Origin of the sequence: Pseudomonas retamae, from assembly GCF_043496865.1 — a bacterium.
Classification (GTDB): Bacteria; Pseudomonadota; Gammaproteobacteria; order Pseudomonadales; family Pseudomonadaceae; genus Aquipseudomonas; species Aquipseudomonas retamae.
In genome coordinates this window covers 171329-227665 of sequence record NZ_JBIEIL010000008.1, presented here as the reverse complement: position 1 = coordinate 227665, position 56337 = coordinate 171329, and the positions used below count along the sequence as shown (strand labels likewise).

The 56337-nt window shown below is 52.6% G+C and carries 53 protein-coding genes and 1 pseudogene (2 of these 54 only partly in view); 25 read left to right on the top strand and 29 right to left on the bottom strand.

Annotated elements, in window-relative coordinates:
- A protein-coding gene (locus ACGSLL_RS17575) for a methyl-accepting chemotaxis protein (RefSeq protein WP_394507314.1) crosses the window boundary here: on the bottom strand, positions 1-1057 show its 5' portion. Its footprint begins 425 nt before the window's first position; 1057 of the gene's 1482 nt are visible here — the first part of the coding sequence; its start codon is at positions 1055-1057; the stop codon falls past the left edge of the window.
- 209 nt (positions 1058-1266) lie between these two features.
- A complete protein-coding gene (locus tag ACGSLL_RS17570; protein ID WP_394507313.1) occupies positions 1267-2073 on the bottom strand; it encodes a TatD family hydrolase in 807 nt (268 codons plus the stop codon).
- 224 nt (positions 2074-2297) lie between these two features.
- Here ACGSLL_RS17570 and ACGSLL_RS17565 point away from each other — a divergent pair, with 224 nt between their 5' ends.
- The 3 genes from ACGSLL_RS17565 (at position 2298) to ACGSLL_RS17555 (ending at position 4824) form a co-directional block, all read left to right on the top strand.
- The gene (locus ACGSLL_RS17565; protein WP_394507312.1) at positions 2298-3719 is read left to right on the top strand and encodes an MltF family protein; all 1422 of its coding nucleotides are present in this window, start codon (positions 2298-2300) and stop codon (positions 3717-3719) included.
- Positions 3720-3831: 112 nt separating this feature from the next.
- On the top strand, positions 3832-4266 hold the full coding sequence (locus ACGSLL_RS17560; RefSeq protein ID WP_093099599.1) for a DoxX family protein: 435 nt from the start codon (positions 3832-3834) through the stop codon (positions 4264-4266).
- 249 nt (positions 4267-4515) lie between these two features.
- Positions 4516-4824 (top strand): hypothetical protein, encoded by a 309-nt coding sequence (locus tag ACGSLL_RS17555; protein ID WP_093099601.1) that lies wholly within the window; start codon positions 4516-4518, stop codon positions 4822-4824.
- 6 nt (positions 4825-4830) lie between these two features.
- On the opposite strand, the pseudogene ACGSLL_RS17550 reads toward ACGSLL_RS17555, so the two are convergent.
- A pseudogene (locus ACGSLL_RS17550) lies at positions 4831-5160 on the bottom strand (GreA/GreB family elongation factor); the annotation flags it as partial.
- 128 nt (positions 5161-5288) lie between these two features.
- Here ACGSLL_RS17550 and gmtY point away from each other — a divergent pair.
- From gmtY to gmtX, 3 genes are read left to right on the top strand one after another with little or no spacing between them, the layout of a single operon-like run.
- On the top strand, positions 5289-6644 hold the full coding sequence (gene gmtY, locus ACGSLL_RS17545) for a gamma-mobile-trio recombinase GmtY (RefSeq protein WP_394507311.1): 1356 nt from the start codon (positions 5289-5291) through the stop codon (positions 6642-6644).
- Positions 6634-11976 carry a gamma-mobile-trio integrase GmtZ gene (gene gmtZ, locus ACGSLL_RS17540; protein WP_394507310.1) on the top strand — a complete coding sequence of 1781 codons (5343 nt, stop codon included), beginning with the start codon at positions 6634-6636 and terminating at the stop codon, positions 11974-11976. Before gmtY ends, gmtZ begins: the two co-directional genes overlap by 11 nt.
- Complete coding sequence (gene gmtX / locus ACGSLL_RS17535; RefSeq protein ID WP_394507309.1) at positions 11976-12575, top strand: gamma-mobile-trio protein GmtX; 600 nt, start codon at positions 11976-11978, stop codon at positions 12573-12575. Before gmtZ ends, gmtX begins: the two co-directional genes overlap by 1 nt.
- Positions 12576-13236: 661 nt before the next feature.
- Here the strand turns inward: gmtX and ACGSLL_RS17530 are convergent.
- The gene (locus tag ACGSLL_RS17530) at positions 13237-13713 is read right to left on the bottom strand and encodes a helix-turn-helix domain-containing protein (RefSeq protein ID WP_394507308.1); all 477 of its coding nucleotides are present in this window, start codon (positions 13711-13713) and stop codon (positions 13237-13239) included.
- 248 nt (positions 13714-13961) lie between these two features.
- On the opposite strand from ACGSLL_RS17530, the gene ACGSLL_RS17525 reads away from it, so the two are divergent.
- From ACGSLL_RS17525 to ACGSLL_RS17515, 3 genes are read left to right on the top strand one after another with little or no spacing between them, the layout of a single operon-like run.
- Positions 13962-14366, top strand: a complete 405-nt coding sequence (locus tag ACGSLL_RS17525; protein ID WP_394507307.1) for a DUF6957 family protein — start codon at positions 13962-13964, stop codon at positions 14364-14366.
- 39 nt (positions 14367-14405) lie between these two features.
- Entirely contained in the window at positions 14406-14852 is a 447-nt protein-coding gene (locus ACGSLL_RS17520) for a hypothetical protein (RefSeq protein WP_394507306.1), read from the top strand.
- A 29-nt stretch (positions 14853-14881) separates the two neighbouring features.
- Positions 14882-15259 (top strand): hypothetical protein, encoded by a 378-nt coding sequence (locus ACGSLL_RS17515; protein ID WP_394507305.1) that lies wholly within the window; start codon positions 14882-14884, stop codon positions 15257-15259.
- A gap of 374 nt (positions 15260-15633) precedes the next feature.
- Here the strand turns inward: ACGSLL_RS17515 and ACGSLL_RS17510 are convergent, their stop codons facing one another.
- Positions 15634-15891, bottom strand: a complete 258-nt coding sequence (locus ACGSLL_RS17510; protein ID WP_394507304.1) for a hypothetical protein — start codon at positions 15889-15891, stop codon at positions 15634-15636.
- A gap of 229 nt (positions 15892-16120) precedes the next feature.
- On the opposite strand from ACGSLL_RS17510, the gene ACGSLL_RS17505 reads away from it, so the two are divergent.
- Complete coding sequence (locus ACGSLL_RS17505) at positions 16121-16774, top strand: hypothetical protein (RefSeq protein ID WP_394507303.1); 654 nt, start codon at positions 16121-16123, stop codon at positions 16772-16774.
- 242 nt (positions 16775-17016) lie between these two features.
- Here the strand turns inward: ACGSLL_RS17505 and ACGSLL_RS17500 are convergent, their stop codons facing one another.
- Positions 17017-17178, bottom strand: a complete 162-nt coding sequence (locus tag ACGSLL_RS17500) for a type II toxin-antitoxin system CcdA family antitoxin (RefSeq protein ID WP_394507302.1) — start codon at positions 17176-17178, stop codon at positions 17017-17019.
- Between the two features lie 312 nt (positions 17179-17490).
- A complete protein-coding gene (locus tag ACGSLL_RS17495; protein WP_394507301.1) occupies positions 17491-18210 on the bottom strand; it encodes a hypothetical protein in 720 nt (239 codons plus the stop codon).
- 163 nt (positions 18211-18373) lie between these two features.
- On the opposite strand from ACGSLL_RS17495, the gene ACGSLL_RS17490 reads away from it, so the two are divergent.
- On the top strand, positions 18374-18739 hold the full coding sequence (locus tag ACGSLL_RS17490; protein ID WP_394507300.1) for a histone-like nucleoid-structuring protein, MvaT/MvaU family: 366 nt from the start codon (positions 18374-18376) through the stop codon (positions 18737-18739).
- Between the two features lie 167 nt (positions 18740-18906).
- Here the strand turns inward: ACGSLL_RS17490 and ACGSLL_RS17485 are convergent, their stop codons facing one another.
- The 4 genes from ACGSLL_RS17485 to ACGSLL_RS17470 are packed head-to-tail and all read right to left on the bottom strand — an operon-like array spanning position 18907 to position 22048.
- Positions 18907-19236, bottom strand: coding sequence for a carboxymuconolactone decarboxylase family protein (locus ACGSLL_RS17485; RefSeq protein WP_394507299.1), 330 nt, complete (start codon positions 19234-19236; stop codon positions 18907-18909).
- A gap of 21 nt (positions 19237-19257) precedes the next feature.
- A complete protein-coding gene (locus ACGSLL_RS17480; RefSeq protein ID WP_394507298.1) occupies positions 19258-20964 on the bottom strand; it encodes an FUSC family protein in 1707 nt (568 codons plus the stop codon).
- Complete coding sequence (locus ACGSLL_RS17475; protein ID WP_459349943.1) at positions 20961-21929, bottom strand: efflux RND transporter periplasmic adaptor subunit; 969 nt, start codon at positions 21927-21929, stop codon at positions 20961-20963. The genes ACGSLL_RS17480 and ACGSLL_RS17475 overlap by 4 nt, the downstream gene beginning before the upstream one ends.
- Positions 21839-22048: a DUF1656 domain-containing protein gene (locus tag ACGSLL_RS17470; RefSeq protein WP_373877936.1), complete on the bottom strand. Its 210-nt coding sequence runs from the start codon at positions 22046-22048 to the stop codon at positions 21839-21841. The genes ACGSLL_RS17475 and ACGSLL_RS17470 overlap by 91 nt, the downstream gene beginning before the upstream one ends.
- Between ACGSLL_RS17470 and ACGSLL_RS17465 the strand changes: the two genes are divergently transcribed.
- A complete protein-coding gene (locus tag ACGSLL_RS17465; protein WP_394507295.1) occupies positions 21963-22922 on the top strand; it encodes an IclR family transcriptional regulator in 960 nt (319 codons plus the stop codon). The genes ACGSLL_RS17470 and ACGSLL_RS17465 overlap by 86 nt on opposite strands.
- A 3-nt stretch (positions 22923-22925) precedes the next feature.
- Here the strand turns inward: ACGSLL_RS17465 and ACGSLL_RS17460 are convergent, their stop codons facing one another.
- The 3 genes from ACGSLL_RS17460 to ACGSLL_RS17450 form a co-directional block, all read right to left on the bottom strand.
- The gene (locus ACGSLL_RS17460; protein WP_394507294.1) at positions 22926-23618 is read right to left on the bottom strand and encodes a DUF421 domain-containing protein; all 693 of its coding nucleotides are present in this window, start codon (positions 23616-23618) and stop codon (positions 22926-22928) included.
- A 151-nt stretch (positions 23619-23769) separates the two neighbouring features.
- Positions 23770-23997, bottom strand: a complete 228-nt coding sequence (locus ACGSLL_RS17455) for a DUF6555 family protein (protein WP_394507293.1) — start codon at positions 23995-23997, stop codon at positions 23770-23772.
- 163 nt (positions 23998-24160) lie between these two features.
- A complete protein-coding gene (locus tag ACGSLL_RS17450; protein WP_394507292.1) occupies positions 24161-24571 on the bottom strand; it encodes a response regulator in 411 nt (136 codons plus the stop codon).
- A gap of 412 nt (positions 24572-24983) precedes the next feature.
- Here ACGSLL_RS17450 and ACGSLL_RS17445 point away from each other — a divergent pair, with 412 nt between their 5' ends.
- On the top strand, positions 24984-25994 hold the full coding sequence (locus ACGSLL_RS17445) for a chemotaxis protein CheB (protein ID WP_394507291.1): 1011 nt from the start codon (positions 24984-24986) through the stop codon (positions 25992-25994).
- Positions 25995-26107: 113 nt separating this feature from the next.
- Here ACGSLL_RS17445 and ACGSLL_RS17440 read toward each other — a convergent pair whose 3' ends face one another.
- The gene (locus tag ACGSLL_RS17440; protein WP_394507290.1) at positions 26108-26680 is read right to left on the bottom strand and encodes a DUF7673 family protein; all 573 of its coding nucleotides are present in this window, start codon (positions 26678-26680) and stop codon (positions 26108-26110) included.
- 187 nt (positions 26681-26867) lie between these two features.
- Between ACGSLL_RS17440 and ACGSLL_RS17435 the strand changes: the two genes are divergently transcribed.
- Positions 26868-27113, top strand: coding sequence for a hypothetical protein (locus ACGSLL_RS17435; protein ID WP_394507289.1), 246 nt, complete (start codon positions 26868-26870; stop codon positions 27111-27113).
- A gap of 11 nt (positions 27114-27124) precedes the next feature.
- Here the strand turns inward: ACGSLL_RS17435 and ACGSLL_RS17430 are convergent, their stop codons facing one another.
- Positions 27125-27325 (bottom strand): hypothetical protein, encoded by a 201-nt coding sequence (locus ACGSLL_RS17430; RefSeq protein WP_371915164.1) that lies wholly within the window; start codon positions 27323-27325, stop codon positions 27125-27127.
- A gap of 493 nt (positions 27326-27818) precedes the next feature.
- Between ACGSLL_RS17430 and ACGSLL_RS17425 the strand changes: the two genes are divergently transcribed.
- From ACGSLL_RS17425 to ACGSLL_RS17415, 3 genes are all read left to right on the top strand, one after another.
- Complete coding sequence (locus ACGSLL_RS17425) at positions 27819-28658, top strand: alpha/beta fold hydrolase (RefSeq protein WP_394507288.1); 840 nt, start codon at positions 27819-27821, stop codon at positions 28656-28658.
- A 188-nt stretch (positions 28659-28846) separates the two neighbouring features.
- Positions 28847-29071, top strand: coding sequence for a DUF2188 domain-containing protein (locus ACGSLL_RS17420; RefSeq protein ID WP_041478933.1), 225 nt, complete (start codon positions 28847-28849; stop codon positions 29069-29071).
- Positions 29072-29495: 424 nt separating this feature from the next.
- Positions 29496-31007, top strand: a complete 1512-nt coding sequence (locus ACGSLL_RS17415) for a sensor domain-containing diguanylate cyclase (protein WP_394507287.1) — start codon at positions 29496-29498, stop codon at positions 31005-31007.
- A gap of 589 nt (positions 31008-31596) precedes the next feature.
- Here the strand turns inward: ACGSLL_RS17415 and ACGSLL_RS17410 are convergent.
- From ACGSLL_RS17410 to ACGSLL_RS17375, 8 genes are all read right to left on the bottom strand, one after another.
- Entirely contained in the window at positions 31597-32928 is a 1332-nt protein-coding gene (locus ACGSLL_RS17410) for a carbohydrate porin (protein WP_394507286.1), read from the bottom strand.
- A 140-nt stretch (positions 32929-33068) separates the two neighbouring features.
- On the bottom strand, positions 33069-34505 hold the full coding sequence (gene aldA, locus ACGSLL_RS17405) for an aldehyde dehydrogenase (protein ID WP_394507285.1): 1437 nt from the start codon (positions 34503-34505) through the stop codon (positions 33069-33071).
- A 22-nt stretch (positions 34506-34527) separates the two neighbouring features.
- The gene (locus tag ACGSLL_RS17400; RefSeq protein WP_394507284.1) at positions 34528-35328 is read right to left on the bottom strand and encodes an aldolase/citrate lyase family protein; all 801 of its coding nucleotides are present in this window, start codon (positions 35326-35328) and stop codon (positions 34528-34530) included.
- A 15-nt stretch (positions 35329-35343) separates the two neighbouring features.
- Positions 35344-36114: an SDR family NAD(P)-dependent oxidoreductase gene (locus ACGSLL_RS17395; protein WP_394507283.1), complete on the bottom strand. Its 771-nt coding sequence runs from the start codon at positions 36112-36114 to the stop codon at positions 35344-35346.
- A gap of 28 nt (positions 36115-36142) precedes the next feature.
- A complete protein-coding gene (gene rhaT, locus ACGSLL_RS17390) occupies positions 36143-37201 on the bottom strand; it encodes an L-rhamnose/proton symporter RhaT (protein ID WP_394507282.1) in 1059 nt (352 codons plus the stop codon).
- A gap of 57 nt (positions 37202-37258) precedes the next feature.
- The gene (rhaM, locus tag ACGSLL_RS17385) at positions 37259-37579 is read right to left on the bottom strand and encodes an L-rhamnose mutarotase (protein ID WP_394507281.1); all 321 of its coding nucleotides are present in this window, start codon (positions 37577-37579) and stop codon (positions 37259-37261) included.
- Positions 37580-37593: 14 nt separating this feature from the next.
- The gene (rhmD, locus tag ACGSLL_RS17380; protein ID WP_394507280.1) at positions 37594-38778 is read right to left on the bottom strand and encodes an L-rhamnonate dehydratase; all 1185 of its coding nucleotides are present in this window, start codon (positions 38776-38778) and stop codon (positions 37594-37596) included.
- A gap of 324 nt (positions 38779-39102) precedes the next feature.
- Positions 39103-40098, bottom strand: a complete 996-nt coding sequence (locus tag ACGSLL_RS17375; RefSeq protein ID WP_394507279.1) for an amidohydrolase family protein — start codon at positions 40096-40098, stop codon at positions 39103-39105.
- Here ACGSLL_RS17375 and ACGSLL_RS17370 point away from each other — a divergent pair.
- The gene (locus ACGSLL_RS17370; protein ID WP_394507278.1) at positions 40097-41032 is read left to right on the top strand and encodes a LysR family transcriptional regulator; all 936 of its coding nucleotides are present in this window, start codon (positions 40097-40099) and stop codon (positions 41030-41032) included. The two genes, ACGSLL_RS17375 and ACGSLL_RS17370, sit on opposite strands and share 2 nt — an antisense overlap.
- An 8-nt stretch (positions 41033-41040) precedes the next feature.
- On the opposite strand, the gene ACGSLL_RS17365 is transcribed toward ACGSLL_RS17370, so the two are convergent.
- Genes ACGSLL_RS17365 through glcD form a run of 5 tightly spaced genes read right to left on the bottom strand, consistent with a single transcriptional unit; the run spans position 41041 to position 47472 of the window.
- A complete protein-coding gene (locus ACGSLL_RS17365; protein ID WP_394507384.1) occupies positions 41041-43230 on the bottom strand; it encodes a malate synthase G in 2190 nt (729 codons plus the stop codon).
- 40 nt (positions 43231-43270) lie between these two features.
- Positions 43271-43672, bottom strand: coding sequence for a heme-binding protein (locus ACGSLL_RS17360; protein ID WP_394507277.1), 402 nt, complete (start codon positions 43670-43672; stop codon positions 43271-43273).
- Positions 43673-43687: 15 nt separating this feature from the next.
- Entirely contained in the window at positions 43688-44905 is a 1218-nt protein-coding gene (gene glcF, locus ACGSLL_RS17355; protein WP_394507276.1) for a glycolate oxidase subunit GlcF, read from the bottom strand.
- Between the two features lie 3 nt (positions 44906-44908).
- A complete protein-coding gene (gene glcE / locus ACGSLL_RS17350; protein WP_394507275.1) occupies positions 44909-45973 on the bottom strand; it encodes a glycolate oxidase subunit GlcE in 1065 nt (354 codons plus the stop codon).
- Positions 45973-47472: a glycolate oxidase subunit GlcD gene (gene glcD, locus ACGSLL_RS17345; RefSeq protein ID WP_394507274.1), complete on the bottom strand. Its 1500-nt coding sequence runs from the start codon at positions 47470-47472 to the stop codon at positions 45973-45975. Before glcD ends, glcE begins: the two co-directional genes overlap by 1 nt.
- 234 nt (positions 47473-47706) lie before the next feature.
- Between glcD and glcC the strand changes: the two genes are divergently transcribed.
- The 7 genes from glcC to ACGSLL_RS17310 all read left to right on the top strand — a co-directional run.
- Positions 47707-48474 (top strand): transcriptional regulator GlcC, encoded by a 768-nt coding sequence (glcC, locus tag ACGSLL_RS17340; protein ID WP_394507273.1) that lies wholly within the window; start codon positions 47707-47709, stop codon positions 48472-48474.
- A gap of 645 nt (positions 48475-49119) precedes the next feature.
- Complete coding sequence (locus ACGSLL_RS17335; protein WP_394507272.1) at positions 49120-50271, top strand: MFS transporter; 1152 nt, start codon at positions 49120-49122, stop codon at positions 50269-50271.
- Between the two features lie 141 nt (positions 50272-50412).
- Positions 50413-50955 carry a cupin domain-containing protein gene (locus tag ACGSLL_RS17330; protein WP_394507271.1) on the top strand — a complete coding sequence of 181 codons (543 nt, stop codon included), beginning with the start codon at positions 50413-50415 and terminating at the stop codon, positions 50953-50955.
- A 957-nt stretch (positions 50956-51912) separates the two neighbouring features.
- A complete protein-coding gene (locus ACGSLL_RS17325; protein WP_394507270.1) occupies positions 51913-52269 on the top strand; it encodes a hypothetical protein in 357 nt (118 codons plus the stop codon).
- 507 nt (positions 52270-52776) lie between these two features.
- Positions 52777-54150: a purine-cytosine permease family protein gene (locus ACGSLL_RS17320; RefSeq protein WP_394507269.1), complete on the top strand. Its 1374-nt coding sequence runs from the start codon at positions 52777-52779 to the stop codon at positions 54148-54150.
- Between the two features lie 218 nt (positions 54151-54368).
- Positions 54369-55121 carry an SDR family oxidoreductase gene (locus tag ACGSLL_RS17315; protein WP_394507268.1) on the top strand — a complete coding sequence of 251 codons (753 nt, stop codon included), beginning with the start codon at positions 54369-54371 and terminating at the stop codon, positions 55119-55121.
- 405 nt (positions 55122-55526) lie between these two features.
- Positions 55527-56337, top strand: partial view of an MFS transporter gene (locus ACGSLL_RS17310; RefSeq protein ID WP_394507267.1) — the 5' portion only. It continues 386 nt past the right edge of the window; 811 of the gene's 1197 nt are visible here — the first part of the coding sequence; it begins with the start codon at positions 55527-55529; its stop codon lies beyond the right edge, outside the window.

Genomic DNA, 56337 nt, shown 5'->3' with positions numbered 1-56337 from the left:
CACCGGCCCGCGCGGCTTCGATGGCCGCGTTGAGGGCGAGCAGGTTGGTCTGTTCGGCGATGCTGTGAATCACGCTGACCACGCCGTTGATCTTCTGACTGTCTTCGGCCAGGCGTTGGATCATTTCTGCGGTCTGCTGCACGCCGCTGGATAATCCGGCAATCGAATGCTGCACCCGGGCAACCACTTGCTGGCCGCTGCCAGCCAGGCCATCGGCGGTCTGCGACAGGTCGCGGGTGGCGCCGGCGTGCTGGGCGATGTGGTGAACCGTGGCGGTCATTTCGTTGATCGCGGTGGCCGCCTGATCGGTCTCGCTCTGTTGGCCGAGCATGCCGTGGCGCACCTCGTTCATGCTCGACGCCAGTCGCGCGGCGCCGACATCCAGCTGCCGCGCCGTATTGGCGACGGTGCTGACCACGCGCTGATAGCCGGCCTGCATGGCGTTGAACGCATTGGCCATTTGCCCGACTTCATCGTTGCCGGCCAGCGGTACCCGCGCGCTGAGATCGCCACTTTTCTCGACATGCAGCATGACGTCTTTCAACGTGTTGAGCTGGCTGAGCAAAAAGCGAATGAGCAATTGCGAGGCGCCGAGCATCGCCAACATCAGGATGAACACCGCTACCGCGTAATGGGTAAAACGCTCGCTGAACACCTGGCTCAGGCTCGGCCCATGGGCGATCACCGCAACCTCTTCGCCATCAGCGCGGCTGAACACCTCGGCGCCCAGCAACGGGTTCTCGCCGAACAAAGGCAGGGCATCGATTGCATTCCAGCCGTTGCTGCCGGCGATCTCCAGCAGCGGCTGACCGTTGAGCCGCGGTGCTTCGCCGCGTTTGAAGGTCAGCACCTGCTCGACTTTGGGCAGCGGCTGGCCCGGCGGCCAGGCCTTGAGTAACTGCGCTTGCGCCTGCGCGGACGCTTGAGCTGCGTGGCTGCGGGCTTGTTGTTCGAGCTGCACGGCATACAGCACCAGCAGCAGGGTGGTGACAAAGGCGACCGCATTGACCGCCCAGAATTTGTACTTCAGCGAGATATTGCTAAGCCAGGCACCCATGGAGGTCTTCTCTGATAGCGGAAACAGTTTTGGCAAGGTGCCATTATTGTGCCGCTATGCAGATCTGCGGATCTTGATACATATCAAAAGAATGCATCGTCCCCCTGTGGGAGCTAGCCTGCTAGCGATAGCGATCTGTCCGCAACGCTTGTAGTGACTGGCACTCAGCAATCGCTAGCAGGCTAGCTCCCACAGGGAATAGCGGTGTGTCAGGTGAGCGTGGGAAGGTTGAAAAACGCGCGGGCACAGGCGGTGGTATGCGCCGCCAGATCCTCTTCGGTTTCACCACGATGCAACGCCACTTCGCGCAGTACTTCAGTCAGATACGCCGGTTCATTGCGGCCGTTTTTCGGCTTCGGTCGCAACGTGCGTGGCAGCAGATAGGGCGCATCACTTTCCAGCATCAGGCGTCCGCGTTTGATCTCTTTCACCAGCGGATGCAAGTGCGTGCCGCGACGCTCATCGCAGATCCAGCCGGTGATGCCTATGTGCAGATCAAGGTCGAGGTAACTGAACAACGCCTTGCGCTCGCCAGTGAAGCAATGCACCACGGCGGCGGGCAATTGATCGCGAAAATCCTTGAGGATCTCCAGCAGGCGCTGGCTGGCATCGCGCTCATGCAGGAACACCGGCAATTGCAGTTCGACGGCGAGAGCCAAGTGCTCTTCGAGGACTTTTTCCTGCTGCGGGCGTGGCGAGAAATCGCGGTTGAAGTCCAGCCCGCATTCACCCACCGCGACCATATTGGTTTCGTTGAGCAGACTGCGCAGACGTCGCGCGCTGTCGGCATTCCAGTCGCTGGCCGAATGCGGGTGAATGCCGGCGGTGGAGAACAGCCGCTGACCACCGTCATCCAGTTGCCGGCACAGCTCCAGCGCCTGCTCGCTGCCTTCGACGCTGGTGCCGGTCAGCACCAGTTGGCAGACGCCGGCTGCATAGGCGCGCTCGAGCACCGCCGCGTGTTTGTCGGCGAAACTGGGGTTGGTCAGGTTGACGCCGATATCGATGAGTTGCATGGTGCTACCTCGGGCCGAAGGCCGAAAAGCATACCAGAGCTGTAGATTCATAAGAAAAGCCAAGAACTACAACGACTTATGGCTGTCTGTTGAGGCCGCGAGAGTCTCGGGGTGGCGGCGATGCCATCACTGTGCCAGTCTTTCGCACTTTACCAGCGCTCCAGGCGCTCTGTTTTCGTCGGTGATTTCGCTTGAAATTGCCCCGTATTCTTTTCGGAGAGTGGATGCATCGTCCCTCGGTTTTGCTGCTGTTGTGCGCCTCGCTGCTGCTGCCGCTGACGGCGCTTGCGCGCCTGCCCGGACCACTGCAAGCCGTGCCGGCGGCCAAGGTCCGTGACCTGTCCGAGATCCGCAGCAGCCGTGTCCTGCGAGTGCTGGTCAATCAGAGCCGCAACAGTTCCGGTGAGGTTCAAGGCCAGACCATCGGCGTCGAATACCATCGCCTGCGCGCCTTCGAGCAATACCTCAACGGCCACGCCCGCGACGGCCAGGAAGTTACCCTCAAGATCATCCCCAAAGCCAAGGACCAGTTGCTCGGCGCGTTGCAGCGTGGCGAAGGCGACATGGTCGCGCCCGGTGAATTGATGGACTTGCCGGGCGGCTACGCGGTCTCCAGCAGCGAGCCGATCGCCCGCGACGTGCCGTTGGTACTGGTCGGCATCAAGGGCCAGCGGCGCTACACCAAGGTCGAACAACTGTCCGGAAAGACTTTGGCGTTGCCCACCGGCAGTGCGGCGGGGGAGGCGGTCAGTCAGCTCAATCAGAAACTGGCGCTGCACAAACTGGCGCCAATCAACGTCGAATGGGTCGATCCGACGCTGGCCGTGGAAGACGTGCTGGAAATGGTTCAGGGCGGAATCTTTCACCTGACCATCGTCGAGCAACCGATTGCCGAGCGCTGGGGCAAGATCCTGCCCAAGCTGCGTCTGGATCGGCAGCTGGTCATCAGCGAGCCGGGCGAGGAACACTGGTTTGTACGCCGCGATGCCTCGATGTTGCGCGCCAGCATTGATCGCTTTCTGAGCGGCTACAAAAAACCATCGAATGAAGACGCCGCGTTTCTGCGCATCTATCGACGCCTGTACCAGGTCCACTATCCGTTGGCCAAGGCCGACCGTCAGCGTCTGGAAAAGCTGCGCCCGACCCTGCAGAAACACGCCCAGGCGCAGAACATGGACTGGCTCAATCTGGCGGCGCTGGCCTTCAAGGAGTCGCGTCTGCAGCCCAATGCCCGCAGCGGCAGCGGTCCGACCGGGTTGATGCAGATCACGCCGTCGGCCGCCCAGCGTGTCGGCGTGAGCAATATCCAGAATCTCGATGCCAATGTTCAGGCCGGGGCCAAGTACCTGGCGATGATCCGCCGTAAGTTCTTCAACAGCCCCAAGCTCAACGAGCGTGAGCGCATGGCCTTCACCCTCGCGGCATACAACATCGGCCCCGAGCGCGTACAGGGCATGCGCGCCGAAGCGCGGCGCCGCGGGCTCAACCCCAATCAATGGTTTTTTCAGGTCGAGCGCATTGCCATGGAGCAAGTGGGGATGGGCGCCGTCAGCTATGTTAATAGCGTGAACAAGTACTACTTGGCGTACGACCGGGAACGGGAGTCGTTGGAGCCCGGGGCGCAAAAAGTCGTCACACGTAAATGATCTAATAAATTGATTGTTATGGCGGATTTTTTGCGCTTTTAACATGAAATTTATTGATTAATATAGCGGCCAACCAACACATACAACCTCTCGCAACAACAAGGAACGCCCCATGAGCTCTCTGATCAACAAAGTACTGTTCACCCGCGCTGGCTACGGCCTGACTGTTCTGCGCATCGTTGTCGGCGTGATCTTCGCCGCCCACGGCTCGCAGAAACTGTTCGGCCTGTTCGGTGGCTACGGTCTGGCGGGCACCGCCCAATGGATGGAAAGCATCGGCCTGACTCCAGGCTACCTGATGGCGACACTGGCCGGCGGTACCGAGTTCTTCGCCGGTCTGGCGCTGATCATCGGCCTGCTGACGCGTCCAGCGGCACTGGGTCTGGCGTTCCTTTCGCTGGTGGCGATCTTCTCGGTACACATCGGCAACGGTCTGTTCATGGCCAACAACGGTTACGAGTTTGCCCTGGCCTTGCTGGCCGGCAGCATCGCGGTGCTGATCGAAGGCGCCGGCAAACTCTCGGCGGATCGCGCCATCGCCGGTTGAGCGCTCTAACTCAAGGCAAAGGCCCGCATTGTGCGGGCCTTTTTTTGTTGCGGGCGATTCTTGACACTGGTCGGTCACGTTATCTAGGATGTTGCTCATGCGCCGATTTAAACAGCTACTTGCGGGGCGCCAGGTGACTCAGACAGTTGCCGTCAGAAGCCGGAACAGGGCTTCGAAATACCGCTAAAGCGCTGGTTCGGTGTTGCCTCTCACCTGCCATGCAGACTTTTGAGGCAGAGACACGACACGATGAATGCACTACGCCCTCCAGCACGTCCCGCACCGATCACGGCGCACATCACCCAGCGCAATCCAAAAATCCTGCTTGGCGGCAAACACCAGCCGACGCTGTTGCGTTATCTGGATGGCTGGCCGCGTCGCAGCGGCGGTCCTGCCGCGTTCCTGATCCAGTTTGTCGACGACGGCGAGTCGCTGGCGCGGTTTGCCAGTGACAGTTTCGATCTGGCGGTAATTCAGGCGCCGAGCGCGGAAGAAGCGCCGGAAATGATCAAACAACTGACCCGCGTAGCGCGGCAGGGCCTGATCACTCGGCGCTGAAGCGTTTTACGGATATTCGATCGCCACGATGTAAACCAACTGCTCGCCCGTCGGCGTCTGTACCCGGACTTCTGCGTCCAGCGCCTTGCCGATCAAGGCGCGGGCCAGCGGCGAGTCGATGCTGATCAGGCCGAGTTTCAGATCCAGTTCATCCGGGCCGACGATGCGGTAGCGCGACTGCTTGCCGTCTTCGTCCTCGATGGTCACCCAGGCGCCAAAATAGACCTTGTTCGGATCGCTGGGTTTTTCGCTGACGACTTTCAGCGCTTCCAGCCGTTTGGTGAGAAAGCGCACGCGACTGTCGATCTCGCGGAGCATTTTCTTGCCGTAGGTGTATTAGAACCCCACCTTCAATTGTACTATTTGTCCGTTTTCATGCTTGAATACTGCCAAAAAAAGGCTAACGTTCAGGTGCGGTTTCCAGAGTAGTACCCCAAACTACATAATAATTAGTATGGTGGAAAATGGCTTACGCGCTAAGGGTGAAGGCTAGATATCGCAACGATAAAACCGGTCGAGAGCTGCGCCTGCCCGCGATTATCACCGAAGGAGGTTTGCTGATTTCGCACCTCCGGTTTCTCGCCAGCAAGACGAGCAACGGGCAATCCTGGCGTGACAGGTCGACCTTTGCGGTCATGCTCCTCATCAAGTACATCAACGCCAACGAAGGTTCGTTTGAGCAAACCACAGAACTGCTCCGTTCCTTTCGAGACGCCCTCGACCTAGGCACGATCAACTCTTCAGATCTGAGTGACCCATCTGGGCTGTATTGGAGCCCTAGATCGCCAGATGACGTTAACTCGATCATTCAGTACATCACTACCTATACAGACTGGCTTGCCAAACAATCTGATTACGAAACCAAGCGTGCGAACCCGTTTCGCTTAGCTACCTCCGTTGAGCAGCGCCTAAACTGGTGTGCGTACTATCATCGGCAGGACAACGTTTTTCTTAATCACTTGGAGTCAACCGAAGACGGCAAAGAGAAAAACAGATACGTCCGAGAGATTGCTCGTAGAGGCAGTTCGCGTATTTACGATGAAGAGGTGAAAAAATTTCCCTCTGACAAGATCATCCCGTTATTAGAGTCAGGGTTCGTTAGGGCAACTCAAGCAAACGACGCCAATCCTGATAACACCATAGACTGGAAGGGGCGAGCGATAACGCTTCTACTTCATTATGGTGGCCTGAGAAAAAGTGAGGCATTGCATCTCTACTTAAATGACATAAAGCCTGATAAGAAACGCCACGAAGCGGTTGTGCGTGTTTATCATCCGTCAACAGGCGCCTCGCCCGACAAAAACTACAGATCTCGCAGGGAGTACCTCGCTAAGCGCTACTTGTTGATACCAAGAACGGATTACTTGAAGAGTGAGCGTCTGCACCTCGGTTGGAAGGCTCCAGCATTGACCTCGACCGAAGGTTATTTCACAGTGCAGTTCTACCCCCCGAACAAGGCAACCGAGTTTCTCCATGCGTACCAAAATTATTTGAAGTACCAGCGCGTCGAGCCGAGTATTCAAGATCACCCTTATGCTTTCACCAATACAATAGGCCAGCCAGAAACGTTGAAGAACTTTCAGCGCTTGCATAAAGCTGCTGTAAATCGCATCGGGTTAGAACATCTGAAATATCTCGGCACGACTGAGCATGGTCACCGCCATGCCTATGGCTATCGCTTGGCAGAAATGGGGTTTTCACAACTAGATATCCAAAAAGCAATGCATCACATGTCGCCGGATTCTTGTTTGGTTTATTTGCAGTCAACCAACAAAGAACTACGAGAAAAGATGGAGCGAGTGAACAAATATGGCGCCTAAGAAGAATCTCTACAAAACAATAAACGAAGCTTCTGAGGCTGCTAAAGCGTTAGGAATTGGCTCTGTACAAGAGTATCTCAATCGCTACAAAGAGGATGCGAGGCTCCCGCAAAATCCAGCGGATAAATATCCAACGGATTGGAAAGGATTTCCAAATTTCCTTGGTGTCGATAATCGCAGAGTTCGCTACGCAACTTATGAAGAGGCTAGGCAAGCTGCGGCTCTTATCGGCGCATATACGGGGGAGCAATATAAGCAGTTTCGTCGCAAGGATCCGTTATTGCCTGCTGACCCATATGGCACTTATCGAGATGAGTGGACAGGGTGGGGGAGTTTTCTCCCATCCAACCCTGAGGTGCTTTATTACAAAACTTTGGGTGAGGCCGCAATCGCTTCTAGTAAACTGGGTATCACTTCCAGTGCAGAATACAAAAATCTCTACAGCAACGATCCAATGCTTCATTCAAACCCTAACCAATACTACCTAGACTGGAACGGCTTTCCAGATTTCTTTGATGGGTCGTTTGTTAGGTATCCGACTTACGCCGAAGCAAAAGAAGCCGCAAAGTCTTTAGGTGCCACGAATGCAGAAGAATACAAACAGCTTTGTAGCGTAGACCCTAAATTGCCAGTTTGTCCCGAAGCTTTATACCCAGATTGGCAGACTTGGCGTGATTACCTACCAAATAGCGTTGGTTCGAAATTCTACCAGACGCTGAGCGAAGCAATCGACGCTGTAAAGCGGCTGGGTATCAACACTCAGTCGGAATACAAAGTTCGTTATAGAGAGGATGAAAGGCTTCCCTCTAATCCCAACGCTGTCTACAAAGGTGAGTGGGTAGGGTTTCCGTTTTTCTTTGGAAGGTCGAACGAACGCTATCCGTCTTATGCTGAGGCTAAGGAAGCTACGTCACTAATTGGCGCCTACACCGCGCGGGAATACCGAGCAAAGTGTAGCGTCGATCCTAAGCTGCCGGCATGGCCCGATGAGTATTATGAAGACTGGGCGGGCTGGCATGACTATCTCCCCAAAAACCCAGTTTCTAAATTCTATCCAACGCTGGCGGAAGCTTCGGAAGCGGCAAAAAAACTAGGTATTACTACGGCGGAGAGTTATCGGAAGCTTTTTCATCAAGATAGCAAGCTGCCTTCCAATATCTGGGATTATTACAAAGATTGGCAAGGTTATTCCCATTTTTTTGGTATGCAGGTAGAACGATACACATCATATTCTAAGGCGAAAGAGGCTGCAAAAGCTCTTGGCGCGTATACAAGCACAGAGTATCTGGCCTGCTACAAAAATGATCCTTTGCTCCCAGCTCGACCTGAAATTTATTATCCGGACGAGTGGACTGAATGGAATGCATTTCTGCCTCCGAACCCTAGGAGGCGTCAAGGGAAATATGAAACGCTGGCGGAGGCTGCGCGCGCAGTGCGAGTGCTCGGCTTCAAGACGATGCGAGATTACCAGGCCGGATATAAAGCTGACCCTAAACTTCCTGCTCAGCCTAATCACTTCTACTCGGCGGAGTGGAGCGGCTGGGGTGAATTTATCGGGGTTGGCGATGATTCCAAAGACGCCGCATACTACGAAACATACACTTTGGCTGAGGAGGCTGCCAAGAAACTGAATGCAACAAGCCGAAAGGATTATTGGGAAAAGGCAAAACAGGACGAAAAACTGCCACCTTATCCAGAAAAAGTTTACAAGATCGGTTGGGCAGGATGGAAGCCTTACTTGGGTAATGAAAATATTTCAACAAAGTATGAAACATACGAAGAAGCGCGAAACGCAGCCAGGGCGCTGAATTTTTGCTCGAACAACGATTACATGCTCAATTATAAAGAACGCGATCCAAGGCTGCCTGGTTCGCCAGCCGGCTATTTTAAGGACAAATGGGAAGGTTGGAGTGATTACCTAGGCACAAGCAGAGGGAAGGATTTTTATAGTTTTGACGACGCAAAGCGCAGAATAACGGAGCTAAATATAAGGTCTTGGAAACAGTACCAACGTGACTACCGATTAGACCCGATGCTGCCGTCAAATCCGAATGTAGTCTACGAAGATACGTGGATGGGCAATCAGAATTTTTTCGATCAATCTGATGTAGCAGCCTATCCTAGTTTACAATTGGCGAAAGCAGCAGTTAGAGCGCTCGGAATCAATTCTGTTAAAGAGTACAAAAGTCGTTACGGCGAAGACCCATCTCTGCCTTCTAATCCAAATATTAAGTACGCCGATGAGTGGCTTGGGTTTCCTGATTTTTTTGACCACCGCGAACCGCTCTATGAGACCATTACTGAGGCTAGCGAAGCTGCGCAGCGCCTGGGGTTTAGATCCAAAAAAGACTACTTGGCTGGGTACAAAGCAGATCCTCGTTTACCGTACTCGCCTCACGAAAAGTATGTAGGGAAATGGAAGCTATGGGGCTGGGATGCCTATTTAGGTGTCGACAAGTACAAGGACTGGCGTGAGGCAGGTAGGGCCGCTGCAGCGATTGGGATTACGTGTGCGTCAGACTATCTCAAGCTCAGTTTCAACGATCCCCGTCTACCTGCAGATGCACAGTCCTATTACGGCGACGAGTGGCGGGGGTGGATTCCTTTTCTAATACCCGAGAAATGCCAGTCTTTGGCTGATGTAAAGTTTGTCATCAAGCTTGTCAGAATCAAAGACAGCCAAGAATATCGCGATCAGCAAAAACTTTACCCTTGCTTGCCTGCCCATCCGGATAGAATGTTTAGTGCTGAATGGATTGACTGGTTTGACGCGTGCGCCATTCCTCGTCCTTATAGCTACGAAGAGGCTCGGGAAATCGCGTCTGCTCAAAATTTAGCAAGTCAACAGGAATACAGGTCGTTTGTAGCGAAATCCAATGACCCTCGACTCCCACGTTATCCAGATGCCATTTATAAGGATGAATGGGTTAATTGGTATGTTTATTTGGGCAATCCTGAGCCTTTCAAAACTAAAAATATCTACGACCCTTATATTCCTTGGAAAGAATCGATTGAAAGATTTATGGAAGTCGCGCGAGGAGGGGATGCCAAAGAGACTCATTTGTGTCGATTCGTGCGTAACTATATCCAGAGGTATCAGCTAGGGCTTTCTCCAGCGATTTTCCTTACCTCTCCTCGGGTTGATCTTAATCTATTTGAAGAGTTTTTAGAGGATGAGAACTCCGAAAATAGTAAACGTTATATTATCTCCGCAGCTAAGGAGTTTTGTGATCACTATATCAGGACAAAGCTAACGCTCGAAGATGAAGAGAGTGGCGAACTTGTCGTGACTCCCAACGCTCGTAATCCTTTCGCATCATATGCGTATGAGGGCGATGGTGAAAATATCCGTTTAGGAGAAAGTGATAAGCCTGCGCTAGCTTTTCAGTATGTCCATGCAATGTGTGAGTGGATTGCTCCACCGGAATCTAACTGTTTTAAAGACCTTGAACATCTTCATGTTTTTGACGCGGATTGGGTTGATATTGATTCAGCGCTGATCGATGTAAACGACCCAGATTGTGTTTACAAGCAAGAGTATGGGCGCACTAAAATATGGTGCCCAGTTTACTGGATGCATGCTTATGCTTTGGCTTCGGTACCCGCTCGTGGTCGCCAGCTGGCGTACAATGATTCGGGTGAAGGTGATGTTGAAATTCCCGAAATCGTAGACGGAAAAATTGTGTTCCAACGAAACCAATCCAATTTAGCGGGAACAACCGAACAGCAAAGTTTTGTAAGGAAATACCCGGAGGGTGCCTTTGGCATGCATTTCACCTCCAACAAAACGTCAGTGAGAGGCGCGGCGTATAACGTTGCATGGATGCCCGAAGCACTTGCACTTTGGATGGTGAGACTGCGCCGTTGGCAGACTAAATATAATCCAATAACCCGGTCAATGCCTTGGATTGAGTGCACCCGTACTGACTTAAATCCGAAACAACGTCTAGCAAAAAAATCGAATTGTTTTTTGTTTCGAGATTTCGGTGATGAGGAATGCGGCCATTTTTCTGGTCGTTTGAGAGACCGGCTGGCAGCAGCGCTTTTTTATAGCCAACCATCGGGTTTAGTGCTTTCAAAACAAAATGGTAAGGCATCCGCTCTCTCCGCCTACAAGTCCGATTACACACCTCACAGCATGAGAGTTAGTCTGATTACAGCTTATGTAATGGAGTTTGGGCTTCCGCTTGAAATTATTATGAAAATTGCGGGACATAGCGCGATGGTCATGACCATTTATTATGTCAAGTTGAACGAGGAGGGGTTGAGACAAAAGTTTGCGGCGGGAGAGAAACGGGCGCTCTCCAATCAGGCCTATGCAGCAATGCAAATGATTGAGCAGAATCGAATCGATGAAATTAGAGATACTTTCTTCAACAATAACGAGGGGGTTATTCTGCCCTATGTGGGTAGCAGTCCACCTGGTAGTTTCTTGTTTCGCGATTATGGTTTTTGTCCCTTCGCGGGTGCGCGTTGTGGAGATGGCGGGCCACTAATCGGGAGCACTCAGGTTCGACAGCCTGTCGCTGCCGGATACTTGGGCTTTCAAAATTGTCCACATTGCCGGCATTTTGTGACCGGCCCAGTGTTCATCGGTGGTTTGCTGTCATTAGCCAACGAAATATCTTTGCAAGCAAATTACCAGTTTGAACAAATCTCAAGTCTTGAGTGCAAGATCGAGTACCTTAAACAGTGTATCGAAGAGCAAGAAGACGCTCAGTATGAAACAGAGCAGGCCGGTGAAAAATTTGATCCAGGAGAGCGTAACTCTCTTGAGCTGAAGATTCGGAAGCTTAACTCGGAAATGGAAAGCGCCGCGAAAAAGGCGGATATGTTTTTGTGTGACATCCAAGCTATTTCCAGGCTTATCAATCAAAGTCAGGCGATGATCAATGAGCGGGTTGCGGCAGGGGGGCAGTCCAACCTTACTCAGCTCATTGTCCAATCGGGGAACGAGCTTCACGTCGCGATCGCGATGGAGGAGACTTCAAAATTCCATCAACTGAACGAGGTTTGCGAAAATGCTGAGATCTATGAGTCTGCCTCGGCAGACTTGGCAATTGCGCCCCGGTCGCAAATGATTGACAAAATGATTGCATTTAATAACTTGAAGCCCAAGATGTACACGCTGAATAAGGAGCAACAGCTTGTCATCGGAAATCAGCTGACAACTTTTATTCTTTCTCGAGTGGAATCATGGACAAAAATGGACGCGTTGATCGAGGGTAGAATGCGGCTGGAAGATCTAGGTTCGGATGAGCAAATTGCGCTCACCGACATTCAGTCTATTTTGGATGGCGGACAAGCTGTGATTGCACCGGAGGTGCGGTGATGGAGCCTAAAACCGTATTGGCACATCTTAACACCGTGGTGACAGACCGAACCTACAGGACGTTAGAGGCTATCTACGAGGTCTGCCAGGAGCAGCTTGAGCAGGGCAAATCGGATTTTAGTTACACGACCGTCGCACGGCTTGGCGAAAAACGGGGAGTGCCAAAGGCTCAGAGTATTCGTAATGCATCGGGGGTTCATTACAGAGCCCTTATTGAGTCATTCTCTGCCGCAGCGCCAGCTAAAAAACCGAAATATACTAATGCTGATTCGGATGCATGGATAGATGAACTGCCGACCGCTCGTCACCGACTTCTCGTACAGATTCTGAAGTCAGAGTTGGCTGAGTCGCGGAGGTTAATCAAAGAGGTTGTGCCGCCATCTCTCGAAATCTATGTCGACGATCGCACAAGCTCGAAAGCGAAATTTAAATTAGACGAGGGCGAAAGAAGGGCGTTGGAACACCTCTTGTCCGAGGACTTTCTGAAAGCATGGAAGCTAGTTCGCGGGGAGAAGGGTGACGTGAGGAATGAAAACGGAGAGCGTGTTTTTAAACCAGGCACCTTTGATGCGCTTGAGAAGGCGCTGCGCTATCTGTAGCCGTTAAAAGGAGCTGTCTGATGATCAGACAGTTCACCCCCTCCAGACCATCTATGAGTGGAACCTCTATTCACTTTGCCTTTGGCTAATGCTGTTCGCCTGGCTCGTGATTCCAAAGGCGCCACACTGTAGCCTTGTGTGAACGGAGTTTTTAGGACGATGTCACTCTCCTGCGGTCATGGTTATAGTATTCCGCGACTGCTAGGACTTCCAATACCTATGCAACGTCAACTTCGCCAGCCCTAGCTTCTCCACTACCCGCGCCTGATTCCATCCTGCAGCCTGCAACCCTTGACGACCACGGGATTCTCCCCTTCCAGGGTTTGCCACGAGAACGCAGGAGCAATTCTTTGCCAACAAGTGGATTACGTAAAAGCTCCAATCCTCCTACAAATTTACATGCGTCCTGCTGATGCCGCGCGCTCTGAGCGTGAGTGGATGCAGAGGCGTTCCCGACATTTAAATTACAAATTCTGTAAACACACACTGTTCCCTGCCGACCACTTCGCGTCGCATATCCGAGACAGAGTCGTATACGGTAGTTCCGAGAGTAGGTTTTTTGCCGAAGGAGGCGAGAGACTACAGCTGCTTCTACCGCATCCAGTTATCGCTTCCAGTTGATAGACATGAGCGCGCGGATCAATATTTTCTATTATCAACCTTATGGGGATGGTGGGGTTTTGAGGTATCTGCGAACAGTAGTTTCCGAAAGCCCCAATGCTCTTCCGATCTCGATAACGGGCACTCCAGCATTCTTCATGCGATTGGCCTCTGCAGCTTTCTGCGCTGCTCCTGATCCTGCCGGCCTACCAGGGCGCAGCTTTCCGGCACTGGAGAGCGCCTCTATCTCCAGATCGATCCCGTCTTTTTTGATCCTGTTCAGTTGCTTTGTAAGACGTTTTAAAGCGTCCGTGAATGGCTCTTGAGACTGAAGCGAAGTCGCCATGAGAATCAACACCGCGGCATCCAGCTCCAGGATTGATGCCAGGCGAACAAGGATATCAACCGTTATGTTCACCTCTCCGCGCTCTATCCGGCCGAGATACGAAAGATCAATAGTGTTCAGATCGTCTTGTGAAAGACCCTTCTCTCTACGCATCGCTCGTATCACGACAGCCAGCGCTTCTGCTGCCTCCATTAGACTTCCCCTAGCAAATCGAGGATAAGGCCATATTGCGAGGTGCCATAACACGGGCTATAATCCGTATTATGGTGTTTTGGCATTTCATCCTCTCCCTGATATCTCGAATCTTGAGAAAGCGTGCAGTGCAGATCGATCACCCAAACGCGTTTTTGGGTTAGATATCACGCGTTGGGCTAGATGTTAGTGATCCCTATGCAGGGTGCACCCCGAACTTATCAGATGTATTGACGGAGATTTTGCGGTTGAGCACAGATGAAAACGAAGGTGGCGACGACCTGTTAGGCGGCCCCGGTGAACTTCGCCAAGGATCGATGGACTCAGACGAAACTCTCATCGAACTCGTCAAAGGGCTCTATCCGCGTAAGCCTTACTGCTTAGTCGAGGATTGGACAGTTTTTCACGTCGAAGCCACACAAGACGAGCAGAGCAAGATCCACGCAGCCGGCCAGTTACCCTTGATCGTTTACGCTCACAACGTCCTGTTTGATAGTCAGAGAAGATTTGATGTAGGCGACTGGGTGCGTTCTACCTTCGCGACTTCCTTCCAATACGGCTTTCTTTTTGAGACTAGGAACACGGTTTACGTCCTCAAGGGGGCAGGCCATGAGAAGAAGGCGAGTTTGGAAACGATCTTTTCCTTTTTCTAATCCGGTGACTGCGGCCGTCGCAAATAACAGAGATTGAACATGTTCAGAACACAAGACAGCGACCTTTTGGGGGTGCCCGGGATGTTCGGGACGGGCCTGGCGCACTGGCACACCGTGTCGCGAGTGCTCCGAATGCACTGGTACTACGTCACTGTTCAACATGAGTTGGAAGGCCGACAGGTCGAGTACGAGTTGATGATCAACGATGAACATCAGCTGGAAGCGGTATTGAACTCCAAAGACCCCACAATGGTGGTGATCGGTGCTCAAGTAGTAATCCCGGCCTACATGAATGGGCGGGGAATACCGAGTATGGAACCACTTACCAGGGTGTCTGTGGGGGAAGATGAACTTGAGTGCGTCGTTTGCATTATTGAAGTGGAAAGCGGTGCCGTGTATCACGACTCGCATCGTCAAGATTTCGACCGCGCATTGGTTTCCAATTTGAAAGAAATTTTCCACTCAAGTCGCATTCGTTCAGTCTGAAGCTGACCACGGCCAAACGGAGCTTTCGTATGAGCGGTACCGAAATGACGTTTCACAGCAAACGACTATCAGATTTCGATTTACTTCGAATTCATAAGGCGCAAGCGCAAGGTTTTAATCTTCCAGTGACGGCTTATCTCAATCATGTGGCCATCGTTGGTAAAAGTGCGATGGGGGTCGTCTTCGGCCACGTGCGGAAAGGCCCGTTGGGCCGCTTCGATGATGGTCACTACATGCGTACCTCTGACATCGTTGGCGCCCGGCGTGAAGGCCGATATTGGGTTCTCAACACGCTCAACTCGCGATACGTCATCGCTACGTTTCAACGTGACATCGGCCGACAAACCCTGCGTAACTTTCTGATGGTTTCGAGCCAGGCAATTCAAGAGCCCCCTTCGATTCAGTGAGCTTCTCATTCGCGCCCTAGCAAACTGATTGAGCGCCCACGAGGCTTCATGACAATCAAACTTATCAGAAAGCGCGAAGTAATTTGAATTGCATCGGGATTTTTTGAGAGCCACCACAGATTCAAGCCATCTTGGTTGAGATGGGCTTTGATCTCAACGAATTCGTAACCAACTTCAATTACTCTCAAAAAGAAAATTGGGAAATCGCGGAGTTAATGCACGAAATCTCCGGATGCTTCTTGCTCAGGGCATTCTTTCAACGATCCCTCGTAGGAGTATTCACTTAGGTGCATTCGGCGAATATCAAGGAAGAGACCAAGGATTAAACCGGCAGCCTCTTCCGCGTTAGTCGAACAAGGAACGTACTGGAAAGATCAGGCTGTATCAGGTACAGGCTCGATCCGAATAACTTTGATTATAGCTTGAGGGCAGAGCAAGCTATCACCATCCTCTGCATAATTCTTATTGGCTTCGAAGGCTGCTTCGATGTCGCGCAAGTTGCTGCAGTCCTTAAAATCAGACGTGTCAGTCGTCACGTATTCGTGGCACACGCAACTCAATGCAGAGCGATTGGCCCATAAGTCGTCGGGTATAGTCGTGTCGATGCGAATGAAGCTGATAAGAAATTTCATGCGACGCCCTTAAAGATCTATTCCTGAATATAGAAAAAGTGGGCATCGTGCACAGGGTCAATAATATCGATTTTTGGCCGTTGGTCAATATTTGGTTGTATCGTGCGTACTGTCTTTCACAACGCAGAACCAAACGCATTAATATTTTTGATTGGAGCTAAAGTATTCTCGGTTTTGAGCCGTTTAACAAATAAACAAACAAATAAACGCGCTGAGAGGCTCAAGACATATGGCTACCGTCACCACGCAAGAATCAACACAACCATATGATTATCTCCGGGGACGAATAGCCTACGAGATTTCTAGTCTTGTAGGCGCCTTCAGGGACGGAGACCAAGTCGTGCTCAAAATTGATGAGTACGCCTACCACTTGAGCCCAACTCAAGCCGATTTGCTGGCTCAAGGATTTCTAATGGCAGCTCTACGCACTGGTCTTGGACGTTTCGATATGCCATGGCGTAACGGACACATTCACCAAGTGAGTGCGATACCCAAAAAGACTTCGCGTAAGGGGATGGGGATCTATGACGACACACTTTATATCTCGGAAGCAGACTATAAGTTTTTCGCGACGGGTTGGCTTTACGAGGGAACTGGGGAGGATTTGGATTATCCCGCAAACGTGGTATTTCTTAAAACTGGCCGGAATGGTGTTGTCGGATTCAAAAAGGGAAAAGATGAATTTCTTTTGAGCCCAAAGCACGTTGCTCAGCTCTTTTTGGAGCTTGCGGATTCTGCTAATTCACTCGGCACGCGTGTATGGAGTATTTGGGACAGGCATATCGAGTGGAGTACCGGGCACGCGACATCAGATAAAGCCTCTTTTGATCTGGCGAATAGTGCACTATTTGATTACCTAAAATCATACAAACCTATAGTTTAAAAGTTTGATCGGAAAAAGTATCGATTTTAATGCTTGAGGAACCTTGGCTGAGAGTCAGCAAGGCTCTCTTCAGATGCTAAGCGTGTAATTAGCGCTATTCAGCACTTAACGAGACCTTCACAGAGAGGCTAATGGGTGTGACCCCGGCTTGGGGGAGGGCGCTTTAGCTCAAAGCCTCGCTGCTCTGGCCCTACTAAATCTCGGCCAGGGTCGTTGTTTGGGGGTATCAATTCGCTCAGGAATTAGAAGCTCCGTACGGAGTCGCTGAAAACGCCCTGGGCCTCTACGTATTCGTTGTAGTTTTTAACGGCCTCGATGTTCTCAGTCAGCCATTGCTCGCCCTGCTTCTTCCTCAGGGCCTCGCCTTGCTTCTGCTCCAAATGAATTTCGTCTTGAGTATGCATGGCGTTGTCTCCCGTTCAGTCGCGATCATAAGAGCAGACAACAGCATCCTGAAAAAAATCTACCGGGATCTTCGGCGGTGATAAATGCGTGTCCGGTGTCATCAGACCAGATCAATCCGGCTTGGGGCATGCGCAGGGAGATGAGCCAGAGTTTCACAATACGGGTTGATCAGTTTTGGAAGTTTTGCTGCAAGTGAACCGCCAATCATATCAAGTTCTAAAAGGGCTTTTTAGGGCCCTTTTTTCTTTGCGCTGACCTCGTGGAGGACGGCTGACTTCTTGCTCCAAACCGAGTTCGCTAGTCAAAAACTTTCAGCGAGGCATTACCTGTTTTTTACCACTCACAAAAACGTAGGTGTCTGGCTCCCAATCGAATTGCATTTTCGAAACATTCGCCGACGCGAGTTTTTTGTCCGAAGCCTGGAACTGGTTGTAGTCCATGGTGCCGCTGTAAATATAGTTTTGTCCAGGGTCGATTTGATTGTCATCGGAAAGGCTGATGCGCTTTATGACGTCACCGAAGATATCCTTGAGTACTACTGTACCTTTGATTCCAGAGAGTGGTTCTGCAGTATTGTTTTTGAACGCAACACTGAGCGAAAAGTAGTCGCTATATCGCTTATTGGCGTAGTCTTTTGGATTGAGCTTAAGTTCAAGCAGAGATGCGGTTAGCGTTGCATTCATCTCTTTTAGGCTTTGAAGCTGCTGCTGCTTCACCTGCTCCGCCAGGGCTTTTTGTTTCACTGCCTCTGCTGCTTTTTCGTCAAGCCAAGCTTTCTGCGTTTTCAGCGCGTCTCCAAGGGTTGTATCAGCTACGGCTTGCGAACCGCCGAAGGCGCTCGCCATGGCACGGCGCGCCGCGTAACCCAAGAAAAGCTTTTTGTCTTCATCTGTGAGCTTTTTGACCGATTCTGCTAGGTGAGTATTGTCCGACCATTTGCTGATATCCGCTGGCAATTTGGCATCTTTAGGATCGGAACATGCAGTCAGTAGAACGCAGACGAGAATGGTAGTAGCAAGTTTTGCGTACATTTTTCTTCCTGATTTAGTACGTTTTCAATGGCGAGGATTTGGTGTGAATGCAAAATGCTGGCATCATCCAGGATTGTTATGCAGGACTGGAAATTTCACAAGCGAAGTGTTTGACCACATTTTTTGGTGTACCGTTAAGGTACTAACTACATAGAGGTCTTTCATGTCCAAACTCGCAGAATTCCGCCAGCTCGAAAAACACCTCGCCGAACAGCTTCAGGCCCTGGAAGCCCTTAAGGGCGATGCAGGCCTCAAGAAAGAAATTGAGTTCGAAACCAAGCTGCGTGATTTGCTCGCAAAATACGGCTACAGCCTCAAGGACGTGATCAATCTCCTAGATCCGCAAACTGGTCGTCGCGCTCCAGCTGTCGAGTCCAGAGCTGGCAGCCGCAAGCCTCGCCAATTGAAGGTTTATAAAAATCCTGAAACGGGCGAAGTCGTAGAGACCAAGGGCGGTAATCACAAAACGCTCAAGGAGTGGAAAACAAAACACGGCGCTGCGACGGTCGAGTCTTGGCTGGACAATTGATTTTGGTTGAGTACAAAAAGGCCCGTTGCGGGCCTTTTTTATTTGCACTGGTTTTGGAATTTCATGCGTTGGACAGGTATTAGCAGCTCAATCACCCTTGGGCGTCTTAGCTTCGCTTGCTTCAACTGATGGGTCTTATCGTAGGTGTGTCAGTAACTGGCATCTCGTCATTTAGGCTCTGCGATACTTTTCATCGCTTGCCAGCCATGTGTAATCCCTCCACCCGCCCTAAGGGCCGTGGCTACCATGATCGCCTCGGCTACATCTTGTTTTGACGCCCCCGCGCTGATGGCTCGCTGGGCATGGTCGGTAATGCAATAGGAACACTGTGTAGTCACTGCTACCCCCACAGCGATTAATTCCCGTGTGGCCAAATTCAGGCTACCGACATCCTTGTTGAACACAGCTTTGTCAAAGTTGAAAAATGCCGCGACCATTTCGGGGGCAGCCTCTTGGAGATCGAGCATGTAGTTAACATCGGCCTGATGATTGTGCATTTTTGAATCCCTTTAAGTTCATTATTGGGGCGTGGAATTTGATGCTTTGTGCTGCTTGATTGAGTCCAAGCTCATGCGGTGGCCAGACTCAAATATTTTAAGTCCACGCTGTGTCAGCTCCCTACCGACCGGCGATGGCGGCTCGTATGCAGCGAGAAAGGCCAAACGCTCAGCCGCACGTTGGGTGAGCCAGTTGGCTGACAATCGTTTTTTCCGCATTGTTTCCAAGTCGGAATTGAGTGCTCTGATAATTCGTTGCTGCAGCCATATGGCTTTGGGCGGCCCTAGCACATCAACAGCTGCGTACAGCAGTCCTAGGCCCGCAGCGATCCCCAGTCCAGTGGACAAGCATTGATCGATTGCAAATGTCATGTAATTGCTTGGCTGGACAAGCACCGCCAGGGTGAGGCAGAAACCGAGACCGTAAGGGGTGAGTGACGGTGAAGTCATGCTCATCAGCCCCAGAAAAAGAGGCGCAGAAAGCACCAGGATCAACATCTCGAAATCGCCCGAACCCTGCGCAAGCGAACTGAGTACGAACAGGATGGCGACAGGGATGGCGATCAAAGCTCCACCGAGTAACTTTGCGGTGGCCAGGTGTGGAGCCGGGTGTGAAGAGAATATCTGGGAGAGGAGAACAGGTAGTGCGATCAGCATTATTAGTGCGGCTTGTTCGTCTGACAGAATCCAGACCCCGATAGCGCTCAGGAAAACAAGTGAGCTTCGCAGCGCCGATCTTAGTCCGACGAGCCAGTCACGATGTCGATTGAAGCGTGGAGAGCGTTGCGTCCCGCCTGATCTTTCAGCGATTGAATCGCAGGCCCCACGCATAGCTGAGAGTGCCTCGGATACTTTATCCAGACACTCTTTCTCAAGCGAGCTGCAGCCATGAGCGTCTTGATCGACGAAACGGGCCAGCATGTCCGGTAAACGCTTTGGGTTATCACTCAATATGCGTTCGATGGTTTGTCCCCAGGCGACGATGGTGAGCGCGTTGCTGGCGGTGAGCAGTGCTGCATCGACATTGGTTGCCAGTTCATAGCGTCCTGAATTGACGTCATCGTTTAAGGACGTGGCTAAGGCAATCATGCTTATGCGCTGCAGATGGACAGCTGTTGGATTTGATTGAGCTTGGAGAATCGCAGAGACGTGGGTGAGGCTCAAATCTCGTAGGCGATTCATACTCGTCTCCAGCACCTTTTGCACCTTGAAGGGATAAAGCAGGACGCTGGCGAAAATGGCACTGCCGGCTCCCACTATGACTTCGCTCAACCGAGCGCGCACCACCATAAAGATTGATCCGCTGCTGGTGTTTGCAGGATTGGCCATGGCAAAAAGTACAATAAGAATCGCGGTGACACTCACTAACGAAGTTGCGAATACAAAATTGACATGCCGCATGGTCGAGGCGATTGCCGACGTGACGGCAACACACAGCGCGAGTGCTCCAATAGCTGAGACCGGGTATGGCGTCAAATTGTCCAAGATCAGAATGGCTATCGCAGCGCCAATTGTTGATCCCAGAACAAGACATGCCGCTTTCTCGATAACCAGTCCGGCTTCGGGTCGAGCTTGGAGCATCATTGACGCCACCATCGCCCAGAATGGTTTGTCCAGATCCAGGCTCATCGAAGTTGCCAAGGCGAGCGCAACGGCGGAAAGCCCCTTGCAGGCGAACACTATGCTGCGCAAATCAGGATTCAAGAAATGCGTAAGCACGGCTCTCATGGCTTGTCCATCTCGATGGCTCGCTCGTGAATTCTCACCGACGCGCTCATGCCAGCGATTAAACGGATACTCGCAAGGTCGCCGTCCAGCTTTATGTCGACCGGTATGCGTTGCGCCAGTCGCACCCAGTTAAACGCCTGCTGCACTTGAGGCAGCAGCATGGGATCTGCTTGTGTGTTGGTGTTGGCGACACCTTTGGCAACGCTTTGGACATGACCCGTGATTGACTGCCCTCCGCTCATGAATGACACCTCGGCCATATCCCCCTCACGTATGTCGAGAAGCTTCGTTTCCTCGAAGTAGGCAGTCACGTAAAACGAATCGTCTTTGACGAGTGAGAAGGCAGGAGAGCCCTGAGCTACGTAGTTGCCTTCCTGCAGTCTGACGTTGGTGATCGTGCCGTCAGATGGCGCCGTCACAGCTGTACGGGCCAAGTTGATCTTGGCAGTTTCCCACTGCGCCTTGTTGACCTCATATTGGGATTTGGCCAGCAAGGCTTGGGAACGCGCGTTATCTAGATCCTCAGCGCTGATCGCGTTGATCTTGGCCAGTGGAACACGGCGGCGCTCCAGAAGTGTTGCGAGCTCCCAGGCATGCTTCGCGTGTTCCATCCTGGCTTTCGACTCGTTCAAAAGGGAGCGATAACGGGTGGGATCAATTTCAAAAAGCAGATCGCCTTTCTTTACCGGCTGGTTGTCTCGCACTTCAAGTCTGGTTACCCAGCCCGCGACATCGGGTGCCACGACCACGACATCGGCTCGAATTCGCCCGTCCCGAGTCCATGGTGAGAGTCGATAGTGGTTCCATGTCCACGACCCGGCCAGCGCGGCGCAGATGGCAATCACTAACGTCACACACACCCGGGTTGTTGAATTCATTTCCATCCCCCATCGAGAAAGGCGACTGCGGTGGCGATGTAGCAGACGAATAGCGAAAGCCCAAACCACGAGCGCTTCCAAATCCATCGCCGTATTACCCATTCCGGAATGAGTAGGTGCGTGATCATCGTCAGAGATGCCGCAGCGCCAACGCAGACCACCATGGGAGTAATCAATAGGCCTGCGACAGAAAATTCCCGCAGCATTTATCAGCCTCACAATTCAACTGTATCGCAATGCGGTAACTGTACCGCGAACGGATTTGTACCGCAATATGGTACAGTGATCGAAATACTGGAGGTGTCGATGGACGAGCGAATTCAAGCAGGGGCGGGCGATGAGCGTGGTGGCGGTATCCAGGTTATTGCCCGTGCGGCAAAAATTCTGAATCTATTGGGAAGAAGCGCAGGTGGTATGAGTTTGGGAGAAATTGCCCAAGCAGTAGATTTGCCTCGCTCAACGGTTCAGCGCATCGTAGGAGCGCTTGAAGAGCAGGGAATGATTCGGAGTGAAGGCGCTGGCGGAATCAGTTTAGGTGCCGGTTTGTTAAGGCTTGTCGCGAATGCACATGTTGACCGAATGACTGTCGTTCGTCCTTGGCTGCAGAAACTGAGCGAGGCGGTTCAAGAGACCGTTGTTTTTTCGAGACCTGCTGGCATTCAGCTAATTGTTGAAGATCGTGTTGTTGCTGACCGCGAGTTGCAGGTCATGCCACGTCTTGGCCAATTGGACACGCCGCTGTACGGAACGTCTGCTGGGCGAGCGCTTCTTGCCTTGGACAAAGATGAGGATGTGATTGCTTTGCTTGCGGTAAGAAAGACCGCGAAGCACAAAGCAGTGTTGCCTCAAACTCTGGCGGTTCAGTTGGACGGTATTCGAAATACCGGGATTTCCAGTGACCACGGTGAGCATATCGAGGGAATCACGACAACCGCCGTTGCTCTGGATACGGTGTTGGGGCGTTTCGCAATTTCGATGCCCATTCCGACATTCCGTTTCGAAAGGAAACGCGATTCCTATATCGAAGAATTGTTGCTCTGCAAGGCAGGATTGCTCAAAGAAATCGGTATAGACGGCTAACGCTCACCGACAGCGTGGTGTTGTGAGTGCGATTGACCAGATGCGGTGGTTACACCGAGAGCAGTCTGCTCGTTGACCTTCAACAATGTGATGGGAGAAACCGCAATTTACGCAGCAGCACAAGGCCGATGCAGGCGCAGTTTCAAACTCAGCACGATGTTCCAATGGTAGAACGGACAGCCCAGGACGCAGATCTTTCTGTTCGAAAAAATAAAGGCTGACGTCGCCGTCGGTCTCAACGAGCCCGAGCCTTACTTGTCCGAGATGTTCAACCCCTTGCTGTCGTAATTCCATCAACAATTCGTTGGATGAGATGTTAAGCGTTTCTAAAGATTTGAGCTCATAGAGACCGTCGCGGATTACGGTGACCGGAAGCCCATCCATCCAGGCTTCGAATCTTTTGCTCTTCGTCATCACCAGGACGGTAAGCCGGTAAAGAAGCAGGAGCGTGAGAAATACTACGGCGACCGGGAGTAGGGGAACGTCATGGTAGAAGGACACATCTCCTGCTGCTGAGCCCAATGTCAAAATCACGACCAGCTCAAAGAGTGAGAGCTGTCTGATCCCTCGTCGACCGCTGGATTTCAAAAAAAGAAAGACTGCGAGAAAAGCGAAGGTGGCCCTAAAACCTACCTCCAGCAAAAACGCTAAGGGAAATTCGTCTATCAGCATCCGCTGGATATCGAAAGGCGACATCGTGACCTCGTTTTTATTTTCAGAGTGGACGGCGTATCGAATCAGCGTTGGGTTCAAAAGCTGATTTCGGAATATCAGCGGGTAATCGGACTTTGCGGGCGGTTACGACATGAAGCGCATTCATCAATAGCCCGCGCCATACCACGCACTGCTACGTTGAGCTGGCTCGCCAGGTGACATCGGTAATGCCGTATTTCTCGGCTTGAGGTTTTGACACCATTTTCAGTGGTGGGCGACCAGGCCTGGGAATGGGAGCTACGCCCGCATCGCAACTAGCCCAGTTCCAGGCATCAGCGTCTTGCATCGCTTTGCTACGGATGATGAAGGACTTCGGTACCCCATGAAGCTTGTAGTTGATGACGAATAGATTGTTTTCCATGACTAACTCCGTCTGCTCTGATCTAACGGAGTCATCGGGCGCGGAAAAATTCAAAAAATTCAGGGACTTCACCACCGGATTGATTTCAATGGAGGTAGAGTCGCGGGCCTCAAGAGCTGAGCACTATCGAGTCCTGCCTGGCCTCATAGCTTCCAAGCTAGGCTCAGCGTTTGCTAATCGGATTTCCGGGTTGCAAAAGCTCCGCCACTGCCACAACCATCTCATCCAGCGACCAAGGCTTGTGCAGGTAAATGGTTTGAGCTGGCACTTCGGTGCTCTCGATCAGATAACCCGAGGTAAGTATCGCAGCGATGTGAGGCCACCTGCCTTTGACCATCTCTATGAACTCGATGCCTTGGACTTGGCCGGGGACGCCGTGATCGGCGATCACTAGGACGCATTCACCATGTGCTTCCAGCAGGTAGGTCAACGCATCATCCGCCGTAGCGAACGGGACAGTCTTCGCGCCAATCTCATCCATGATATCGGTCATGAGCGACTGCAGAGTTGGGTCGTCCTCAATGACGATGACCTTGCCGTGAATCGGCAGCAGTCCTTCCCAATTTACGTTCAAACAATCCTCCTCCTACCAGAGAAACCGACCAAACAAACGGAACGGTTGCATGACTGTAAGCGAAAATCGCGTGTGCCGCTTGGAGCTCGCGGGACATTCGACTCAACTGAAGCCCCCTACAGATGTCCTCGCATCGTAGTGAAGGAGCCTGTGGGGCCTTGCTTTTCTGATCGTCCGCGAGAGCATCGATCCCTTCCAAATTGTGGGCTTGAGGCTATGAATGCTGCGTAGCAATCCCTTGATCTAGATCAAACATTGTTCAATTTTTCGAACCTTCCCTCAGAGGTATCTATCGAAACTAGGAACAGGGTAAGCGCATCACCGGGGAAGATCGACAAGCACTTACGCGCGAATTAGTTGAGGCAGCTGAATCAAATTCAAGCGTGCAAATCTAGCAACCTAGGTTTTATCCATGCAGCAAGAAAACCATAATCACCAAGTCATAGTCATCGGCACGTCCAGCGGCGGGCTCGCTGCATTGCGTGAGTTTCTCGCGGGGCTTCCGTCTGATTTAAATGCGGCTGTCTTCGTCACAATGCACATCGGAGACCAACCTAGCGCTCTCCCTAAGCTGCTTGCTCAAGCGAGCCGATTGCCCGTCGGCTTCGCTGTGAGCCAAGAGCAGGTAGTGACGGGTCGTGTATACATAGCCCCTCCCGATAAGCATCTCCTTGTCAAAAAAGGAGCTATTCAGATCACTCGAAGCGCCAAGGAAAACCACTCGCGGCCTGCGATTGATCCGATGTTTAGATCGGCTGCCATTAGCTATGGAAGTAATGCCATAGGGGTGTTGATGACCGGCGAGCTTGATGATGGTGTAGTGGGGCTTCAGGCGATAAAGGCCTATGGCGGACTGGCCTTCGTACAAGATCCTGAGACTGCCGAAGCGCCCTCAATGCCGATGAATGCTCTCCGGCATGTGAGTGTGGACGGATGCCTGCCGCTTACTGAGTTGGCGAAGAGGCTAGTACAGATCATCAATCAACGTACAGCGGAGACGACAGCACCTTCTGCATCAAACCGTATCGAGCCATTCGCTACGGAGAATGATCTGGCTGAGGATTTCAGTAAAGGTGGTTCCTACGCGCTAAATGAGATCGGCCAGGTCGCAGGCATGTCCTGTCCGGAATGCGGAGGCGCTCTGTGGGAAGTAGCCGCATCCTCTCCACGGTTTCGCTGCCATACCGGTCATGCCTATACCGCCGCCGCATTGTTCCATGCCCAGAATGAAACGATTGAGGAGGCACTCTGGGTGGCCATTAGAGCCTTGCATGAAAAGCAGTTGCTCCTGGGGCGGCTCGTGCGGAGCAGCAAAGATGCCGGGCGCCAGGGCGCGTTACGAGAATACGAACTTGCAAGCGAGGGACTCGAGAGTCATAAGGCTACTCTTCGAGCATTGCTCACCTCGTTACGTCCAGCCTGAGAAAACAAGCCGAACTGCGTTTGTCTTGTCGCATCGCTCAGACACTTCAGCGGTTGCGGTTCAGGGTGCACTGGTGAGCTGAACCCTTTGATGACAAAGCGCCGGAAGCGATGCTACTTGATCCCGTGCCATTTCAACGCCAATGCTCGGAAACGTGGGGCGTATCCAATTGCTTCAGGAGTTGCTCCGTTTTGAGCGATCCAGCTAAACACTACACCACAGCAAGAGGCGGTTTGTTGGTTCAGACCATAAAGGTCAGCGAAATCAAAACCGCCATTCTCGGGCGCGTTCCACCAAGCCAAGAGAAAATTTGCCACCTTGCTCGATTGCGTGGTGTCCCGCTCAGCCAATGCCAGCAGGTGTTCCAACGCCGACCGGGTGGCCATATCCATAGCCGGATTAGAATCCGCACTTTTTGCGAAGGGATGGATGGGAGCTGCAGAGCCTAGCTCTGGAAGAGCACGCAGACGTTTGTCCGCTGAGTCACCCCATAACCGTCCGGCCTCAACCGTCTCCTCTGGGCTTATAAGCCCTCGGGCGCTGAGCTCTCGAAGGAAATTGAGGCCCAAGTCCAGCGCCTCGAACAACCTGTGCCGATTAGGCGCATTTTGAATTTCATTTAAATGCGAAAGTGACTGCGAGAAATAGGGTTCAGGTAGGTCTCGGAGGCAGGGTGCGCCGGACATGAATAACGCCTCGGGTTGATCGTCAATGAATTATTAATACGTCGATTTCAGTGCTGGGCATTGATATGCACGCGCCTGAACAACCTTGTGTAGCAACCTTTCGAGAACATTAGGCTTGAATGATGGTCTGGTAGATTATTGCAGAACATGCTGGTGCAAGGATGCACTTTCAAAATGCGGAGCGCACATGGATTACATCGATCTGATTCAGTGGCCAGCGATGGCTGTCACAGTCGTCTCAGCCTGGTTCATCGGCTCGCAACGAGCTTACCGCCGGATGATCGCTTTTTGGGGGTTCATCCTAAGCAATGCGCTTTGGGTGGCTTGGGGACTTCATGCCGAGGCCTATGCGCTGATTGTTCTTGAATGCGTGCTGCTGGGCATGAATGCCCGAGGATTCAAAAAAAACTTCGACGGGCAGCGTCATTCTTAAGTCTGCCGTGGTTAGCTCTTCAAATTTTTCCTCAATCCACGAAGGTTCATCAGAAACAGGCAAACCTGCAATACGATCAATGCATAAGCGCCCGCGTAGGCGCCCCAGATGACCCACAAGACGTTGCTCACGCTGAAGCACACAAACCCTGTCATTCGCCTTTTTGGTCGCTGCGATCCGATGAGCCATGCGGCCAGAACGGTGACGACCATCGCTGGCCACTGAATCCAATCCCAATAAGACAAATTATCCTCTCAATACTTTAGCGTGAGCCGGACTGCTGCTTGGATGCCAGGCTGATCAGTCAGGCTTGTCATCGTCGGATGGGGTTTCGATTTGCCGAGAACGTAGCAAGGATGGAGCTGACCATTAGGATGTGTTGTCACAACAACAGATATTAGTGACCAACCCTCAGCGAGCTTCACGTTTACTTCATTGGTCGAAAGCGCTTCTATGATATGCGTTGCCTCGGACATATGCATTTTGTCGTTCTCAAGCTGAGGAGTTCATCTGTTAGGCGCCCGTCCTGGATGAGGTTTCCTCTGCCTAAGATTGTGGCCCTGAGTTGCCTGATCACCAAGCGTTTGAACCTTTATCAGAATGTGTTGGGCTTAGACAAATATCGAGATATTAGGAGGACAGGCTGTAGTTCGAGTCTCACAACTGCTCGTCTACACTGCTTCACGAATGACGGAGGAGGAGTCCATGCCGAGCCGAATGATGACCGTTACAGACTTGCAGGTGAATGTCTCAATCGCCGGCCAAGGCCCACCGTTACTCCTACTCAACGGTCTGGGAGGTTTGATTAAAACCTTCGATGCTCTGCGCAACGAACTAGGTGACTACACAACGATCACGTTGGACGTGCCTGGTGTCGGCAAATCGCAGATGCCCCGCTGGCCGATGCGATTGCCAAGTCATGCCGATCTGATCGCCGAAATGCTCACACAATTGGGTTTCGACCATGTTGATGTATTTGGCGTGAGCTGGGGCGGTGCATTGGCGCAAGAGTTGGCTCTTCGTCATCCCACCATGGTACGAAGGCTTATCTTGGCGGCGACCTCTGCGGGCCCGGTGCTACTGGTAAAGCCCGCCGACATCCTGGAGTTTTTTAGAGGGAGCGCAGGCGGCAAACAACCCGAACGAGATGGTTCAGCCAGTTCGACACAGGCGCTGCTGCGTTTCGGTGTTGTAAAGCGAATGCTAACCGTACGCCTTCGAACCTACCAACACCAGCTAACCGCTTTAGTAGGCTGGACAAGTCTGCTGCGGTTATCCCGTTTGCGTATACGCACGCTCATCCTCATCGGCGATCGTGACACCCTCGTGCAGCCATACAATGCGCATGTCCTGCGACGCTCAATTCCACAAGCCGAACTGCGCGTTCTCAAGGGCGAGGGGCATTTTTTCGTAGTGACCAGTGCCAGGCGAACTGCTGGTTTGATACGCGAATTTCTTTGCCGGCAGCAGAACGGTGAAGGCTCAGCGCCGGAGATCGCTAACCGCGCTGGTAAGCAACGCTTGCAGCGAGCTAAGACTGTTTAAGCTTTGCCATGCTAAAGCTCTTACTGCTGTGTAGCGGCTACAGCCCATGCTTCGGGCGTTTGGCCCACGTCCTGAGGAAACTCAAGAGGATTTCCGTAAGCATCCATAATGCCGCCACTCCGTTCAAACTCTTCGGTTCTCCTATGGTCAACCTGACAGGTATTGATCGTCATTTCAGAGGTGAGCCAATGGATAACTATCACATCAAAAAAACGGAAAAACTTTGGGAGCTCGTCAAAGAGGGCGCGCAACGCGCCTCCAAGACCGCATCTACGAAAGCAGAAATCACCGAGATAGCGAGCGAATTTCTTCAGGGCAAGACAGCTTCTCTCAAAATCCACAAAGAGGACGGCACGATCCAAGAGGAGCGTACATTTCCTCGATCAGCAGATCCTAGAAAGACTAAAGGCTGAAGGGACTACTTGCCCAAGGAGGGGCAGTGCCCATCGCACCGAACTGCCGTGCACGCGGTTGACCTGTAGGGCTCGGGGCATCTCGATTGAGCTTCGTTTCAAACAGAGGTGCTGAGCATGGTAATCGCATGTTTAGGATAGGGATCGTTGATTTGGAAAACGAACATCTAACCGCTCGCGGGCAAATGGTTCATGGACGGCCCGGTGTTGCCAATCGAGTTCGCGCGGGGTCGCCGTCTTCGCAGTCCGATGAGTTTATGGAGCATTTGGGTGATGTGTGGGGGCGAAACCGCGTCGGGATATATAAAGAACAACGACTGTGTGCTCGGGTTTCAGGGATTCCGAAGCTGCGGGTGAAAGCTTTATTTCCACGCCGGTATAAAAATTGCTCGCTTAAGCCCACCGCCAATTTGACGACGCACAAATGACGCTCTCCTTACCGATTTCACCAAGGCTGACACCTAAAGCGTTATCTCTTTCGCTGATAGGTTTCATTCTTCTAGTCTGTTTTTCGTTGATCCTTGCTACTGCTTGGCAAATGGTGCAGTCGTCCGGTGAGCGAGTGGACGCGGCCAAAATAACTGTTTCGAACATTGTACTCGCCGCTGAACAGCAGGCCCGTGACACGATGCTGCAAGCCGACAATACACTGCGAGATCTTGCTGAGCGGGTGGCGCACGATGGAAGTGGCCCTGATCAGCAGGAGCGGTTAGCGAAGCTAATGGCCCGCCAGGTGAACGACATTGAAGGCGTTCAGGGTATATTCATCTTCGATGCTCAAGGAAATTGGATGGCCAATTCGTTTTCCGAAGGTTTGCAAACCAAAAACAACGGCGACAGAGCTTACTTCCGATATCACCGTGAGCACGATGACCAGTCCATCCACGTTGGCTCGATAGTGGAAAGTCGAACGACAGGGGATATGGTGATCCCTATAAGTCGGCGTATCCAAACAGCCGATGGAGCCTTTGCAGGAGTTGCGTTAGCCACGGTTCCAGTTTCATATTTTCAAAGCTTTTTCAAACGTATGGACGTTGACGACGCAGGAGTAATTTTCCTAGCACTCGATAATGGAGAACTTCTCGCCCGGCGCCCGACAGTCGCAGCGTTGATGACGACCAATCTTTCCAAAGGTGAGATTTTTAGCCGTTACTTACCCCAGAGCGACAGCGGTACTGCAATCATTAAATCCATCGTAGATGGTATCGAGCGGATCTACGCTTATCGTCGTCTAGCTGGGCTGCCTATCGTCGCAGCAGCCGGCGTGTCGTACGAACATGTATTTGCGCCTTGGTGGTCATATGTTTACCAGTCGGTTGCACTGGTAGGTTCCATCATATTGGCGTTGGCATTTTTAGGTGGCTTGCTATATCGGCAGATCCAACAGCTGCTTGTTGCAGAGCGCGAGCTAAAAATAATCCGAAAAGAGCTGGAGGTGATAGCCCATACAGATGGCCTCACTTCCCTAGCCAATAGGAGAAGTTTTGACTTGGCTATGGATAAAGAATGGAAGCGTGCCACGAGAAATCAAACAAGCATATCCGTAATCCTTTTGGATATAGATTTGTTCAAGCAATATAATGACCATTGCGGCCATTTAAGTGGCGATGATTGCCTTGTGCACGTAGCAAACATTATTGCGGCCAACGTCAACAGGCCTGGTGATGTCGCTGCTCGCTATGGGGGGGAAGAGTTTGTAGTTCTGCTTCCGGACACTGAAGTTGCAGGTGCAGTGATGGTTGCAGAAAATATTAGGCTTTCGCTGTTGAATGCAAATATTCCACATTCAGCGAGCCCGTTTGGGATAGTCACAATTAGCTCAGGTGTCGTGTCGACCTGCAAAACGAGAGAGGGAGATCACAAGGAATTTCTACTCAAGGCTGACCGATTACTTTATGCAGCGAAGTCAAAAGGACGGAATCGAGTAGAAAGTTGAACCCTAGCACGCGAATGTTCGCTTCGCCTAGTCACCGGTGTAGCTCGTCTGTAGCTGTTGCTTTAGTTTGATTGCGAAAGTGTCTGTAGGAATAGCGCTTGCGCAATCGAGTGATAAATAGCAGTGGCGAGCTTGCTGCAGTTTCCTGATGACAACTTCGCAACAAGCGTGATTACTGGCTCGTAATGCGCTCACTGCGGTGAATCTCATGCTTACACATCGATTAAGACCTATCAGCTTTTCTAGCCGTAACGTGGTCAGTGGTCAGTGGTCAAACGGCAAAGCGGTTACTTTGGCCCAACGAAGCTAAGAGTCTGCTGGTTTTCCAGGCAGGCTGGTTGGGCCCTCGAAACGAAGCTATTGTTCATTGCCAGTGCCTACAGCTCAATTCAGACTCGAACTGACATTACACGCGCTGGTATTCGAAGTTTGGCTAAGAGTTTTGCGTTTAGACGACAATAGCCAACCGAATCTCATCAATCAGAGGCAATTAAGTTAACCCCGGCCGATCAAGCTTTCTGTCAAGACCGTTTCCCTCCGATTGAGGAGATGTGGTTGGTTAGGCGAGTTATAAATGTAAGTAAAGGGATCAAAAATCCAAGATGAATTGCACTCCACCTACTATTGCCGAGTCAGTCTCGGTCAGACCGCCTGGGTATTTCACGTACTGCAGATTAGGACGAATCATCATCCACTTAGTGGCTTGGTAACCGTAGTTGATCTCGTAGCTGTATTCTCGTCGTTGTTCTGGCACATAAAGAGGATCATTGATCGTCGTGGCTCCGGAATTCGAATTCAGTAACTCCGCGTTTTGGGTGTAACTATCATTTACCTTCAGGCGTGACGCTCCGATACCGATCGTGTCGTAGGGACGTGCAGCGAATGGGCCACGATAAATCAAGCCAACTTGGATCAAGTTTTTGATGACACTTTTGTCCGGGTCGTTAAACGTCATGTTTGTAAAAACGTTGAGGCCTCGTTTGGTATTACCTTCCACTGCAGTCAACTGTTGCTGAGCAGAGATCCACCAGCCACTGTTAGTGGAATATTGTTTGTAGGGCTTGTTGCTATCAGCCGCAAAGTTGCCATCGTCATCTTTGAGCATGTCTTTGGTGTTTGCATTGGCGTAGAAGTAACCGGCATGGTACTCCGAAGATAGCCCGGCGAGCCGCCCCTTCCACACTGCTTCGATCGGGAAAGTAGTGCCCTGAGATCCAGAAATGAACGGCTTGAATCCGTTACTCATCTCAGCGTTGCCTGGGTTTTTGTTGTAGGCGCCGGCTTGCATGTAGAACTCGGATGTCAATTGATAGCGGGTGCGGATAGCCCATTGGCTGATCGGAAAGCTGTTCCAGACACCATTCCAATTGCCCTCCTGTGAGCCGCACAAGGTGACGTTCTGGAACTCGCAGGGGAACTGGTCGAAATCTTCGCCGTGGCCGAAACGACCAGCCTTCACCGACAGCTTGCGATCGAAGAATTTTTGCTCATACCAGAACTGCGACAAGCGCCAGGCGTTGCCGCCCCCGAATACTTCCATGGTCGACGTTAGGCCTGTAGCGTTGGGCTGGTGTACGCGGTCATTGGTAATGTCCTTGCCGTTACGTTCGCCGATGCCTATGCGGAAAGTCGCGTCATCCCAACCCAACAATTTCTGCAAGTCCAGATCAACTCCGAGAATGATCTGATCGCTCCAGCGTGCCGTGATGCTTTTGTCGTATCCACCGCTGAGGTTGGAGCCTACTTCGCCAACGTACTTGAGGGTAAAATCAAAGCCTTGTTCAGAGAGTTTTTGCCGTTCGCCGTTCCAGTCGCCCAATAGCCAAGGAGAGTCGGCAGCCAGCATATCGGCAGAAAAAGCCGTGCTGGAAAGTCCACTCGAAGCGATGCAGAGTAGGGTAATGGAGAGTCGTTTGTTCATGCTGTTTCCCGGGGTTCGTTTGTTATTTTTGTGGGTAAACCAGTGAGGCGGGCGCAGTTATCCGCGACGCGAAATAGCGCCGTCAGTGGTGAGCAATTAATGGGGCAGCGACGCCCAGCACAAACCGGGCGTCTGGGCAATCAGCCTTGCAGGTACACCACGTGCGTGTGGGTGTATTCGTAAAGGCCATGCTTTCCGTCAGCGCCGCCGATACCGGATTTGCGCACGCCGGCATGGAAACCTTGCATGGCCTCGAAGTTTTCTCGGTTGACGTAGGTCTCGCCAAATTCCAGTTCACGCACCGCGTGCATCGCTTGGCTCAGGCTGCGGGTGTAAATCGAGGACGTCAGCCCGTACTCGCAATCGTTGGACAGGGCGATGGCTTCGTCCAGGTCGTCAATGATCTGAATCGGCAACACCGGGCCGAAGATCTCTTCGCGCATGATCTCCATGTCGGCATTGCAGCCGGCCAGGACGGTCGGCTGGAAATGGAAGCCCGATGGCCGATCACCCAGGTGGCCCCCGGTAATCAGTTGCGCGCCCTGGCTACGAGCCACGCGGACTCTCTCGACGACCTTATCAAGCCCGGCCTGGTTGATCAGCGGGCCCATTTCGACGCTGCTGTCGGCGAGCGGATCGCCGAAGCGGGTGGCGGCCATGGCATGCCCGATTCGCTCAATAAATTGGTCAGCGACGCTGCGCTGCACGTACACCCGCTCCGTGCAATTGCATACCTGGCCACTGTTGATGATCCTTGAGTCGCGGATGGCTTTGACCGCCAGCTCAAGATCGGCATCGGCCATGACGATGGCCGGCGCTTTGCCGCCTAGCTCCAGGTTCAGCTTGGTCAGGTTAGGGGCCGCCGCGGCCATGATCCGCGATCCGGTGTCGACGCTTCCGGTGAAGCTGACCATGTCGATGCCGCTGTGGCTGCTCAATTGGCCGCCGACCTTGCCAGCGCCGCTGACCACGTTGAACACGCCGGCCGGCAGATCGGTTTGTGCGACCAGTTTGGCGAATTCCATGCAGTTAATCGGCGTCTCTTCGCTGGGCTTGACAACGATTGTGTTGCCTGTAATCAGGGCTGGTGCGAGTTTGCGGGCGATCAAGAAGAACGGGAAGTTCCACGGCAGGATGCCTGCCACCACCCCCAACGGTTTACGGAACAGGAAAATGTTTTCGGCCGGACGGTCGCTGGTGATGATTTCGCCTTCGATACGGCGTGCCCATTCAGCCATGTAGTCGAGATAATCGGCGGTGAAGTTAACTTCGACTTCGGCCAGCGCTGATATCTTGCCTTGCTCGGCGGTGATGGTGCGCGCCAATTGTGCAACGTTTGTCCGGATAAGCGTGGCGATTTGGCGCAGGTACTGACCGCGTTCATTGGCCGGTTTGCGTGACCACGGTTTTTGCGCGGCACGTGCCGCAGCGATCGCGTGGTCTACGTCCTCCGGCGTTGACGCCGGCACGTGGGCGAGCAACTCGCCGTTTGCCGGGTTGGTCACTGGGATGTGTTCGGCGCTGGCGCGGAACGTGCCGGCGATGTAGTTGGAGTAGGTCGGTAGCATTTGGCTCATGGCAATAGCTCCAAGCGGCGACTCAATAAGTACGGGATGGTGAAGGGGCATCGGACGGTTCGCGGTACCGCGCCAAATTGCTCAGGGCCGCTTGACGGAACAGGCTTATGTCTATGCCCACTGCAATGAACTGGCAGCCCCATTCTCGATAGCGGCGGGCGTCTTCCTCGAACGGCGCGAGAATACCCGCGACCTTGCCGGCAGCCAGGGTGGCGTCGATGGCATTGCGAATCTGCGACTGCACCTCGGGGTTGCCGGGGTCGCCGGGAAAGCCCAGGCCTGAGGACAAATCGGCCGGGCCGACGAACACCGCATCCACACCCTCGACGGCGGCGATCTCGGCGACGTTTTTCACGCCCAGGCGCGATTCGACCTGGACGATTAGGCACAGCTCCTTATGAGCGGTGGCCAGGTAGTCCGTCACGCCATCCCAACGCGTGGCGCGCGCCAGACCACCGCCAACCCCACGAATGCCGTCGGGCGGGTAGCGCATCGCACGCACCAGCGAACGGGCTTGTTCGGCGGTTTCGACCATCGGGATCATCAAGGTCTGTACACCGATATCGAGCAGTTGCTTGATCAGCGTACTATCACCATTGACCGCCCGCACCACTGGTGCGGTGGAGTAGGGCGCTATGGCCTGCAGCTGGGCGAGAATGCTCGGCACCGTGTTGGGCGCGTGTTCTCCGTCGATCAACAGCCAGTCGTACCCGGTACCGGCGGCGATTTCGGCGGCGTAGCCCGTGGCGAAACCGGCCCACAGACCATATTGCGGGTGCTGGCTGCGAAGGGCGGCCTTGAAGGCATTGCGTGGCATCTGCATGGGGCTTGCTCCCAATTACTGCAAGTTGACGAACAGGCCGCCGTCTACCAGCAGCGAGGCGCCGGTGACGTAGCGCGCCATGTCGGAGGCGAGGAACACGATCGGCCCGGCGACGTCGTCCGGTAAACCCAAGCGTCCCAGCGGCGTACGCGAGGTCATGTAGGCGAGCTTCTCTTCGTCGGCCAGGTCGTCCTTGTTGATGTCGGTGGCGATGGTGCCGGGCAACACCGAGTTGCAGCGAATGCCGTAGGGGCCCAAGGCGATAGCACATGATTGCATCAGCGAATGCAGGCCTGCCTTGGTCGGGGTGTAGTGGGTCTGCATGGCGCCGCCCACCAGTGCACTGATGGAGCTGACGGCGATGATCGAGCCACCGGTGCCTTGGTTCTTCATCTGGTTGGCCGCCGCCTGCACGGCAAAATAGGCACCGTTCAGGTTGGTGTTGATGGTCTTCAGATAGACCTCGCGGGGCATGTCGAGGAACGAGTGGAACGGACAGATGCCGGCATTGTTGACGAACACATCGACGCTACCGAAGGCTTGTACAGCCGCGGCCACCAGGCGATCGCCGGTGTCCAGGTCAGCGGCGTCGCTGCCCACTTCGATGGCTTGACCGCCGAAAGTTTCGATCTCGCCGATCAACGATGTCGCCGCGCTGTGGCCCTGAGCACTGCCGCTATGGGCGATTACCACGTGGCCACCCTGACGGGCGCATTCGAGCGCGGCGGCACGGCCTATACCGCGAGAAGCACCGGTAATAATCACGGTTTTGTTTTTGAGCAACATGGGATGGGCTCCATTTAGTAAGTAGAAATTAGCCGAGGTAGTTGCCGTAGCCGACCATGGCGATGGCGGCTAGGATCACGGCGATACCGAGCATCAGCACGCCTTTGTTAGCAGCACTGGTGCCTTGCCATTCGCGGAAATACAGACCCCAGAGATTGGAAACAATGATGATGAAAGACATGTGCAGCACCCACGAACTGGCGTCGTTGTGCATGCGGCTCGCACCCATTCCGTAGAAGAAGAATTGCAAGAACCACAAGGTGCCGGCCGTGGCCACCAACAGGTAGTTACGTAACAACGGCGTGGCGCGGTTGGTGTAGTCACCGAACGTGCGGTTGCGGTAATTGAGCCACAGGCACCAGATGCTGTTAGTGGTCAGCCCCCCCCACATGATGACCATGAAGGTCACGTTATTCTGGAAGAGGCTATTAGCGCCGTGGGCGATAGCGGCTTCGGCCAGGGGTTCGCCGGCGGAGATCCCGTAGCTGAAGCAGGCACTCAGCACACCGGAAATCAAGGCGACCACCGCCCCCTTGGCCAAAGAGAATTCTTTTACGCTCTCGAATTTGGTGACATCAGGAACCTCACGCTCCTTGATCAACCCTGCGCGACCACACAAGGCGATGCCTGCTAGCGACACCACAACCCCTACCAGCACCCAGTGACCTCCGGGGTTAGCGATCATTTCGCTAAAGGTTCCCGCCTTGGCGTCGGTAAACAAGTCACGATAGATAGGAGGCATTAACGCGCCCAAAGCCGAAGTCAATCCCATGACTAATGACATGCCCAAAGATAGTCCCAGGTAGCGCATGGTCAGGCCGAACGTTAACCCTCCGATACCCCACAGCACTCCAAAGAAGTACGTCCAGAACAATGTAACGCTATTCGCGTTGCGTAGAATGTCTAGAAAACTGGGCACAGTTAAAAACGCGGCTATCAACGGCACTATGAGCCAAGAAATCAAGCCACCGGAAATCCAATAGCTTTCCCACGCCCAACCATTAACCTTTTTATAAGGAATATAAAAACTGCCAGAGGCGAAGCTACCAATGAAATGTAGAATTACCCCTAAAAAAATGGTATCCAAGTTCGTGCATCCTTATTATTTTTATTGATGAGCCGCTATTTGATATCGGCCGAAGTTTTATGCCTGCGGCAGCTTGAAAATAGGCTGGAGATCAACTGCGATCGGCGAGCCGTCCGCGTGACTGGGCATGATTTCTCGCATGTATTGCCACCATTCCTGCATTACTGGCTCCACTGCCAAATTATCCAGAAGGTGCTGTTGTTCGTAAGTCATGACCGCGAATAAGGCGCAATTCACCTCGTCTAGAAATATCTTGTAGTCTGCAATGCCTGCGCGTTGGAGCACTTTTAACAATCGGGGCCAGATTTCATCGTGTCGTTTCAGATATTCCGATTCTTGACCGGGATAAACATTCATGCGAAAGGCGCGGGTTAGCATGGCGACAATCCTGGTTAACGCGCATAAGGCCGGTTGAGTTTCAGGGCAGTATTCAGCTCGACGCCGAAGCCTGGCTTATCTAATACCGAGGCGCGCATCCGACCGTTAATCGGTACTGGCTCTCCTATCAATTGTGGCGAGAACATGGGAACAATTTCGTCGGCTTTGGGCGACATGTTCAGAAACTCGGCGAACGGGCTATTCGTACGAGTGATGACAAAGTGATAGCTATAAACCGAGGAGCCGTGAGGCACGACCATCGCATTGTGTGCATCGGCCAAGGCTGAAATTTTGATGAGTTCAGTGATTCCCCCACACCACCCAACATCCGGCTGAATGATGTCGCAGCATCCCATTTCCAATAGCATTCTAAATCCCCAACGCGTTGCTTCATGCTCCCCCGTGGTAACCAGCATCCCGTTAGGTACATTTTTCCGTAGCGCGGCATAGCCCCAATAATCGTCTGGAGCCAGCGCTTCTTCGATCCACTTGAGGCCAAACTCTGCGGCGCCCTTCGCTAGGCGCGTGGCGTAATTCAGGTCAAGGCTCATCCAGCAGTCAAACATCAGCCAGAAATCAGTGCCGACCTTTTCGCGCATCTCTGCCAGATGCTCGAGGTTTTTACGCAGGCCCTCTTCCCCTTCGTTAGGGCCGTACTGCAGAGGCATCTTTCCACCTATAAATCCCATGTCTTTGGCCAGATCCGGACGCGATCCAGTTGCATAGAACTGCAACTCATCGCGTACAGCGCCCCCCAGTAATTGATGCACTGGCTCCTGACGAATTTTGCCGAGCAAATCCCATAGGGCTAAATCAATGCCGGAGATGGTATTGAGAACGATGCCCTTGCGGCCATAGAACAAAGTGGCATGAAACATCTGATCCCATATTTTTTCGATGTCAGTGACTTTTGCACCTTCAAGGAACCGCGCTAAGTGTTTTTCGACAATAAATGCACCGATTTCGCCGCCGGTAGTGACCGAGAAGCCGACGGTGCCGTCAGTCGCCTCGATTTCAACGACCAATGTGCCTAGGACGTTAATACCGAAGCTCTGGCGGCTCTGTCGATACTCCGGATAACGGCCAAGAGGCGTGGAAATGTGATCATCAATCCAATGGCCAGTTTCTTGGTCGTGATAGTCAGCGCCTCTGCCAGTCAGGGTAAAAGCGCGGACATGTTTGATCGTGGGCGTGCTCATATAGCGTTCCTAGTTTGGCGAATCGGGGTCGACAGGCGACCTGTGTTGCTAGCAGCGCTGGTTGTATTCAGCGTTGCGCAGCTTGCGGAAAGCACAACAATGGCCGCCTTGAAGAAAAAATTAGCGGCAGAAGATGTGCGCAGGTCAGATCGCTCACGCCGGTTCCTTATTGAATTTCTTGGCAGTCTTGTGGCACTGCGGTCAAGCGGTGCCTGCTCGGAATGAGTCGATTGTAAAAAGAAAGACCGATGCCGACTAATTCCATTTAACTGGATAGTGATGCATTGAAGGTATCGGCCTGGGGCCTCAACGCAGCTTTGTCGCTTATCTGGCGGGGAGGGAAATGCTGTAGGCACGTGCGCTGTTAAGGTAAAAAAATTTTTGTTTAGCAATCAGCGAGCGATCGGCCAAACAAGCGTGCACCAGAGATAAAGTGTCTTCAAAATTGGCCAAGAATTCACTGTTGGGCCAGTCACTTCCGAACAGGCAACGATCTTCGCCAAATGCATCCCACAACAATGCCATTCGATCTCGATAAAAGGCCGCGTCCAAAATAACCGTATTTTGTTTTTTTTGGGGGAGAGCTGAGAGTTTTGCGAATACGTTTGGCCGCTCGGCGAGGGCTTGGATTTGATTCGCGAACGATTGCAGTTTTCCCGGCGGCACTGCAGCATTCGGTAGGTGGTCGACAATGATCCGCAAATGAGGAAGTTTTTCGCTCAAGCGCAATACACCTTTAAGCAGACGTTCATCAGGGTTCGCAGTGTCAAGGCTACGCCCGCTGTCGGCCAATGCCGAAAGGTTGTCGATGAAGCAGGATTGATCCTGGTCGAGCAGCAGGTCGCGACCCCATAAATTACCGTAACGCAATCCGAGAAATTTGGGTTCGGCCACCAGCCATTCCAATTCCTGTCGGAACTCCTTGGTGGCGGGATCTAGATTTCCGATAAAGCCTGACAGTTGAGGGTCGGCTTTTACCACATCCAGCAACCAGTGATTGTCGGCGACCCACGGACTGGCTTCTACTGCTATGGCCGCAGTGATGCCATGGCGCTCGCTTATTCGCCAATAGTCTGGTGGTAAATGTGGCGAGTAGATGCTATCGCTTGGGTTTGGCCACGGAATGCCGTCTGGGCGGCTCGGGTCGAACAGGTGAATGTGAGAGTCAAGGATAGGGCCGATGTAGTTTTGGCTCATCTGATAGTGCGCTCCAAGAAAGTCGTTGAGGCTAATAAGTAACAAGGAGTTTTCTTCAAATCCAATACGTTTTTCTGAAATGCGATACCTTGCGCGCATCACCACTGACAACCGGATCACCATGAACGCGCCTATTACTGCTCGTAGCTTGTTCAACCGTCTTCGCTACAAACACCTTCTGATGCTCGTCACCCTAGGCAATTGTCAGAATTTGCATCGTGCAGCTGAGAGCCTGAATATGTCGCAACCAGCGACAACGCGCATGCTTCAGGAAATTGAACAGACATTCGGATGCGCCCTATTCGAGCGTCAATCCAGAGGCGTAAGGCCAACGGTGCTAGGGGAGGAACTGCTGCGCTTTGCCCGGGCTGCACTTAACGGACTGGAGCGCTGCGCGGAAGACCTGGCTGACCGTCAATCCGGCGGATATGGTTATCTCTGTGTAGGCGCGATCATGGGCGCGGTTCCGGACTTGGTCGTCCAGTCGATCGCGGATATGAAAGCGAACTATCCGCTGCTGCGTTTAAGGATCATGGGTGATACCAGCGACCAACTCAGCGTATTGCTCGATCAGCGCAGAATCGATGTAGCAATAGCGCGACTGCCCGGCGTAGAGGATCGCCAACATTTCGATTTCGAACCGCTTGGAAATGAACATCTGGCTGTCGTTGTGCGTTCCGGGCATCCTTTAACGCACGAGCGTTCTCTAAGTCTGGCGCATCTGATTGATGCATGGCCCTGGATTTTGCAACCCCACACCAGCCCTGCTCGAGTTGCTCTCGAGCGGGCCTTTGAACGACTAGGAGTCGGATCTCCCAACGACGTGATCGAATGCAGTTCGGTATTTGCCATGCTACAACTCGCGCAGATCACCGATGCCATATTGGTGCTAACTGACACGGTGGTGCGAGATCATGTGCATACAGGCCTGTTGACAGCCTTGAGCCTTGAGATTGAAGAGCAACTGAGCCCCTTCGGCATTTTGTTGCGAAAAGGAGAGCCGTTGAGCCGTGAGTTGGAAATCTTTTTAACCAAAATCAAGGCAAGGGCGATCTGATTAACACCTCAAATCAAGTCACCCTTCGACTGCTTGTACTTAAGCCGGAACTCACATAGCAGCGGTTCGGTGTAGCCGTTGGGTTGTGTGTGCCCTTTGAAAACCAAAGCACATGCGGCTTGAAATGCTAGGGACTTATCGAAGCTTGGAGCCATGGGGGTGTAGTTTGGATCCCCCGCATTTTGCGCATCGACGACTAGGGCCATCCGTTGCAAAGTTTCCAAAGTTTGTTCCTCGGTGATCACTCCATGCCGTAACCAATTTGCTATGTGTTGACTGGATATGCGCAGAGTCGCGCGATCTTCCATCAATCCCACGTTATGGATATCGGGAACTTTAGAACATCCAATGCCCTGTTCTACCCAACGCACCACGTAACCTAATAAACCTTGCGCGTTGTTTTCGACTTCCTGACGTATCTCATCGGTCGACCACGATTTGTCGGTGACGACTGGGACACTAAGCAATCCGTCTAAAAGGGTCTGTTTGACTTCACTGAAGTCTGTGCCTTCAAGAGACTCTTGGACAGCTCTCACGTTGATCTGATGGTAGTGAAGTGCGTGAATTGTGGCAGCGGTAGGAGAAGGCACCCAAGCTGTGTTCGCACCAGCTTTCGGGTGACCGATTTTCTGTTTCAACATGTCAGCCATCCGATCCGGCATGGCCCACATACCTTTACCAATCTGAGCTCGGCCGCGTAGGTTGCAGTCAAGACCAACAAGTACGTTATTGAGTTCGTAAGCCTCGATCCATGGGGTATTTTTCATGTCACCTTTACGCAGCATTGCACCCGCTTCCATAGAGGTGTGCATTTCGTCGCCGGTACGATCCAGAAAGCCGGTATTGATAAACGCAACCCGTGAGGATGCTTTTGCAATGCAAGCTTTAAGGTTAATGCTAGTGCGCCGCTCTTCATCCATGATCCCAATTTTTAATGTATGGCGTGGCAGCTTAAGCAGATCCTCAATTCGGCAAAACAATTGATCAGCGAAAGCGACTTCGTCAGGGCCGTGCATTTTGGGTTTAACGATGTAGACGCTGCCAGCTCTCGAGTTGCCCCTACGCTGCAGATCATGGAGGGCAATCAAGCTTGTGATAACGCCATCTAGAATTCCCTCTGGAATTTCCAGTCCGCCATTATCAAGAATGGCAGGGCACGTCATCAGATGCCCGACGTTGCGGATGAACAGCAACGAACGTCCCGGCAGTTTCAAGGTGGTGCCATTTGCCGCAATGTATTCCCGATCTGGATTCAAGCTTCGTGTGATGGTCACACCATTTTTCTCCAGATTTTCCGAGAGATCGCCCTTCATCAAGCCTAGCCAATTGCTGTAAACCTGCACCTTATCCTCTGCGTCTACTGCGGCCACGGAGTCTTCACAATCGATGATTGTGGAGAGTGCTGCCTCAATCAGTAGATCTTTAACACCAGCGTCATCGCCTTGGCCGATGATGCTTTGCCTGTCGATCTGTATCTCAATATGCAGATCGTTGTTTTTGAGCAATATGGCTATTGGGGACGTAGGCTGGCCCTGATACCCAATGTACTGTGTAATGTTCGAGAGACTTGTGTGGGTACCATCTTTCAAGGTGGCTCGCAGTGTCCCGCCTTCAATCTGATATTGAGCTACCCCGCTATGAGAGCCGTTGCTCAGAGGAAATGCCTTATCAAGAAATGCCCGCGCAAAAGCAATTACCTTGGCTCCTCGCACTGGATCGTAATTTCCGCTCGGTATAGCACCATCTTCTTGAGGGATTACGTCTGTACCGTAGAGTGCGTCGTAGAGTGAACCCCAGCGTGCATTGGCGGCATTCAGGGCATAGCGGGCATTGACAGCTGGGACGACGAGTTGTGGCCCGGCTTGCACACTGACTTCTGTGTCAACGTTGCTAGTGGTGACCTTCACTTCGCCAGGTTGTGGTTGCAGATACCCGATACCAATTAAGAATTTTTGGTATGCAGGCATATCTGCCACTGGCCCTGGATTAGTTCGGTGCCAAGAATCCAGCTCGAGTTGCAAACGATCACGCTCAGCCACTAACGCCCTGTTGATGGGGGCGAGTTCATGCACTAAGTTGGCAAAACCACTCCAAAATTCTTGAGGGGAGAGTTCAGTACCTGGCAGTACCTGCGAATCCACAAAGCTTTGCAGGACAGGGGCGACCTTAAGGCCTTGGCAGTTCACAAAGTCGATCACTTTTTGCGTCTCCGTCATTCGAGTATTCAAGGTGTTGTATTCAGCTCAAGCACTGCGCACCGGCCTTTGCTACTTGAGCATCTTGCTCGGCTTTCACCCCGGATACCCCTACAGCTCCGACAACATGGCCATCGACCACAATCGGCACCCCACCTTCGAGGGAGGTAAGCAATGGCGCTGACAAAAAGGCTTGTCGCCCACCGTTGACCATCTCTTCATAGCCTTTGGATTCGCGTCGACCCAGTGCCGCTGTTCGCGCTTTTTCGGTGGCTATGTACGCGCTGATCGGGGCGCACCCGTCGAAGCGTTTGAGAGCCAAGGGGTGGCCCCCGTCATCGACTATTGCGATGGTCACTGCCCATTTGTTGTTTAGTGCTTCGGCGCCTGCAGCGCTGAGGATTTGGCCGATTTCGACCTGACTCAATACGGCTTTGCTTTTCATAGAAATCTCCAGGGCTTAGGGCAACGAGGATTCGACCAGTTCGATCCAGTGCCGGACAGGGGTACGTCCCGCGCCATCTAGGTGGGTCTGACATCCAATGTTTGCGGTGACAATAACTTCGGGATTTCCGCTTTCCAATGCGTTGAGTTTGTTGTCACGCAACTGCCGGGAAAGTTCGGGTTGGGTCAGTGAGTAGGTGCCCGCTGAGCCGCAGCACAAGTGGCTGTCGGGAACGGTTGTAAGGTTGAATCCAAGGCGTCCCAGTAGTGCTTCAACCGCGCCACCGAGCTTTTGTGCGTGCTGCAAGGTGCATGGACAATGGAATGCTAGGCGTTGAGTGCTTTCTATTCCGAGCTGCTCCAGTGGCTCGTCGCCCAACACCTCAACCAAGTCCTTGGCCAGTGAGCTAACTATTTTGGCCTTGTAGGCATACGCTGGATCGGTACTGAGAAGGTGGGCATATTCTTTGATGAACGCGCCGCATCCGCTTGCAGTTTGCACAATTGCCTCAGCACCACTTTCAATGCTTGGCCACCAAGCATCAATATTTCGACGGGCACGATTGAGCCCGGATGCTTGTGCGTCTAAGTGATAGTCCACGGCGCCGCAGCAAACAGCCTGTTGGATTGAAGTGACGCTAATGCCTAGCTGATCAAGCACCCGGACGGCTGCGGCATTTGTGTTGGGTGAAAGGCTTGATTGAACACAACCTTCGAGGATTAGCATCTGTCTTTCATGAATAGCAGTCGGACGTTGTTTAGCTGGACTGGCGTTTCTAGGTAATTTTGTTTCTAGGTTGCTCGGCAACAATGCTCGGAATATCTGGCCGCTGCTAACAAGCCCTTTGAATAGACCAGGGTTGGGAGCAAGGGTGCGCAAACCCTTACGCAGTAGTCGCTGACTCAGGGGTCTCTGCACTGCCGCATCAACTACAGCTCGGCCAATGTCCAGCAGGTTGTGGTAGTCGACCCCCGAAGGGCAGGTGGTTTCACAGTTCCGGCACGATAAGCAACGATCCAGATGTTGCTGGGTCTTTTGCGTGACATCGTTGCCTTCCAGTACCTGTTTGATCAAATAGATACGGCCCCGTGGCCCATCCAGTTCATCGCCGAGCAACTGGTAGGTTGGGCAGGTGGCGTTACAAAAACCGCAGTGCACACAACTACGCAGGATGCGCTCAGCTTCGGCGGCGCGAGGTAGCAGGCTTGCGAATTCACTCAGAGTGGTCTGCATGGATCAAAGCTCCTCGTACAGGCGTCCGGGATTGAAGATGCCCTTTGGATCGAGTTGTTTCTTCAGGTTCCTGTGGAGGCGCGACAGGGCATTTGGTAACGGCTGAAATGGGCTCTCAGCCAAACCATGGCTGTAGCAGGTGACATGCCCGCCAACTTCATCAATCACCTGGCGAATGAATGGATCTGGAGCATCGGATTTGAGCCAACGCTGGCTTCCGCCCCAATCGATCAGTTGCCTGCCGGGAAGTGATACGTTTGGTACGTTGTTAGGCAAAGATAGGCGCCAAAGCGGTTCATCCTGGCCGAAGAATTCCAGACGATGTTCGTTAAGGTCAGTCCAGTAGGAAGCGTCCAGCCGTTCGCCACCGAGGCGATCTTGGGCCGCCGCTACCGAACCCTCACCGCCTTCCAAGCGCAAATGAAGACGCTCACCGTCATGGCATGCAGCACTGATCGGCAACGGTTGCTGACCCCATTCCGCCAGGCGAAGCAAGGCGCGGTCGATGTCCATCTCCAGGCTGATGCTCAGGGATCTGCGGGGTTTTGGCAGCACTTTGAGCGAGACTTCGGTAATCAGCCCTAGGCAGCCGTAACTGCCGGCCATCAGGCGCGACAGGTCGTAGCCAGCAACGTTCTTCATCACCTCGCCACCGAAGCGCAGGTGCTTGCCATAGCCGGTGATTAACCGGGTTCCCAAGACGAAGTCACGTACTGATCCTGACCATGGGCGACGAGGCCCCGAAAGGCCAGCGGCAATCATCCCGCCGACAGTGGCGTCGTCTCCGAAGCCGGGCGGCTCACAGGGCAGCATCTGTTGTGAGGCGTCAAGCACTTGCGCCAGATCGGCCAACGGTGTGCCACAACGCACTGTGACCACCAGTTCGGTCGGATCGTAGCTGACGATGCCACGGTGCGATCGCGTATCGATCAATTCTCCTACTGTCGTGCGCCCAAGAAACGCTTTGCTATTTGAGCCCTGGATACGCAACGGCGTAGCGTTTTGCAGCGCCCGATTGACCTGCTCCAGTAGGGCGTCACTATTATCAGTATCGTGTGCACTGCGCATCAGAAACGCTCCAGTTCAGGGAAAGGCATCTGACCCATATGGACGTGCATAGCACCAAATTCGGCGCACCGGTGCAGCGTTGGAATGTTCTTGCCGGGATTGAGCAGACCACCAGGGTCGAACGCCGCCTTGACCGCATGGAACAGAGTCAGTTCGTCGCTGTTGAACTGCGCGCACATCTGGTTGATCTTCTCGCGGCCGACACCATGTTCCCCGGTGATGCTGCCTCCGACCTTTACGCATAACTCAAGAATTTTTCCGCCCAACGCTTCGGCGCGATCCAGTTCGCCGGGTTGATTGGCATCAAACAGAATCAGCGGATGCATATTGCCGTCACCCGCATGGAACACGTTGGCCACGCGCAGGTCGTACTCGATCGACAGTTGCGCGATGGCCTGCAGCACGCCGGGCAGTTCGCGCCGCGGAATGGTGCCATCCATGCAGTAATAATCCGGGGACAAGCGACCTACCGCGGGGAAGGCGTTCTTACGCCCGGCCCAGAAACGCACGCGTTCGGCCTCATCCTTGGCTAGACGCACTTCGGTGGCACCGGCCAGTAACAGCACCTGGCGTACACGGTCACAGTCGTCATGGACATCGGCTTCAACGCCGTCAAGCTCGCACAGCAGTATCGCTTCGGCCTCCACCGGGTAGCCGGCGTGAATGAAGTCTTCGGCTGCGCGAATGGCCAGGTTGTCCATCATCTCCAGGCCACCGGGGATGATGCCGGCGGCTATGATGTCGCCGACCGCGCGGCCGGCCTTTTCCACGGAGTCGAACGCTGCTAGCAGAACTTTGGCGGTCTGTGGTTTGGGCAACAACTTGACGGTCACTTCAGTGATCACCCCGAGCATGCCTTCCGAGCCGGTGAAAAGGGCTAGCAGATCAAGGCCGGGCGAATCGAGTGCGTTGGAGCCTAGCGTTAGGGATTCGCCGTCTACGGTAAGGATGTCGACCTTGAGGACGTTATGCACGGTCAGGCCGTACTTCAGGCAATGCACGCCTCCGGCGTTTTCGGCGACGTTGCCGCCGATGGAGCAGGCGATTTGCGAGGAGGGATCTGGCGCGTAGTAAAGGCCATGCGGCGCAGCAGCCTGGGATATCGCTAGATTGCGCACACCTGGCTGAACTCGTGCGGTACGAGCGGCGGGATCTATGTGCACAATTTGGTTGAAGCGCGCCATTACCAGCAACACACCTTTTTCCAAGGGCAAGGCTCCGCCTGATAAACCGGTTCCTGCGCCGCGGACGACTACTGGTACTTGCCTGTCGTGGCACACCCGCAGCACGCCTTGAACCTGGGCTAGTTCCCGTGGCAAAACTACCAGCATTGGTGTGGTGCGGTAGGCGGAGAGACCGTCGCATTCGTATGGCTTGAGCTCTTCCTGCTGATGCAGGATTTCCAGCTCGGGCATTTGCGTTTGCAGAGCTACCAATAGTGCATTTTTGTCGACGTCAGGTAGGACGCCGTCAAAGCGTTCATCGTAAAGAATATTCATAATCGGGTGACGACCCTCGTTTGTTTTTATTAGAGGTCTTTTTCCGGATGCTGCTGGCTTGCATCATTGGCCTGAGGCGTTTTACTGTCTATGCGTTGTTTTACTGGTCGAACCAGTTTTTGAAATTAGACAATTCATTTTTTTTATAAAAATGAATTAAAAACATTTAGATACGATGTTTTTTTTATCTACCTAATTGTTATTTTTAGCTGGTAGTACCAGTTGGAGGCGCCGATGGGTAGCACAGATGTAACCCGAAACCCTCAGGTCGCTGACGTAGTTTGCGAACGGATAGAGCGTCTGATCGTGGACGGTGTATTCAAGACAGGGCAGTTGCTACCATCGGAGCGCCGCTTGGTAGAAAAACTCGGCGTCTCTCGAACTGCGCTTCGGGAGGGGTTAAAGCTGTTGCGTGCTCGCGGAATTATCGACACGGAGCATGGCAAAGGATCATTTGTGGCTGACCTTTCGAGCCATAGTGGTGGGTCTCCGTTGATGCATCTTTTTAGCTCACAACCACGGACGCTTTACGACTTGTTCGAGGTTCGTAGTCTGCTGGAAGGAGAGTCCGCACGGTTGGCTGCGTTGCGCGGAACTGAGGCCGATTTTGTACTTATTACCCGCAGCTATGAGGCGTTAGTTGATGCCCACACCCGTAGTCTGGATGCCAGAGAACATGCCAAGCTTGATCATGCATTTCATTTGGCAATTTGCGAGGCCTCTCATAACCCTGTGCTGGTGCAGACGTTGCGTTCGCTAACAGATCTGCTGCTCACCACAGTGTTTGCATCGGTGAACAATCTCTACCACCGAGAGCCGCAGAAGCGTCAAATCGACCGTCAGCATGCAAAGCTGTACAACGCAGTGACAGGTCGCATGCCAGATCAGGCGCGCAAAGCCGCCATCAAGCATATCCAGAGTATCTGTGAGAATCTCAAGGAGATTGAAGTCGAGGAGCAGCGCCTGGTACGTGCGACGTTGCGTCTTGAGGGGTGGGCGTGACATGGCTTGGTGGAGTCTACTTCGAATCGGATTAGAGTAGTGCTCAGTCGTACTGGTAGGGGGGCGGTTTCGGTTCTTTAACTGTCGGGCTCTTACCGAAATAAAGATCATCACCTTCAGTACCTCGCCATCTCAGTGTGCGGTGTGTGCCCGAAGGTAACGCCTGTTCGAGCGCACTCCCATATCTTGCTTCTGCTCTACACATTTCCAATCTGCTGACTTTCAGTGCAACCGACTGAAAATACGAGACGCGATGCGCGCCAATGAGGAGCAGGCTATCGACATGATGCCTGCAGTTTCTCTATACAATTCGCGCTGTTTTTTTTGCGTTGTACCCACTGGTTGCGGACTGATGCCAGCCATGCCACAGCCGAACCCGTCAGGCATTTCGTCCTGAAGACGATATTTCCTGATGCCGGCGATTGAGTTAAGTGAGTGCATAAAAACCTCGAATGCGGGAGAATATGAAAAGGATTACAGAGATTGAAATGCAAAACCTTTGCCAAGACTTCACTTGGCGATTTTCCAGCCCTGGCATCGGCAGATCCCATCTCGTTCAATCGATAGATTAGAGAGGCTGTCCTTCGTCTGGTGCTCTCCCTCCGCATGAGCCCAATCCCAGGGCCCAGTGATTCAGGTTTTCAAATGTTATCTAGCGTCACTATCGACCAGTCCGCCTCAGAAAAAACTGCTCAATTTTCGACCCGTCTCGCATTTTTCATTTCCGGATTCTGCATGGCGTCTTGGGCGCCTCTAGTCCCATTGGTCAAAGACCGCGCAGGCATCGATGAGGGTGTCTTAGGACTTCTTTTGTTGTGTCTTGGGGTCGGGTCAATCACTGCAATGCCAATCTCTGGCTATCTTGTGGGACGCTATGGGTGCCGGCGTGTCATCGTGGCTGCGGCGTTACTCATGTGCCTCTCACTCCCGCTGCTGGCATGTCTTTCTAGCATTCCAACATTGGTCATCGCGATCATAGCTTTTGGTATTGGCATGGGAGCGATTGACTGTGCAATGAACATACAAGCAGTAATCGTAAATGGCGCGAGCCAACGCCCAATAATGTCAAGCTTTCATGGGCTTTTTAGCCTGGGGGGGATTCTCGGTGCAGTGGGGATGACTGCGATGCTTGGGGTGGGGCTTTCTCCTGTGGGTGCTTCGTTGTGCGTGGTTGGGATTACCCTAGTTTCGCTCATCAAGGCATCTCCACATTTATTGCCATTTGGAGGAGGCGGCGGAGCGCCCGTTTTCGTGCTCCCCAAGGGGAAGGTGCTCATTCTGGGCGTGATGTGTTTCATCGTTTTTATGGCAGAGGGGGCCATGCTTGATTGGAGTGGTGTGTTCCTGGTCTCGCTTCGCGGTATGGAGGCGGCGTATGGCGGGCTAGGATATGCAGCCTTTGCAGCCACCATGACCATTGCGAGGCTGACGGGTGATTCCGTGATTAGCCGCTTTGGAGCAATACGAGTATTAGCCGTAGGAAGCGTATTTGCTTCAGTTGGAATTGCGTTTTCGCTCTGTAGTTCTAGTTGGCTGTTGGCGCTGCTGGGTTATGCGATGGTGGGGGCGGGGTGCGCAAATATCGTTCCTGTCTTGTTTACGGCAGTGGCACGTCAAACCGATATGCCACAAGCCTCCGCTGTTCCTGCAATGACTACATTGGGCTATGCAGGCGTGTTGATCGGGCCGGCGTTTATTGGGTTTGTTGCCCATGCCAGTAATCTTATCGTTGCCCTGGCATTTGTTGCAGTAGCTCTTCTTATCGTAGCCGCCTTCTCGAGATCAATTCGCGTCTAGCTCAGCAGTTTTGAATGCTTGTCCGTCAGCCTTGTAAAGGTTTACAGTGGGTCTCCTAGCTGTCCTTGCAGCGCTCAACGTTTGGCCTGCGATGTAGTAGGCCTTGTGGGGCCATTGGCCTAACGCAATAGGAGCAAATCAATGTCGATACCTGGACAAGATACGGTTGAATATGGGGATATCCTGGTTCTAGGCCCGGACGAGGGTAAGGATTACTGGCAGCCTGTTCCGGCTAATGGATCCATCTCTGTAAGAATTGATCCTGAGATTCTGAAAATTCAAAGTCCTTTCAGTCTTGGTACGCAGACGCTTCCTCCGGCAAGCTACGTTCGTGAGCACTACCATCCTATCCATGATGAGGTTTTGCATTTCATTCGCGGGAAGGGCAAAGCTAGGATTGATGGTGTAGAGCATATTGTAGAGCCCGGTGTGACCATTTTCGTTGGTCGAAACCGTCGCCATATGTTTATCAATGACAGCGACGGCGAGCTGCACTGGCTATGGTTTATTCAGCCGAACGGACTGGAAATCTTCTTCAGGGACATCGGAATCGAAAAATACCCAGGGCAACCAGCGCCCGAGCCATTCCCTAGGCCGAAAAATGTTCTCGATATTGAGAAAAGCACGTCGTTCGGGCCTCCGCTTAAAGACCCCTACATACCGACGTTCGAAGCTAAGAAATAGATTGTCATTGTGAGGCTCGTCGCGGTGAGCCTCTCACTCCCAATGCATTCCTGCATTTTTGTATCCGTTCGGAAATTCTGGCGAGGGCATCCGGGTAGCGAATTGCGCCTCGCGAATAGTTATGTAAGCCGCCATCGCGGCAAGTGCGAGAGCCAAGGCGACTCCTGTATCGCCCCCGTGACATCGTAGTAATCAACTGCTAGCCCTCCTGTGAACGCTCCTACTGCAATAGAAGCCTGACAAATGGATACGGAAATGGCGGCGATATTTTCCTTCTGATTGGGCGCTGCATTGAATACATAGAGTTGGGTAGTGATTGGCAGGGCTCCAAAAAACATACCCCAGCCAACGATACCAAGCAGGCTAATACCGCTCGAATTGCTGAGCATTAGCGACGCCAACGAGAGAGTCATGCCAGTGGCTGCTATCGCGATCGCCTTAGGCAAATTTTTACCGCGTACCATCCCCCGAGCCAATTGCCTACAACCCCAGCGATTCCGTACGTTAGTAAGAAGGCGCTCAGCAGCGATCCAGTTATTGCGGCTGATTCTTCAAGGAAGGGGGCGACAAACGCGTATGCGGAGAAGTGGGCGACGAGCATCAACACGATATAGACAAGACCGATTCGTAGCTTTGGTAAGCGAATCAAGCTCGAAATACCATTGACGGCAAGTCGAGGGAGGGGAGGAAGAGATGGATGCGTGCGTACTAGGCCAGCTAGCGCGAAAAAACCGATAAGACCCCATAGGCTAAGTGTCGCGCGCCACCCTTACCAATCGCCCAGCAGCGTGCTTGCTGGAACACCGGCGACGGTACCCATCGAAATTCCCGAATAGATGATAGAAGTTGCACGCAAAGTCTGCTGCGATGGACATAGCGAGACCCTATGACGTAGCGATCGTCCAAAAACCTCCGAGACTGACGCCCAGTAATGCTCGCGCGAGAAGGGCAGGGAATATGCTGGTCGATATCGCCACGACGAAATTGGACAACGATAGTGCTAAAAGCAGCCCGCACAGAATGAAGCGGCGATTGACCTTTCCAAATAGTGAAATGCTAATGGGTGCTGCAATAGCGGCCATAACACCTGGAAAGGTGATCAGTAAGCCTGCCTCGCCTTCGGTAATTTTCAGATCGTTTGCGACCTGCGAAAGCAAGCCTATGGGGGCGCATTCTGCGCTTATAAGCACGAATGCACCTAGCGATACTGCGACGACGGATGCCCAAGACCCCTCTGAGGGTACGGACTTTGGGGCGTTGAGCGAAGAAGATTGCATCTTGGAACTCTTTGGTAAACGTTTACATCGTCTATGATATAGCACAGAAAAGATCGTCGATGGTTAGCGCTGTGTTTCTATTCAAATTCCCTGAAACGCTGGGCATCGATGGAAATCACTTAGGTGCTTTCGAATGAGACAGGTAAAAATTTCTGCACCAAAATGATTCTCTTCATGTGAGGGCTTAGGAAACACAGGTGTTACCAAAGCAGACATGGTGTATCGGATTACCCCTAATGTTTTCGGGCGTAGATTAGGCTGCAAAGGCCTAAAAGGCCCAGCCTCGACCTCTCCAGCAACGTTGTGAAATATTGGCACGAACGCTGCTTTGTAATCCTTTACAGAAGCCTGAATTTCAGCGCGTGGCCAGGGGAGATTCGAGGTTGCCGACGCGATAGCGTTGGTAGCGTGCTGAGAGGATGGCTTCTTTTTGCAGTTGCGTTGTAATCCTTTACATCGTGATTGCTCCATTGATCGTTCTCGGTAACGAGAGCCCCAACACAGCCGCAAGCCAATGCGCGGATGTGTGCCCAAAGAGAGGCCAATGATGGACGTCGAAAAAAGAAGCATTGAGTTTGTACCCCTGTCAGAGCGCTACGGTCATCCGCGGCGACTCTTCACCATCTGGTTCAGTGCCAACATGCAGGTAACAACGCTTGTTGTAGGTACCTTGGGTATCGTCGCTGGTTTGAGTCTGGCTTGGACGTGTATCGCGCTAATTTTGGGCTGTGTCATCGGAACGGTTTTCATGGCTGCCCACTCAACGCAGGGGCCTCACCTGGGCATCCCTCAAATGATTCAGAGTCGGGCGCAATTCGGCGTCTTTGGTGCCGGTTTTCCCCTACTGATTAACTATGTTTCCTTCATCTTGTTCACCGCTGCCAATGGGGTGGTGATGCGGGATGCGATCAAATCATTCATAGATGTAGGAGATAACACTGCCATCGTTTTGTTCGGGCTGGTCTCCTTCATTATTGGATTCATCGGCTATGAGCTGATTCACCGTCTTGGTGCGATCATGTCGGCCCTTTCTGGGATCATCTTTTTGGTGGTCGCAGTGCTCGCGCTCCAAAATCCACTGCCAGTAGGCGCAATGGATCTAAACCAAGGCTTTACTCTGGCTGCGTTTGCACTGACTGTGACTCAAGCCGCATCGTGGACACTTGGCTTCGGGCCTTACGTTGCTGATTATTCTCGATACCTGCCTGCGAATATTTCAAGCAAGCAAACCTTTTGGTTTAGCTATGTGGGCAACCTTCTGGGAGCTGGTTTGGTGATGTTGTTGGGTGCTGTCTTGGCCACAATGTTCACTGATGTTACCTCCAACCCAGGTAACGCTATTGCAAGCTTCTTCGGCCCATGGGGCAAGGTAGCAATGGTGATCGTCGTTTTGGGCGTACTGGAGATCAACTCACTCAACCTCTACAGCGCTTACATGTCCGCAATGACTATTTTCTCGGGTATGCGCGGTATGACGCGGATCAGCCGAAAAACTAAATTCATCGCAATGGGACTGTCGGCTGTCGCCGCGACTGTCATCGCGATTGCAACCCAATATGACTTTAACGCTTATTTTGCAGATATTTTGATTGCCCAGGTTTACTTCCTCGTACCTTGGAGCTCGATCAACCTGGCGGATTATTACCTGGTCAAGAAAGGAAAATATGTCGTCGAAGACATGTACTCGGCCGACGGTATCTACGGTAAATACAACGTGTCGACCATGGTGATTTTCTTGATTGGTGTGGCTTCGACAGTGCCGTTTATGGATATGTCGTTCTACCACAGCTATTTCGCGAAAATGATCGGGGCGGACGTTTCGTGGGTGCCAGCTCTAATTGTTCCGGCGGTGCTTTATGTTGGTTACGCTCGTTACAAAACCAATCGTCCGTCGGTAGCGGTTCGCCAACCGGCCTAACGCCTTCCGATGAATCGTCACTAACAGGTATCGCGAAGCAGAATATTTTTTGGTATCGTCTGGCTTGCTCTGTAATCGTTTACGAGCTTGCCAGAGTTATCAGCCTTCTTTGCGTCACCGGCAGGGCTTAAGCATTGAATTGATGAGTCGATCAGAACCCAATGAGGGTTTCCAGCTCAAGTATTCAGGCATATCGAGATTAATTTGAGGAACGTGTGATGAAATTGAAAGACAAGGTAGCCCTGATTACTGGCGCAGGTGCTGGCATCGGTGAAGCAACTGCTCGACTGTTTGCGAATGAGGGTGCAAAGGTAGTGGTCGCGGATCGCAATATTGAGCTTGCGCTTGCAGTGGCGGAGTCAATCGGCCCGCAAGCTTTTGCTGTGCAGGCTGATGTGGCAATTGCTGCGGAAGTGAAGGCGATGGTTGAAAAATGCGTATCGCATTTTGGTGGGCTGGATATTCTGGTTAACAACGCTGGTTTCGGAACGTTGGGAACCGTCGTTACCTTAGAAGAAGACACCTGGGATCAGGTTATCGACGTCAACCTCAAAGGCGTGTTCTTATGCTCTAAGTTTGCCATTCCAGAGATCGTACGCCGCGGTGGTGGGGCAGTAGTTAACCTGGCATCGACCATTTCTGTAGTCGGTATCAAAGATCGTGCTGCATATGTGGCTGCGAAGGGTGGTGTTGCGGCGCTAACCCGAGCCATGGCACTCGACCACGCGTTGGAAGGTGTTCGTGTGAACAGCGTGGCGCCTGGTGTTATCGCTTCAAGCTACTACGACAAAATTTTTGAAAGCGTCCCAGATCCAGTTGAGTTCAAGAAAGGTCTCGAAGCGCGCTCCCCCCTCAACAAGATGGGTGAGCCGATCGATATCGCGAATATGATCCTGTTCCTTTCGTCTGATGACTCAAGCTTCGCGACAGGCGCGATGTTCACCGTTGACGGTGGCTACACAGCCTGGTGATTTTCTGCGAGCCACTACAGCGGTGGCTCGCTTCCCCAAACAATGCCTATGACCAGGGCATTTTCAATTTCAAACTAGGTTCTGCTTGCGATCTATTATGTAATCGATTACATACAGAGCTAGTGTTCAACCCCTCTAGTAAAAACAATTCTCAGGGGAGAAAGCTATGCGTGCTATTTTCGAAAGTCCTACCCCAGCTCTCATCGAGCGCCTCTTGATACCACCCTTTTTGACCAATGGTTCGATCTCTTGGAACAGAACGTGCTGTGTTATCGCATTTCTCGCTGAGCGCACCGCTCAAAGCCGAGATTGATGCCATTTTTCGCACCTGAATGACTTTCACAGTCATCGGTTAGGCAATGCTCTTTCTAGGCATTGCCGCGTATGGATACCTAAGAGGTAACGATGCTGAATTCCAAGGTTTTAGGGCGGGCAAGGGTAGCGACGTCTGTAATGTTCTTTGTCAACGGCATGGTGCTCGCGATCTGGGCGACAAACATTCCAGGGATGAAACAGGCGTTAGCCCTCACAGATTCGGAGCTAGGCTTTGCTTTGAGCGCATTTGCAGCAGGCACCATGCTGACGATGTACTTAGCTGGGGTTCTAGTGACGCGCTTGGGTAGTCGCAAAACTCTTCTAATGGGCGGTCTTCTAGTGGCGTTGTCGCTCCCGCTTTGTGCTATGGCAGAGTCGGCAGTCGCTCTGGCAGCAACAATCTTTTTACTAGGCGTAACCAATAGCATTCTTGATGTTTCGATGAACACGCATGGGGCGGTGATCGAGGCGCAAAAAGGGCGCCCATTGATGTCTTCCTTTCATGCCGTATTCAGTATTGGTGGCTTGGCTGGAGCATCCACAGTCGCAACGTTATTGTCGGATAAGCTCGGTGTGATTCAGTGCCTTTCCATCGCCGGAGCGTTGATGGCAGTAGCGACATTGGTTGTTGCACGATCGCTTGGAAATCTCCAGCCAGAGGTGACGGTTGGTGAGAGGGTTGCGGTGCAAAAGAGCTTTGCCTGGCCAAACCGGCTGTTGCTATGCATTGCTGGTTTGACGTTTCTGGCATTGTTCATCGAGCGCACGGTAATTGATTGGAGTTCGCTCTACCTTACCGATGTGAGCCATAGCAACACGAATATCGCTGCTTTCGCCTTTGGTGCTTTCAGTCTGGCAATGGCCATTGGGCGTCTGTCGGGTGATTTCATAATCCGCCGAT

Excerpts from the sequence above, each read along its gene's own strand:
- ACGSLL_RS17570 (WP_394507313.1), bottom strand. The coding sequence starts at position 2,073 with ATGCAACTCATCGATATCGGCGTCAACCTGACCAACCCCAGTTTCGCC.
- ACGSLL_RS17565 (WP_394507312.1), top strand. The coding sequence starts at position 2,298 with ATGCATCGTCCCTCGGTTTTGCTGCTGTTGTGCGCCTCGCTGCTGCTG.
- ACGSLL_RS17560 (WP_093099599.1), top strand. The coding sequence starts at position 3,832 with ATGAGCTCTCTGATCAACAAAGTACTGTTCACCCGCGCTGGCTACGGC.
- ACGSLL_RS17555 (WP_093099601.1), top strand. The coding sequence starts at position 4,516 with ATGAATGCACTACGCCCTCCAGCACGTCCCGCACCGATCACGGCGCAC.
- gmtY (WP_394507311.1), top strand. The coding sequence starts at position 5,289 with ATGGCTTACGCGCTAAGGGTGAAGGCTAGATATCGCAACGATAAAACC.
- gmtZ (WP_394507310.1), top strand. The coding sequence starts at position 6,634 with ATGGCGCCTAAGAAGAATCTCTACAAAACAATAAACGAAGCTTCTGAG.
- gmtX (WP_394507309.1), top strand. The coding sequence starts at position 11,976 with ATGGAGCCTAAAACCGTATTGGCACATCTTAACACCGTGGTGACAGAC.
- ACGSLL_RS17530 (WP_394507308.1), bottom strand. The coding sequence starts at position 13,713 with ATGGAGGCAGCAGAAGCGCTGGCTGTCGTGATACGAGCGATGCGTAGA.
- ACGSLL_RS17520 (WP_394507306.1), top strand. The coding sequence starts at position 14,406 with ATGTTCAGAACACAAGACAGCGACCTTTTGGGGGTGCCCGGGATGTTC.
- ACGSLL_RS17515 (WP_394507305.1), top strand. The coding sequence starts at position 14,882 with ATGAGCGGTACCGAAATGACGTTTCACAGCAAACGACTATCAGATTTC.
- ACGSLL_RS17510 (WP_394507304.1), bottom strand. The coding sequence starts at position 15,891 with ATGAAATTTCTTATCAGCTTCATTCGCATCGACACGACTATACCCGAC.
- ACGSLL_RS17505 (WP_394507303.1), top strand. The coding sequence starts at position 16,121 with ATGGCTACCGTCACCACGCAAGAATCAACACAACCATATGATTATCTC.
- ACGSLL_RS17500 (WP_394507302.1), bottom strand. The coding sequence starts at position 17,178 with ATGCATACTCAAGACGAAATTCATTTGGAGCAGAAGCAAGGCGAGGCC.
- ACGSLL_RS17495 (WP_394507301.1), bottom strand. The coding sequence starts at position 18,210 with ATGTACGCAAAACTTGCTACTACCATTCTCGTCTGCGTTCTACTGACT.
- ACGSLL_RS17490 (WP_394507300.1), top strand. The coding sequence starts at position 18,374 with ATGTCCAAACTCGCAGAATTCCGCCAGCTCGAAAAACACCTCGCCGAA.
- ACGSLL_RS17485 (WP_394507299.1), bottom strand. The coding sequence starts at position 19,236 with ATGCACAATCATCAGGCCGATGTTAACTACATGCTCGATCTCCAAGAG.
- ACGSLL_RS17480 (WP_394507298.1), bottom strand. The coding sequence starts at position 20,964 with ATGAGAGCCGTGCTTACGCATTTCTTGAATCCTGATTTGCGCAGCATA.
- ACGSLL_RS17475 (WP_459349943.1), bottom strand. The coding sequence starts at position 21,929 with ATGGATTTGGAAGCGCTCGTGGTTTGGGCTTTCGCTATTCGTCTGCTA.
- ACGSLL_RS17470 (WP_373877936.1), bottom strand. The coding sequence starts at position 22,048 with ATGCTGCGGGAATTTTCTGTCGCAGGCCTATTGATTACTCCCATGGTG.
- ACGSLL_RS17460 (WP_394507294.1), bottom strand. The coding sequence starts at position 23,618 with ATGTCGCCTTTCGATATCCAGCGGATGCTGATAGACGAATTTCCCTTA.
- ACGSLL_RS17455 (WP_394507293.1), bottom strand. The coding sequence starts at position 23,997 with ATGGAAAACAATCTATTCGTCATCAACTACAAGCTTCATGGGGTACCG.
- ACGSLL_RS17445 (WP_394507291.1), top strand. The coding sequence starts at position 24,984 with ATGCAGCAAGAAAACCATAATCACCAAGTCATAGTCATCGGCACGTCC.
- ACGSLL_RS17440 (WP_394507290.1), bottom strand. The coding sequence starts at position 26,680 with ATGTCCGGCGCACCCTGCCTCCGAGACCTACCTGAACCCTATTTCTCG.
- ACGSLL_RS17435 (WP_394507289.1), top strand. The coding sequence starts at position 26,868 with ATGGATTACATCGATCTGATTCAGTGGCCAGCGATGGCTGTCACAGTC.
- ACGSLL_RS17430 (WP_371915164.1), bottom strand. The coding sequence starts at position 27,325 with ATGGTCGTCACCGTTCTGGCCGCATGGCTCATCGGATCGCAGCGACCA.
- ACGSLL_RS17425 (WP_394507288.1), top strand. The coding sequence starts at position 27,819 with ATGCCGAGCCGAATGATGACCGTTACAGACTTGCAGGTGAATGTCTCA.
- ACGSLL_RS17420 (WP_041478933.1), top strand. The coding sequence starts at position 28,847 with ATGGATAACTATCACATCAAAAAAACGGAAAAACTTTGGGAGCTCGTC.
- ACGSLL_RS17415 (WP_394507287.1), top strand. The coding sequence starts at position 29,496 with ATGACGCTCTCCTTACCGATTTCACCAAGGCTGACACCTAAAGCGTTA.
- ACGSLL_RS17410 (WP_394507286.1), bottom strand. The coding sequence starts at position 32,928 with ATGAACAAACGACTCTCCATTACCCTACTCTGCATCGCTTCGAGTGGA.
- aldA (WP_394507285.1), bottom strand. The coding sequence starts at position 34,505 with ATGAGCCAAATGCTACCGACCTACTCCAACTACATCGCCGGCACGTTC.
- ACGSLL_RS17400 (WP_394507284.1), bottom strand. The coding sequence starts at position 35,328 with ATGCAGATGCCACGCAATGCCTTCAAGGCCGCCCTTCGCAGCCAGCAC.
- ACGSLL_RS17395 (WP_394507283.1), bottom strand. The coding sequence starts at position 36,114 with ATGTTGCTCAAAAACAAAACCGTGATTATTACCGGTGCTTCTCGCGGT.
- rhaM (WP_394507281.1), bottom strand. The coding sequence starts at position 37,579 with ATGCTAACCCGCGCCTTTCGCATGAATGTTTATCCCGGTCAAGAATCG.
- rhmD (WP_394507280.1), bottom strand. The coding sequence starts at position 38,778 with ATGAGCACGCCCACGATCAAACATGTCCGCGCTTTTACCCTGACTGGC.
- ACGSLL_RS17370 (WP_394507278.1), top strand. The coding sequence starts at position 40,097 with ATGAACGCGCCTATTACTGCTCGTAGCTTGTTCAACCGTCTTCGCTAC.
- ACGSLL_RS17375 (WP_394507279.1), bottom strand. The coding sequence starts at position 40,098 with ATGGTGATCCGGTTGTCAGTGGTGATGCGCGCAAGGTATCGCATTTCA.
- ACGSLL_RS17360 (WP_394507277.1), bottom strand. The coding sequence starts at position 43,672 with ATGAAAAGCAAAGCCGTATTGAGTCAGGTCGAAATCGGCCAAATCCTC.
- glcF (WP_394507276.1), bottom strand. The coding sequence starts at position 44,905 with ATGCAGACCACTCTGAGTGAATTCGCAAGCCTGCTACCTCGCGCCGCC.
- glcE (WP_394507275.1), bottom strand. The coding sequence starts at position 45,973 with ATGCGCAGTGCACACGATACTGATAATAGTGACGCCCTACTGGAGCAG.
- glcD (WP_394507274.1), bottom strand. The coding sequence starts at position 47,472 with ATGAATATTCTTTACGATGAACGCTTTGACGGCGTCCTACCTGACGTC.
- glcC (WP_394507273.1), top strand. The coding sequence starts at position 47,707 with ATGGGTAGCACAGATGTAACCCGAAACCCTCAGGTCGCTGACGTAGTT.
- ACGSLL_RS17335 (WP_394507272.1), top strand. The coding sequence starts at position 49,120 with ATGTTATCTAGCGTCACTATCGACCAGTCCGCCTCAGAAAAAACTGCT.
- ACGSLL_RS17330 (WP_394507271.1), top strand. The coding sequence starts at position 50,413 with ATGTCGATACCTGGACAAGATACGGTTGAATATGGGGATATCCTGGTT.
- ACGSLL_RS17325 (WP_394507270.1), top strand. The coding sequence starts at position 51,913 with ATGCTGGTCGATATCGCCACGACGAAATTGGACAACGATAGTGCTAAA.
- ACGSLL_RS17320 (WP_394507269.1), top strand. The coding sequence starts at position 52,777 with ATGATGGACGTCGAAAAAAGAAGCATTGAGTTTGTACCCCTGTCAGAG.
- ACGSLL_RS17315 (WP_394507268.1), top strand. The coding sequence starts at position 54,369 with ATGAAATTGAAAGACAAGGTAGCCCTGATTACTGGCGCAGGTGCTGGC.